The organism is Agrobacterium sp. NPDC090283, from assembly GCF_044769685.1.
GTDB lineage: Bacteria > Pseudomonadota > Alphaproteobacteria > Rhizobiales > Rhizobiaceae > Agrobacterium.
Map to the genome: position 1 here is coordinate 170,754 of NZ_JBIVYG010000006.1, position 57,671 is coordinate 228,424.

Annotated in this window: 47 protein-coding genes, 5 pseudogenes, 1 riboswitch and 1 other annotated feature (2 of these 54 cut by a window edge); of the genes and pseudogenes, 19 read left to right on the forward strand and 33 right to left on the reverse strand. The window is 57.5% G+C overall.

Annotated elements, in window-relative coordinates; all coding sequences use genetic code 11:
• The 6 genes from ACIQUH_RS11605 to ACIQUH_RS11630 form a co-directional block, all read right to left on the reverse strand.
• A protein-coding gene (locus tag ACIQUH_RS11605) for an MFS transporter (protein ID WP_400815005.1) crosses the window boundary here: on the reverse strand, positions 1-520 show its beginning. It extends 689 nt beyond the left edge of the window; only the first 520 of its 1,209 coding nucleotides appear in the window; it begins with the start codon at positions 518-520; its stop codon lies off the left edge, out of view.
• A 30-nt stretch (positions 521-550) separates the two neighbouring features.
• Positions 551-2,221: a glycoside hydrolase family 3 protein gene (locus ACIQUH_RS11610; protein ID WP_400815007.1), complete on the reverse strand. Its 1,671-nt coding sequence runs from the start codon at positions 2,219-2,221 to the stop codon at positions 551-553.
• 82 nt (positions 2,222-2,303) lie between these two features.
• The gene (locus ACIQUH_RS11615) at positions 2,304-3,122 is read right to left on the reverse strand and encodes an ABC transporter ATP-binding protein (protein WP_400815009.1); all 819 of its coding nucleotides are present in this window, start codon (positions 3,120-3,122) and stop codon (positions 2,304-2,306) included.
• The gene (locus ACIQUH_RS11620; protein ID WP_400815011.1) at positions 3,119-4,885 is read right to left on the reverse strand and encodes a dipeptide/oligopeptide/nickel ABC transporter permease/ATP-binding protein; all 1,767 of its coding nucleotides are present in this window, start codon (positions 4,883-4,885) and stop codon (positions 3,119-3,121) included. The genes ACIQUH_RS11615 and ACIQUH_RS11620 overlap by 4 nt, the downstream gene beginning before the upstream one ends.
• Complete coding sequence (locus ACIQUH_RS11625; RefSeq protein WP_400815013.1) at positions 4,882-5,823, reverse strand: ABC transporter permease; 942 nt, start codon at positions 5,821-5,823, stop codon at positions 4,882-4,884. The genes ACIQUH_RS11620 and ACIQUH_RS11625 overlap by 4 nt, the downstream gene beginning before the upstream one ends.
• 9 nt (positions 5,824-5,832) lie before the next feature.
• The gene (locus tag ACIQUH_RS11630) at positions 5,833-7,356 is read right to left on the reverse strand and encodes an ABC transporter substrate-binding protein (RefSeq protein ID WP_400815016.1); all 1,524 of its coding nucleotides are present in this window, start codon (positions 7,354-7,356) and stop codon (positions 5,833-5,835) included.
• Between the two features lie 117 nt (positions 7,357-7,473).
• Between ACIQUH_RS11630 and ACIQUH_RS11635 the strand changes: the two are divergent.
• Positions 7,474-7,653, forward strand: a pseudogene (locus ACIQUH_RS11635) (LysR family transcriptional regulator); the annotation flags it as partial.
• Between the two features lie 18 nt (positions 7,654-7,671).
• Entirely contained in the window at positions 7,672-8,535 is an 864-nt protein-coding gene (locus ACIQUH_RS11640; RefSeq protein WP_400815203.1) for a substrate-binding domain-containing protein, read from the forward strand.
• Between the two features lie 99 nt (positions 8,536-8,634).
• On the opposite strand, the gene ACIQUH_RS11645 is transcribed toward ACIQUH_RS11640, so the two are convergent.
• The 5 genes from ACIQUH_RS11645 to ACIQUH_RS11665 form a co-directional block, all read right to left on the reverse strand.
• Complete coding sequence (locus ACIQUH_RS11645) at positions 8,635-10,065, reverse strand: NAD-dependent succinate-semialdehyde dehydrogenase (protein ID WP_400815019.1); 1,431 nt, start codon at positions 10,063-10,065, stop codon at positions 8,635-8,637.
• Position 10,066: 1 nt separating this feature from the next.
• Positions 10,067-11,260, reverse strand: coding sequence for an L-2-hydroxyglutarate oxidase (gene lhgO, locus ACIQUH_RS11650; RefSeq protein ID WP_400815205.1), 1,194 nt, complete (start codon positions 11,258-11,260; stop codon positions 10,067-10,069).
• Positions 11,261-11,270: 10 nt separating this feature from the next.
• Positions 11,271-12,755: a sugar ABC transporter ATP-binding protein gene (locus tag ACIQUH_RS11655; protein ID WP_400815021.1), complete on the reverse strand. Its 1,485-nt coding sequence runs from the start codon at positions 12,753-12,755 to the stop codon at positions 11,271-11,273.
• A 9-nt stretch (positions 12,756-12,764) separates the two neighbouring features.
• Positions 12,765-13,781, reverse strand: a complete 1,017-nt coding sequence (locus tag ACIQUH_RS11660; protein ID WP_400815023.1) for an ABC transporter permease — start codon at positions 13,779-13,781, stop codon at positions 12,765-12,767.
• A gap of 142 nt (positions 13,782-13,923) precedes the next feature.
• Positions 13,924-15,006 (reverse strand): sugar ABC transporter substrate-binding protein, encoded by a 1,083-nt coding sequence (locus ACIQUH_RS11665; RefSeq protein WP_400815025.1) that lies wholly within the window; start codon positions 15,004-15,006, stop codon positions 13,924-13,926.
• 182 nt (positions 15,007-15,188) lie between these two features.
• Between ACIQUH_RS11665 and ACIQUH_RS11670 the strand changes: the two genes are divergently transcribed.
• From ACIQUH_RS11670 to ACIQUH_RS11695, 6 genes are all read left to right on the forward strand, one after another.
• Entirely contained in the window at positions 15,189-15,881 is a 693-nt protein-coding gene (locus tag ACIQUH_RS11670) for a GntR family transcriptional regulator (RefSeq protein ID WP_400815027.1), read from the forward strand.
• A gap of 16 nt (positions 15,882-15,897) precedes the next feature.
• A complete protein-coding gene (locus ACIQUH_RS11675) occupies positions 15,898-17,496 on the forward strand; it encodes a GMC family oxidoreductase (RefSeq protein WP_400815029.1) in 1,599 nt (532 codons plus the stop codon).
• A gap of 19 nt (positions 17,497-17,515) precedes the next feature.
• Entirely contained in the window at positions 17,516-18,301 is a 786-nt protein-coding gene (gene attM, locus ACIQUH_RS11680) for an N-acyl homoserine lactonase AttM (protein ID WP_400815031.1), read from the forward strand.
• A gap of 117 nt (positions 18,302-18,418) precedes the next feature.
• Positions 18,419-18,691, forward strand: coding sequence for an FAD-binding oxidoreductase (locus tag ACIQUH_RS11685; RefSeq protein ID WP_400815034.1), 273 nt, complete (start codon positions 18,419-18,421; stop codon positions 18,689-18,691).
• 11 nt (positions 18,692-18,702) lie between these two features.
• Positions 18,703-19,824, forward strand: a complete 1,122-nt coding sequence (locus ACIQUH_RS11690; protein WP_400815036.1) for an FAD-binding oxidoreductase — start codon at positions 18,703-18,705, stop codon at positions 19,822-19,824.
• The gene (locus tag ACIQUH_RS11695; protein ID WP_400815038.1) at positions 19,821-21,428 is read left to right on the forward strand and encodes a GMC family oxidoreductase; all 1,608 of its coding nucleotides are present in this window, start codon (positions 19,821-19,823) and stop codon (positions 21,426-21,428) included. Before ACIQUH_RS11690 ends, ACIQUH_RS11695 begins: the two co-directional genes overlap by 4 nt.
• Before the next feature lie 423 nt (positions 21,429-21,851).
• Here the strand turns inward: ACIQUH_RS11695 and ACIQUH_RS11700 are convergent, their stop codons facing one another.
• The gene (locus ACIQUH_RS11700; protein WP_400815040.1) at positions 21,852-22,883 is read right to left on the reverse strand and encodes a LysR substrate-binding domain-containing protein; all 1,032 of its coding nucleotides are present in this window, start codon (positions 22,881-22,883) and stop codon (positions 21,852-21,854) included.
• A 216-nt stretch (positions 22,884-23,099) separates the two neighbouring features.
• Between ACIQUH_RS11700 and ACIQUH_RS11705 the strand changes: the two genes are divergently transcribed.
• Together ACIQUH_RS11705 and ACIQUH_RS11710 are read left to right on the forward strand one after the other, a co-directional pair.
• The gene (locus ACIQUH_RS11705; protein ID WP_400815042.1) at positions 23,100-24,377 is read left to right on the forward strand and encodes a 4-aminobutyrate--2-oxoglutarate transaminase; all 1,278 of its coding nucleotides are present in this window, start codon (positions 23,100-23,102) and stop codon (positions 24,375-24,377) included.
• A gap of 2 nt (positions 24,378-24,379) precedes the next feature.
• Positions 24,380-25,858: an NAD-dependent succinate-semialdehyde dehydrogenase gene (locus tag ACIQUH_RS11710; protein WP_400815044.1), complete on the forward strand. Its 1,479-nt coding sequence runs from the start codon at positions 24,380-24,382 to the stop codon at positions 25,856-25,858.
• A 737-nt stretch (positions 25,859-26,595) separates the two neighbouring features.
• Here ACIQUH_RS11710 and ACIQUH_RS11715 read toward each other — a convergent pair.
• From ACIQUH_RS11715 to ACIQUH_RS11745, 7 genes are all read right to left on the reverse strand, one after another.
• Positions 26,596-27,303: an ABC transporter ATP-binding protein gene (locus ACIQUH_RS11715; protein ID WP_400815047.1), complete on the reverse strand. Its 708-nt coding sequence runs from the start codon at positions 27,301-27,303 to the stop codon at positions 26,596-26,598.
• Positions 27,290-28,027: an ABC transporter ATP-binding protein gene (locus tag ACIQUH_RS11720; protein WP_400815049.1), complete on the reverse strand. Its 738-nt coding sequence runs from the start codon at positions 28,025-28,027 to the stop codon at positions 27,290-27,292. The genes ACIQUH_RS11715 and ACIQUH_RS11720 overlap by 14 nt, the downstream gene beginning before the upstream one ends.
• Entirely contained in the window at positions 28,024-29,067 is a 1,044-nt protein-coding gene (locus ACIQUH_RS11725; protein WP_400815051.1) for a branched-chain amino acid ABC transporter permease, read from the reverse strand. Before ACIQUH_RS11725 ends, ACIQUH_RS11720 begins: the two co-directional genes overlap by 4 nt.
• A 10-nt stretch (positions 29,068-29,077) precedes the next feature.
• A complete protein-coding gene (locus ACIQUH_RS11730; protein WP_400815053.1) occupies positions 29,078-29,944 on the reverse strand; it encodes a branched-chain amino acid ABC transporter permease in 867 nt (288 codons plus the stop codon).
• Positions 29,945-29,957: 13 nt separating this feature from the next.
• Positions 29,958-31,196, reverse strand: coding sequence for a transporter substrate-binding protein (locus tag ACIQUH_RS11735; RefSeq protein WP_400815055.1), 1,239 nt, complete (start codon positions 31,194-31,196; stop codon positions 29,958-29,960).
• Between the two features lie 92 nt (positions 31,197-31,288).
• The gene (locus ACIQUH_RS11740; RefSeq protein ID WP_400815057.1) at positions 31,289-32,410 is read right to left on the reverse strand and encodes a class II histone deacetylase; all 1,122 of its coding nucleotides are present in this window, start codon (positions 32,408-32,410) and stop codon (positions 31,289-31,291) included.
• Positions 32,411-32,881: 471 nt separating this feature from the next.
• A complete protein-coding gene (locus ACIQUH_RS11745; protein WP_400815059.1) occupies positions 32,882-33,175 on the reverse strand; it encodes a hypothetical protein in 294 nt (97 codons plus the stop codon).
• A 344-nt stretch (positions 33,176-33,519) separates the two neighbouring features.
• On the opposite strand from ACIQUH_RS11745, the gene ACIQUH_RS11750 reads away from it, so the two are divergent.
• Positions 33,520-33,867 carry a TniB family NTP-binding protein gene (locus ACIQUH_RS11750; RefSeq protein ID WP_400815061.1) on the forward strand — a complete coding sequence of 116 codons (348 nt, stop codon included), beginning with the start codon at positions 33,520-33,522 and terminating at the stop codon, positions 33,865-33,867.
• Positions 33,868-34,131: 264 nt separating this feature from the next.
• Positions 34,132-34,563, forward strand: a complete 432-nt coding sequence (locus tag ACIQUH_RS11755; RefSeq protein WP_400815063.1) for a hypothetical protein — start codon at positions 34,132-34,134, stop codon at positions 34,561-34,563.
• 241 nt (positions 34,564-34,804) lie between these two features.
• On the opposite strand, the gene ACIQUH_RS11760 is transcribed toward ACIQUH_RS11755, so the two are convergent.
• The 8 genes from ACIQUH_RS11760 to ACIQUH_RS11795 all read right to left on the reverse strand — a co-directional run bounded on the left by ACIQUH_RS11760 (position 34,805) and on the right by ACIQUH_RS11795 (position 45,012).
• Positions 34,805-35,593 carry an alpha/beta fold hydrolase gene (locus ACIQUH_RS11760; RefSeq protein ID WP_400815066.1) on the reverse strand — a complete coding sequence of 263 codons (789 nt, stop codon included), beginning with the start codon at positions 35,591-35,593 and terminating at the stop codon, positions 34,805-34,807.
• 458 nt (positions 35,594-36,051) lie between these two features.
• Positions 36,052-38,028: a hydantoinase B/oxoprolinase family protein gene (locus tag ACIQUH_RS11765; protein WP_400815068.1), complete on the reverse strand. Its 1,977-nt coding sequence runs from the start codon at positions 38,026-38,028 to the stop codon at positions 36,052-36,054.
• Between the two features lie 4 nt (positions 38,029-38,032).
• Entirely contained in the window at positions 38,033-40,063 is a 2,031-nt protein-coding gene (locus ACIQUH_RS11770; RefSeq protein WP_400815070.1) for a hydantoinase/oxoprolinase family protein, read from the reverse strand.
• Positions 40,064-40,298: 235 nt separating this feature from the next.
• Complete coding sequence (locus ACIQUH_RS11775) at positions 40,299-41,498, reverse strand: ABC transporter substrate-binding protein (RefSeq protein ID WP_400815072.1); 1,200 nt, start codon at positions 41,496-41,498, stop codon at positions 40,299-40,301.
• Between the two features lie 38 nt (positions 41,499-41,536).
• Complete coding sequence (locus ACIQUH_RS11780; RefSeq protein ID WP_400815074.1) at positions 41,537-42,631, reverse strand: branched-chain amino acid ABC transporter permease; 1,095 nt, start codon at positions 42,629-42,631, stop codon at positions 41,537-41,539.
• Positions 42,632-42,633: 2 nt separating this feature from the next.
• A complete protein-coding gene (locus tag ACIQUH_RS11785) occupies positions 42,634-43,539 on the reverse strand; it encodes a branched-chain amino acid ABC transporter permease (protein ID WP_400815077.1) in 906 nt (301 codons plus the stop codon).
• A 1-nt stretch (position 43,540) separates the two neighbouring features.
• On the reverse strand, positions 43,541-44,263 hold the full coding sequence (locus tag ACIQUH_RS11790; protein WP_400815080.1) for an ABC transporter ATP-binding protein: 723 nt from the start codon (positions 44,261-44,263) through the stop codon (positions 43,541-43,543).
• Entirely contained in the window at positions 44,260-45,012 is a 753-nt protein-coding gene (locus ACIQUH_RS11795; protein ID WP_400815082.1) for an ABC transporter ATP-binding protein, read from the reverse strand. The genes ACIQUH_RS11790 and ACIQUH_RS11795 overlap by 4 nt, the downstream gene beginning before the upstream one ends.
• A gap of 529 nt (positions 45,013-45,541) precedes the next feature.
• Between ACIQUH_RS11795 and ACIQUH_RS11800 the strand changes: the two genes are divergently transcribed.
• The 6 genes from ACIQUH_RS11800 (at position 45,542) to ACIQUH_RS11825 (ending at position 50,756) form a co-directional block, all read left to right on the forward strand.
• Positions 45,542-46,297 carry a LamB/YcsF family protein gene (locus tag ACIQUH_RS11800; protein ID WP_400815208.1) on the forward strand — a complete coding sequence of 252 codons (756 nt, stop codon included), beginning with the start codon at positions 45,542-45,544 and terminating at the stop codon, positions 46,295-46,297.
• A gap of 17 nt (positions 46,298-46,314) precedes the next feature.
• Positions 46,315-47,226 carry an allophanate hydrolase subunit 1 gene (locus ACIQUH_RS11805; protein ID WP_400815084.1) on the forward strand — a complete coding sequence of 304 codons (912 nt, stop codon included), beginning with the start codon at positions 46,315-46,317 and terminating at the stop codon, positions 47,224-47,226.
• Positions 47,223-48,206 carry a biotin-dependent carboxyltransferase family protein gene (locus tag ACIQUH_RS11810; RefSeq protein WP_400815087.1) on the forward strand — a complete coding sequence of 328 codons (984 nt, stop codon included), beginning with the start codon at positions 47,223-47,225 and terminating at the stop codon, positions 48,204-48,206. The genes ACIQUH_RS11805 and ACIQUH_RS11810 overlap by 4 nt, the downstream gene beginning before the upstream one ends.
• A 12-nt stretch (positions 48,207-48,218) precedes the next feature.
• A complete protein-coding gene (locus ACIQUH_RS11815; protein ID WP_400815089.1) occupies positions 48,219-48,473 on the forward strand; it encodes an acetyl-CoA carboxylase in 255 nt (84 codons plus the stop codon).
• A complete protein-coding gene (locus ACIQUH_RS11820; protein WP_400815091.1) occupies positions 48,470-49,816 on the forward strand; it encodes an acetyl/propionyl/methylcrotonyl-CoA carboxylase subunit alpha in 1,347 nt (448 codons plus the stop codon). The genes ACIQUH_RS11815 and ACIQUH_RS11820 overlap by 4 nt, the downstream gene beginning before the upstream one ends.
• A 190-nt stretch (positions 49,817-50,006) precedes the next feature.
• The gene (locus ACIQUH_RS11825; protein WP_400815210.1) at positions 50,007-50,756 is read left to right on the forward strand and encodes an MBL fold metallo-hydrolase; all 750 of its coding nucleotides are present in this window, start codon (positions 50,007-50,009) and stop codon (positions 50,754-50,756) included.
• A 104-nt stretch (positions 50,757-50,860) separates the two neighbouring features.
• On the opposite strand, the gene ACIQUH_RS11830 is transcribed toward ACIQUH_RS11825, so the two are convergent.
• On the reverse strand, positions 50,861-50,992 hold the full coding sequence (locus ACIQUH_RS11830; protein ID WP_400815215.1) for a hypothetical protein: 132 nt from the start codon (positions 50,990-50,992) through the stop codon (positions 50,861-50,863).
• 123 nt (positions 50,993-51,115) lie between these two features.
• Here ACIQUH_RS11830 and ACIQUH_RS11835 point away from each other — a divergent pair.
• Positions 51,116-52,136: pseudogene (locus ACIQUH_RS11835) on the forward strand (IS110 family transposase).
• Positions 52,137-52,419: 283 nt separating this feature from the next.
• Here the strand turns inward: ACIQUH_RS11835 and ACIQUH_RS11840 are convergent.
• From ACIQUH_RS11840 to ACIQUH_RS11860, 5 genes and pseudogenes are all read right to left on the reverse strand, one after another.
• A pseudogene (locus ACIQUH_RS11840) lies at positions 52,420-52,710 on the reverse strand (hypothetical protein); the annotation flags it as partial.
• Between the two features lie 28 nt (positions 52,711-52,738).
• Positions 52,739-53,850, reverse strand: a pseudogene (locus ACIQUH_RS11845) (IS30 family transposase).
• A 60-nt stretch (positions 53,851-53,910) separates the two neighbouring features.
• A pseudogene (locus ACIQUH_RS11850) lies at positions 53,911-54,852 on the reverse strand (IS3 family transposase); the annotation flags it as partial.
• Positions 54,452-54,568, reverse strand: a sequence feature (AL1L pseudoknot). Its footprint overlaps the pseudogene before it by 117 nt.
• A 273-nt stretch (positions 54,853-55,125) precedes the next feature.
• Positions 55,126-55,938, reverse strand: a complete 813-nt coding sequence (locus ACIQUH_RS11855; RefSeq protein WP_400815093.1) for a helix-turn-helix transcriptional regulator — start codon at positions 55,936-55,938, stop codon at positions 55,126-55,128.
• A gap of 524 nt (positions 55,939-56,462) precedes the next feature.
• Positions 56,463-56,670, reverse strand: a riboswitch (cobalamin riboswitch).
• A 470-nt stretch (positions 56,671-57,140) separates the two neighbouring features.
• Positions 57,141-57,671: the 3' portion of a helix-turn-helix transcriptional regulator gene (locus ACIQUH_RS11860; protein ID WP_400815095.1), read on the reverse strand. It continues 297 nt past the right edge of the window; only the last 531 of its 828 coding nucleotides appear in the window; its start codon lies off the right edge, out of view; the stop codon is at positions 57,141-57,143.

Genomic DNA, 57,671 nt, shown 5'->3' on the forward strand with positions numbered 1-57,671 from the left:
CCGCGAATGGAACTTCAGGTGCCAAGTTTCGAGTCAGGATCACAAGCTGTGGACCAATGACCGCAGCGAATAAACCACCGATCATGATCCATGAAATTGCCCGAGGTTGGCGCTCTTTGGGCACTCCATCGGTCCCGGCAAAGCGATAGCTTTGGACATAGGAGGCATAGAGGCCTGCCCCGAAACAACCGAAACAAAAAAGCCAGAAATCCGCTCTGTACAGTGCAATACTTGCGATCCCTCCGCCTAAGACGCCGATGGATGCACCAATGAGATAGGCCCGAGGACGTCCCAAACGTCGCATGAGGAAAGCGGCAGGAAGTGTGCCGAGCGCCATCGCGAATGTATAGGCAAAGACCGGTAGCGTGAAAAGCACTGGCGAGGGTGCGAGACGCTGCCCGATCATTCCCCCCAATGCGATAATGATGGGACCTCCCGAGGCACCTAACATCTGTGCCAGGGTCAGGACAGCAACGTTGCGTCTAGCAGCGCGACCTGTGGTTTCATGAGTGGCTTGCATTGGTAACCTGTTTGCGCCGCAATGGCGTTACTAGTAGCGTGCGTCTTCAAGGCCGCAAAATGGATCGACGGGACTGTTGCCGCTAAAGGGAGCGTCGCCAGTGATACAGGCTAGAACAGCGCGCTGCATCTCTTCGGTCGAATTGTATGCGTTGACGTAGGTCGGCATCCGTGGTGCGTCGTAAAGGTAGTAAGGAAACCCGAAACTGAGCATGGCTGTGGGAAGATCGAACCAAGGTCGTTTCATGCTGTGGCTGAAATGGCCGGTTAGGGCGGTCCAGTCGAGCCAGATCCTGTTGCGGCAAAGAAGTGTTTCGTCGGCAAAGGCGAATAGGACTAGATCGTGTCCCTCACACGCAATTGGTTCTCCCGCGATATGTTCGGTCACCTCAAATCCCCTGTCTCGGAGCAGGTGCGGTAGGACAAGTGGAAATTTCCCGTCGATGGGATGAAGTACGTCGAGACTTGCGAAGTAGATGCGCCGATATTTTTCGGGCGTAATTGGCAGTAGGTTCTGGACATCCTTGACTAAAGTAGGCGCAAGCGTTGTTGCTCTGTCTGCGACAGTTTCAATTTCTGAAGAGCCGATCTTTTCAAGTCTGGCAGGCCTTGATTCAATTTCACGCTGATCCAGCCGAAGCGCCGCTTTCATCCCAAGTACCCTTAAAAGCGCCATGTCGATGCGTTCACGAGATAGATAACCGCTCTCAATTGCAGCGCGGACATTGGCAATATCGCGGGGGAGGTCTCTGGTGAATAGTACCATGTCACACCCGTTTCGAAGCAATTCCACCTTCGCGTCGACGAGGCCAATGAACGAAGTCAGCCCCGCCATTTCGGATGCGTCCGAAACAATAACACCATTGAATCCAAGTTTGTTTCGCAAAAGGGTTTCGTTCAGGAGAAGCGAAGCTGATGCCGGACGAAACGCGTCGATGCCGGCTTCGGGATCGATCGAACGAACAAAAGACGGCAAAGCGATATGGGCTGACATAATGCTCAGCGCTCCCGCCGAGATGCCGGCGCGGTACATTCGTCCGAATTCTCTTTCCCACTCGTCCATCGTCAGGGGATTAATGGTTGTGACAGTGTGTTGGTCCCGATCATCATATCCTTCGCCTGGCCAATGCTTAAGGCAGGCGGCGATCCCGGCTTTCTGTAGTTCGTCCAATTGAACAAGGGCGTTGCCGAGTACCCGGTCTGGATCGCTACCGTATGAACGCGTGGCAACGATCGCCGAGCGCCAGGACGCATTGATGTCTAGAGCAGGCGTAAAGCTCCAGTTAATTCCAACCAACGCCGCTTCAACCGCCATCGCCCGCGCAACGTCACGACTTACTGTGAGATCATCGGCGGCGGCCACTGCCAAGGGGCTGGGGAACGTCGCTCCGAATTTAAAACTCATTCGCGACCCTTCGAGATCGGCAGAAATCAGTAGAGGAACTGTCGCATCGGTACGCATTTGGTCGAGCATTGCCAGTTCTTCGAGCGGGCCCTCTTGGAACACCCGTGTTATTCCCCCAGGCTTAAGTCGCCTAATTTCATCCACCCAGCCTGCAGTCGGTCCGCGAACACCAATATTGAACAATTGGGCGATCTGTTCGTCAGCAGACAAACTGGCCGCGGTCTTTCGCACCCAGTCGACTGCCTTCGCATCGAGATGGAAAGGCGATTTTCTCAAAAAGCTAAGGTCTGCAATCATGTTAAGTCCTTTTGAAACGACTTCGGCGTTTCGATCATGGCATTTTTGCTGCGGGGTCTATGAATGGATGGACGCAGCAGCGTCAGGTGCTCTGCTTGAGCTGAGAAAGGAGATTGCGTCGCTCTGTTTGTCGGATGGGATCTGCAATGGGGGCAGATAGCAGAAGGCGCTTGGTGTAGTCGTGCGCGGGTCTGGCGGTCACCTGATCACAGTCGCCGAACTCGACGACTTCACCATTCCGCATGACTGCCACTCGGTGAGAAACGTAACGGACCACCGCAAGATCGTGCGTAATAAACAGATATGAGACGCCGGTTCGTTCCTGGATATCTATAAAAAGTTCTAGAACTCGCGCTTGGGTTGATAGGTCTAAGGCCGAGACCGGTTCATCGCAAATTATCAGTCGCGGCGACAATGCCAATGCCCGGGCTATCGCCACGCGTTGACGCTGTCCGCCGGAAAACTCGCGCGGGAAGCGCGATGCCGAGTCCGAGGGTAGAGCGACCTGATCGAGAAGACCACGAACACGCTTTCTTGCATCCTGTTCAGAAGAAATCCTTCTGGCAATTATAGGCTCGATCAAGATTTCTTCGATTGTCATCGCCGGGTTTAGCGACGTGAACGGATCCTGGAAAACGGCTTGGATCTCGGCGGACTGTTTACCCCGCTTGCGGGGTGGCAAGCCACCAATATCCTGGCCGTGGAATACAATGCGTCCAGCAGTTACAGGACCGATGCCTAGAATGGAACGACCAAGAGTTGATTTGCCCGAACCGCTTTCGCCGACGAGGCCAACGGTCTCCCCGGGACGGATGTCGATGCAGACCTTCTTGAGAACGTGATGGGCGGCAAATCGGACATCAAGGTCGATAACGTTGACCAAGGCTTCAATGGTCTTCATGACAGAGCCTCCGATGTTTGCGGCATCGTGTAATTGCGTGTTGATTTGTCATTGAGGATCGCGGCGAGAAGGCTGCGCGTGTAGTTATGTTTCGGCGACGAAAAAAGCGTGTTGACATCATTCACTTCGACGATTTGTCCGTTCTGCATGACAGCCACGTGGTCGCAAAGGTCCGCAACGACACCGAAATTGTGTGTGACAATTAGGATGGCCATGCCAGTGTCGCGTTGAATTTCACGCAAGAGCTCGAGTATCTCGGCCTGCACAGTGACGTCGAGCGCGGTCGTGGGCTCATCGGCAATCAAAAGGTCGGGATTACATGAAATCGCACCAGCGATAAGTACGCGTTGCGCCATGCCGCCAGAAACCTGATGCGGGTAGGAATCAAAGACCCTTTTCGGATCGGGCAGGCCCACACGCCTGAGCAAATCCAACGCGCGCGCGCGCGCCTCAGTGCGATTCAGCCCCAAGACAGTTTGCAACGGTTCCATGAGTTGAAATCCAATCCTAAAACACGGATCGAGGTTCGACATGGGTTCTTGAGGGACGTAGGAAATGCGTTTGCCGCGAAAGGCCACAATTTCTCGATCAGAAAGGGACGAAAGCTCTGTTCCATCGAAGGTAATCGTACCATCCAGAATTCGGCCTCCCTTGGATAAGAGCCGCAGAACCGAGAAAGCGGTCTGTGTCTTGCCCGAACCACTTTCTCCCACAAGGCCGAGAATCTCACCGCGATTAAGCGAAAGATTCACACCCTTGGCGACATGCCGCCAACCCTCATCTCCCGGATAGCCCACCACCAAATTACTGACGCTTAGAAGCACATCGCTTTGCGCCGCGCCTTCGGGTGCGATGATTGTACGTGTTTGAGGTGGAACATCACGATGGCGCCGGACACCGCCGTGCTGCATGCGGTCGCGCAGGGCGTTGGCGAGTAAAACCAGAGATGCGACTGTCAACGCAATCGATAGACCTGGCCAATAGACCGACGTGGGTGCCACGTAGAGATTTGCAAATGCATCCTGAAGCATGCCACCCCAGGTCGGCATGGTAGGATCGCCAAGCCCGAGAAATTCCAAGCCTGCCTGCATAACGATGCTGATACCAGCGACGATTGAAACTTGGATGATGATCGGCGCACGTACGGCGAGCAGGATATGGCAGCGTATTATGCGGAGATCACTTAGGCCGGATACTCTCGCAGCATCGATATAGAGCTCATTCTTGACTGCGTTAACGAGATTGCGCGTCAGGCGATAGAAGCCGGGAGACAGCAAAACCCCAAAAATAGCCATCGAATAGTGGATGGACGACCCGAGTGTCTTGTAGAGCGCAAGCAGAACAATCAGTGCAGGAAGCGACATTAGAGCGTCGGAAATCCACGTCGCTATGTGTTCCATTGGGCCGCCGAAATATCCAGCTGTCACTCCCATTGTCACACCAACCAGCATCGCAACTGATGTTGCGATAGTTACGCCCATAAGGGTATTGCGCGCTCCGTAGATTAATCGGCTGAGAATATCTCGGCCTGAACCGTCGCCGCCGAGAAGATAACCGTCTCCGGGAACACCATTGACCTTAAAAATGGTCACGTACGTTGGGTCATTCGGTGCAAGCAGCGGGGCGAAAATCGCCACTATGACGACCAGACACAAGACGATGGTTGCAGCCATTCCTAAGGGATTGGCCAGTGTTGAACGCAGATAGCTGTCGCGCCGTACCGCGTCACTGACTGCAGGTGGTTTGTGTTGAGTTTGGGTCATGGCATGCGTACCTTCGGGTTGGCCAATGCATTGAGAAGGTCGATTACGAAATTAACGGCGATAACAAGAATAATGAGCGTTACAACGACACCCATAAGGACAGGCACATCGCCGTTCAATGAGGCCGTCACGGTTAGGGAGCCGAGCCCCGGGATAGCAAAGACCTGTTCAATGATGGCAGCGCCTCCAACCAAGGCGATAAACTGGAGTGACAAGACGGTAAGCGCTGGGGGGACAGCGTTACGCAGCGCATGCCGGAACAAGATCGAGCGTTGCGTAACTCCGCGGGCCTTGAGGGTTCGGATATAGTCTTGATCGAGTGCATCTATTACCGCACCGCGGACTTGCTGTGACGCTGAAGCGATGCCAGCCAAGACCAGCGCGGTCACCGGAAGCACCAGTGATGTCGCCCAGTCCAGCGGTGAGCGGGTGAACGAAACATATCCGGTCGCTGGGAGCCAATTCAGCCGAACTGCAAAGAAGATGACAAGTAAAAGACCTAACCAGAAGCTTGGTACAGAAAATCCGACAACACTCAATATCTGAATGGCGCGATCGACCCAGCCCCCCCGGACAGCCGCAATAACACCAAGGAGAGCCGCCGCAAGACCCATGACTACCACCGCAACACCCACCATCGATAGTGAAACAGGCAGATGGCGATTGATCAGTGTCGAAACGGGTTCGGCCTTGAACCAGGATACCCCGAAATCTCCTTGAACTGCCCGACTAAGCCAATCAAGGTACTGGATCAACACCGGCCTATCGAGCCCAAGTTCAGTGATCTTGCGTGTTATTTGATCAGCAGTCGCGGTGCTGCCTATGATGTTAAATGCGATGGCCTCTGGTGAACGAAAAACCATCATAAATGTGACCAGGGAAACCAGCCCAAGAAGGACTAATCCGGCGCCAATCCGCTTGCACAAATAGCTGAGCATCGTCACCTCTTAGTGCTTCGCTTTGAAATATTGAACGGAGGGCGCAACGGACCATGGGCGTGGATTCAAAATCACCTCTTTATTCGTCAGAACGACGGTGTCCACGCGATACCACGGGGCGAACCATGCTTGATCCACCAGCCATTTGTTGATGTCCTTGTAGGTTTTCGCCCGTTCTTCTTCATGCAGGGTGTGCTGCGCTTTATCGATCAGCTTATTGAGTTCATCATCTTGAGAACGGCTTGTGTTCCAGCTCGCATCGGAGGCGACAACGCGGCGTATATCACTCCAACTTGTCTGCGCCGCTAGGCGTGTTACAAACATTGGATATTTTCCAGATTGTAGCTCGGCGATAGCCTCGGTTGGTGCAATGGAGACCCAGTTGACTCTAATTCCGATGTCGGCGAGCATTTGAGTGATGACGGGCGTGAATGCTGCGAATAGTCTTAGTTCCGGCATGGTCAAGGTGAAGCCATCGCCATATCCTGCCTCAGCCATCAACGTGCGGGCTCGCTTCACGTCGAAACCGTAAGCACTGTCCAGTCCAGACACATAGGCGGTAGCATCGGCCGAAAAAATTTGACTTGTCTCCTTACCGAGTCCGGAGCGCATGTATTTCAGGATTGATCCCTTGTCGAAGGCAAGGTTGATTGCCTGTCTCACACGTCTGTCGGCCAGGGCTGGCAACATTTTGCCGTTTCTATCGGCTATGAGGATTCCCTCCCAATCCACAGGAAAGGTCGTCACGGTGAGATCGCTGCGCTTTGCTTCAGCAACGACGGTGGCATCAGCAAGTGCCGTGTCAATCTGCCCCGAACGCAAGGCATTAAGTCTTGCGCTCAGATCGCTGATCGGGGTGATCGTAAGGGTATTGAAATCGATAGATGCGACGTCCCAATAGTCAGAATTGCGACGATAGACATATTGCCGGCCGGGAACACTTTCTTCTGTATCCAGAATATAGGCACCGGACCCTACTGGTCGAGAAGCGGCGTTCGCTGAACCGATGCTCGCCGGGCTCGCCATTGCGCCGGCAACGGATGCAAGGCTCTCGAGGAGGGCTGGATCAGGTGCCGACAGGCGTAGCACTACTTCTGTAGGGCTTTTGATCTCTACGTCAGTAAGATTTGCCAACATGAAGGCGTTCTCACCGCCGCCATCCCGAAGCGCCAGTAGATTGGCTCGAACAGCTTCAGAGTTAAAAGGGGCGCCATCCGTAAACTTGATGGCCTCGCGCAAAGTCAGGGTCAGCGCAGTGTTGGCGTTATTCCAAACCCACTTTGTTGCTAGCCCAGGGTTGAGAGTTGTGTCGGGTGCGAGGTGGATGAGAGTGTCAAAGACCGCCATCCAGTATGGTTCACGGGTACCCAGACGGAGTGACGCCCGTGAAAAAGTATCATTGTCGATATTCGCAGACATTGCGATTACGTCTGGGCCATTCGAGACCTCGGCCACGACCATCTGTGCAGAAATTGACAACGTTGCGCATGCAATACTGCCTGTCAGTAACCATTTTCGGTGTGCAGTTATCATTATGTGCCTCCCTCACCCATTGTCCGAAGCTACGATTGGGCATGAGAAAAGATATCAGTTCTCAAGCATGCAAAAAAATGCATTTTTATATCTCAAATATCAGCTATGCTGATATCTATGCTCGATCACGTTACACACCTTTTTCGATTTCAGACCATCCTTGAGGAAGGAAGTGTCAGTCGCGCTGCCGAGCGATTGCATGTGTCGCAACCTGCGCTTTCGCGATCCCTGGCAGTCCTAGAAAAACATTATGGGCAATTATTACTGGACAGGCACGCCCGGGGTGTGAGGCCAACCTCTTTTGGGCAGCGCGTTTTGGCCATAGCGAAGCGGGTGGAAAGACTTTGGGAACTCGCAGAAGAAGAGCTTCATCCGGATGGCAGTGTCGAACGCCTCACGCTCCGTGTAGGCGCCGGTTTTGCTTGGAGAAAACGTCTTCTTCCGGAGATTGTTCTGGAAATGCAAAATCGTTTCCCTGCCCTGGTGTTCGATATACTCTCGCTTGACTACAGCACAGCGCCCACAGATTTGCGGGAGGGTCGTTTCGATATTTTGTTCATGGGAGCAATGGACAGACTAGAACTCAGCGATCTTGCCGTTCACCCAATGATCACAGTTACTGATCGTCTTGTGGCGCGCGAGGGGCATCCGATCTTTGAAGAGATCGCCGCTAATGGTAAAGTCCCGGCCATTTCGGTAACTCGATATCCTTGGTTGGAGGTATCCGCTGCGCCAATTTTCGGCACCCAAGTTCAGGATGCGCTATTCGGCGCGTTGGGCTTTCGCCCGCGGCCGATGATGACATGCGAAAACCTCGATACTTCTTTGGCTATCCTTCAGCGTAGCGAATATATCGCAATACTTCCTGATGCTATGACAAGCGATGCTGGTGCTCCGCGCATCCTTCCCGTGCCCCTGGATATTCATACTAACTTCGGCCTTGCCGGAATGATTTACCGTCCAGAAATGGCTGATTGGCCGCAGATAAAAGAGTTACTAAAGGTCAGTGAACTCGTGTTAACGCAATCGCGCGCCGCAACTAGCCTCTTCGGGAAAGTTACAGAAAATGTCAACACAGACACAAGCCACCATAGTAGCATAAATCGTAATCCGCCTGTTGGATCTTCTCGTTTATCACGAGGAAACACATGCCAAGGTTTCCGACCCAAAGGCATCTGAAGAACGCCGAAATTGTACGCTTAGCTATCGGAATTGCGTCCGGTTTTTGATTGTATCAACAGGTAATCGGGCAACATCGCCAATGATGCAAGTGCCACCCTAGAGCTTATGGGTGATTAGCATTGGCGACATGTAGGACTGGATAGCCTCTGTGCCGCCCTCAGATCCAAAGCCGCTGTCCAGCACGCCGCCAAAAGGCGTTTCCGGCAGGCCCAGGGCAAAATGATTGATCCCCAGCATACCGGCCTTGATCGTTGAAGCGATCCGGTCTGCGGTCTCGCTAGAACGGGTGAAGGCATAGGAGCCAAGCCCGACGGGCAAACGGTTGGCTTCGTGAAGAGCTGCGTCCAGCGAATTCATCCGTGCGATCATCGCTAGCGGGCCAAAGGGCTCGTCGTTCATCGCCAACATCGCGGTCGTTGCGCCTGAGATAATGGTTGGCTTGTAGAAATTGCCGATATTGCCGATCCGCGCGCCGCCGGTTTCGACAGTTGCCCCCTTGGACACCGCGTCCTGAACCATTCGATCGACGGTGTGCAACTGTCCAAGAGTGGTCATCGGACCCATGTGCGTCGCTGGATCGCTGCCGGAGCCGACGACGAGTTTTTCGGTTTCGCTGACGAAACGTTCGACGAATTCGTCATGGACCCTGTCTGCTACGAGGAAACGGGTCGGGGAAACGCAAACCTGACCGGCATTGCGGAATTTCCACGTGGTGGCGAGCGGCACGAGAGCGTCCAGATCAGCATCTTCTGCAACGATTACCGGGGCGTGGCCGCCGAGTTCCATCGTGACCTTCTTAAGCTGTTCGCCGGCTGCTGCTGCAACTATGCGTCCAACGCGGATCGAACCTGTCAGAGAAATCTTCCGTATCTCGGGTGCCTTTATAAGAGTATCCGAAATCTGTGGCGCCATGCCCCAGATGACGCTGATAGCCTTGGCGGGAACGCCGGCCTCCAGCAGGCACTTGCCGATCAGCCACGCCGTCACCGGCGTTTCTTCAGACGGTTTGATCACGATTGAGCAACCCGCAGACAGGGCCGGAGCGATCTTCTGCATCAGTCCCCATGCCGGAAAATTCCACGGCGCCATGATCGCGACAGGCCCGACCGGGCGCTGCACCACCGAAAGAGAAATGTTGGCGAAGCGCGAAGGGACGAGGCGACCATATGTCCGGCGTCCTTCCTCGGCCGACCAGTCGAGCAGATCAGCGCTAGACATCCATTCAAGAGTGGCCTGCGCCACTGGCTTGCCCTGTTCCAGCATCATGATCCGGCCAGCTTCCGTGGCCTTGCTCCGCATCAGCTCGGCGCCGCGGCGCAAGGTTTTGTAACGCTCGAAGGCTGAAAGCGTCGACCATTCCTGGAAACCTTCCAGCGCAAGGCTTGCGGCCTCAGCCGCCTCGACGCCTGCGGCGGACGGTAGCGAAATCAATGTTTCACCCGTCGACGGATCGAAGACGTCGAGTGTTCCTGCACTGCCTGTGACGCGCTCTACGCCACCGATAATGAGGGATACGTTTTCCAGCATGTCATTCATCCTTCATGTAATTTTCGAGAATGTGGTCGGCAATGGCCAATGAGGAGGTTGCAGCCGGTGATGGTGCGTTGCAGATATGGACCATGCGGTCGGTCTGCATAACGAGGAAGTCATGCATGACGCTGCCATCGTCCATGATCACCTGCGCACGCACACCGGCCTTGCGTCGGCCGAGGTCTTGGCGTTTGAGGCTCGGCATGTATTTGTGGCAAGCCTCGAGATAGACCGAGGTGAACAGCGAATTGCGCAGCTCCGATATGCCGGAGCGCAGATTACCCTTCAGGAACCGCCAGAATCCGACATAGCTCACGATGTCGAAAAGATCCTTGGGGTTTATAGAAAACCGCGGCAGTCCCTCTCTCGACAGACCTAGTACGGCGTTCGGTCCGACACTCAGGCGGTTGCCGACCTCATGCGTCAGGTGGATGCCCAGGAACGGCAGATCCGGGTTCGGTACAGGATAGATCAGATGGCTGATCTTCGATCGCAGACGCGGATCGACCTCATAATACTCACCACGAAACGGCACGACGCGAAAATTGGTTTTCAGGCCGGCAAGTCGGGCCAGCCGGTCCGATTGTGCACCTGCACAGACTACGAGCCTGTTGGCATCATATGATTTTCCGGGGGTTGTCACCGTTACGCCGTCCTGACGCTCACGAATACCAGTCACCTGTGTTCCCAGTTCCACTTGGCCGCCCGCCGCCATGAATCGCTCGGCCATGCGCCGAGCGACTTCGGCATAATCGACGATCGCGGATTCCGGAAAGAACAGCGCTTCCACACCGCTGATCAGCGGCTCACGCGTTTTCAACTGCCCGCCGGTGACCTCCTCGAATGGGATACCGTTGGCCGTTGCACGCTCACGAAGGCTCTTCAGCCGCTGGCGCTCGACTTCGTCGGTTGCGACGATCAACTTGCCGCATTCCTCGAATTCGATCACATTTGCGCGGCAGAATTCCTTCATCATCTGCGCGCCTTTGCGGCAAAGCTGTGCCTTGAGTGAGCCGGGTGCATAATAGACGCCGGCGTGGATCACGCCGGAATTGTGACCCGACTGATGCCGCGCGACGGCTGTCTCTTTCTCGATCAACAGGATACGGTAGTCGGCGTGACGGGCCTGAACACGGAAAGCGGTCGCAATGCCGACAATCCCGCCACCGACAACGATGAGGTCATATTTCATTAAACACCTTTCATGCTGTTCGGGACGCCAGCGTGGCAGCCAGAAGTGAGTCCCTGTCGAACGCCGATCTTGACGCTTCAACCGCAACCTTGCCGGAGTGAATAACCATGATGCGCTCGCTTAGCGACAAAAGTTCATTAAACGACGTCGAAATCAGGATGATCGCCGCGCCGCTCTCGGCCATCTGCAGCATGATCTCGTAAATCTGCCGAATGGCACCCACATCCACACCGGATGTGGGTTCCGAAAAGATGTAAACTTTCTGCCGCCGTTTCAACCACTTGCCGATCACGGCCTTCTGTTGGTTGCCGCCGGAGAAATATCGCATCTTCGTTGCCGGCGCTGCGGGGTGGACGGCGAGCTGGTTGATGATCTCGCGGCCGCTGCGCAGAACCCCAGATTTCAGCACCAGACCGAAGCGTAGCAGACGGTCCAGAACGGGAAGTGAAACATTCTCGGCCATGGTCAGGTTGGGAAACAAGGCCTGCTTGCGTCGGTCTTCGGGAATGAGCGCGATACCGGCGGACAGGGCATCGGACGGGTTGGTGAAGATCATCGCCCGCCCCTCGACGGAAATCTGGCCTTGATAGGCGACAAGCCCGGAGAGGGCTTTCTCGATTTGCTCCATGCCTCCACCGATCGGACCGGTGATGCCGAGGATTTCGCCGCGGCGGACGTAGAGATCGGTGGCTTGAAGCTTGGCGGTCGTCAGCCCACGCACCTCAATCGCAATCTCGTCCTTCGCAAAGCCGGGATTGGAGATGACGAGGTCCGATGCGGAGCGATTCACCATCAGTTGGGTGACCAGAGCCTCTTCGATCTCACTGCGTTTCAGGGTGCGCACCACCTTACCATCGCGCAAGATCGTCGCCCGGTCGCAAAGGAGTTTAACTTCGTTCAGCCGGTGGGAGATGTAGACGATCGTTAATCCCTCCGCCTTGAAGCGCCGGATCAGACCGAACAGCAGTTCACTTTCCACGCCGGAAAGGCGGGCCGTGGGCTCGTCGAGGACGATGAGCTTGAATTTCCGGTGAAAAAGCGTCGCGAGCGTCAGCATCTGCATCTGCGCCGCCGTCAGCGATCCGGCGCGGGCGGCCGGGTCGATATCGAGCCCGATGCGGGTCAGGATCGCCTTTGCCTCCCGCTCCATGGAGCGGCGGTCGATCCATCGCTTTTCGTTGCCGAGCAGCAGGTTTTCGGCGACGCTCATATTCCAGGCGAGTTCGGCGTCCTGATAGACGGCACCGAGTCCGGCATCATTGGCGGCCTTGGGCGAATGGCCGTGGAATGGCTGGCCCTCGACGATGATCTCGCCGCTGGAGGCGGAGTAGACGCCTGTGAGGATCTTGATCAGCGTCGATTTGCCGGCGCCGTTCTCTCCGAGCAGCGCATGGATTTCCCCGCGGTGGAAGGCAAGGTCGATGCCCTTAAGGACCTGCACGCCGGAGAAATCCTTGTGCAGGTCACGTATTTCCAGGAAGTCGTCGCTTGTCATGCCCACACCTCAGATGAACTTGAGGTGCAGCTCTTCCTTGTTCAGGAAGGCGTTTGCGCCGACGGCGATCAGGAGTACGAAGCCGTTGAACAGCTTGCGCGCGGAACTGTCAATACCGAACTGGGTCATGCCGTTCGAGACCATGTAGAGGAAGAAGACGCCGAGGAGCGTGCCGAGGACGTGCGGTTTGCCCTTGCCGAGGATGGTCGCGCCAAGGAAGACGGCGGCAAAGGCCTCGAGCAGATAACCCGCACCACCGGTCGGCTGCGCCGAGGACGACGTCGCGGCGAGGAAGATGCCGGCGATGCCGCAGAACAGGGCGCTGAGCACGAAGCTGACGATGACCCATCGGTAGACCGGAATGCCGGAATAATAGGCCGCCAGCGGATTGTCGCCCACGGCATTGATGTAGTGACCGGTCCGCAGCCTGTTGGCGATTAGATAGGCCAGGGCGAAAAACAGAAAGAGGAAGCCTGACTTGACGGCGATCATGCCGTAGCGGCCCTGTCCCAGCCAGCGAAAGAATACTTCGTCATAACCGACGGCGACCTGATAACCGCCCGTCAGATACTGGTTGAGGCCTTCCAGCAGGAACATGACGCCGATCGTGCCGACGATGCCGGAAATGCGGAACCAGGTGACCAGCGCGCCATTGATGAAGCCGATCAGTGCCGAGACGAGCAGCGCGCAGACGATGGCAAGCGGTGCGCCGACGATCGGGATACAGAGGGCGCAGACGATGGATGCAGTCGTCACGGTCGTCCCGATCGAAAGATCGAAACTGCCGGCTGCGACCACATAAGTCAGACCGATCGACAGAAGAGCGCAGGTGAACATCGAGAACACGATGTTGTTGAGGTTCGAAACTGTCAGGAAATAGGGAGATGCAAGAGAAAATCCGATGGCGACGGCGAGGATGACGAGGATCGTGCCCCAGACGCGCAGGAACCTGATGATCGGATTAGTTTTATCTTGGCCAGCGGCTTCCGAGCGGGAAGGGGTGGCGGTCTTGGCAGCGGTTGTCATGGCAAATCCTCGGCAATGACCGATCGGCGCTTAGGCTCGTCCGGCAACGCGATAGCGGCTCAGTCAAGCGGTCACCGGATTGAAGTGCGAAGCTGGTTTCCGCCGCGCTTCACGGGGAAGCGCGGCGGGCAAGCGGGCTGGATCAGCCGCCGTAGTCCTTGAGGTAGGCGATCGCCGCGTCGTCCATCGCTTTGATCTCGTCGCGCATCTTGCCGGCGTCAGCGGGCAGGATCGTCTGGACAGGAGCGAAGTGCGAGTGGTTCGGCACGTCTTCCCCGCGGCCAAGCGCGAGGGCAAGCTTGCCGACTTCTTCGCCGATCGTGTGATAGGGCACATCCGTCGAGAATTCGATCGGCAGGTTGCCCGATGCCATTTCGCCGAGCAACTGGTCCGAGGTGTAGTGGTTGAAGAGCTTCACATCATTGCGGCTCATCTGGACAAGCGCCTGGCCGGCGCCGATCGTGAGCGGCCACCACCAGGAAACGAATGCCGAGATCGAGTCCGGCTCCGGGTTGGCCTGAAGCAGCGCCAGCATGTTTTCGCGGCCCTTGGAGATCTGGTCGTCCGTCGAGGTGGAGCCCGAAATGAACGGCAGCATCTTCATGCGCGGTTCGAACGAGGTCATCATCGTCAACATGTCAGATTCCATGTCGAACGGGGTATAGAAGCCCCGCGATTCCGCGGTCTGCGCAATCGTGCCCTGGCGTCCGAGCGCGTTCTGGATGAAATAGCCCATCGTCATGCCGGTGGCCCAGGTGTCTTCGAGCACCGCTGGCGACTCCTTGGCAGTCACGCAGAAGCCGACCGTCTTGATGTTGCGCTTGCGCGCTTCATCGACGATGAAGGCCGTTTCCGATTCCAGCGAATAGATGCCGAGAACGAGGACGTTGATGTCGCGGTCGAGGAGCGCCAGCGCTGCATCCTGTTCGGACTGCTTGGCCGGTTCGCCGCGCACGGCAACAATCTCACCGCCGCCTTCGACGACCGTCTGGGCGATCTTCCAGCAACCACGCCGCCAGGGCTGGTTGAACGGGCCGTAGTTGAGGCCGATGCCGACGCGGACCCTGGCGCCCTGCGCCCGGACGATGGACGGCGTGAAGAGCCCGGTGCCCGCCACGATGGCCGCGCTTGCTGTCAGGCCCATTCCTCCCAGAATCTCGCGGCGCGAGATACCATTCGTCTTTGCAGCCGACAGCGGCTGCCCATTGCTGTCGATGAGTTCCAATTTTCCCTCCCAAAGAGTGCGAGATTCAGCCGAACGCCTCCGCCCAACGTTCACGGAAGTACCCATTACAGATTATCGATAATCACGTCCATAATTTTCTTCATAAAAAAACGATTATCCTGTCGCTCGTGTTGACAGCCTTGGAAACTGCCGATATCGCTGCAGACCATCAGGAGGAAACCATGCCGAGTAACCGAGGCGCCAAGAGTCTACCCGAGACATCAGCCGAGAGCGGCAAAGTGCGTGCTGCGGACGCCATTTATCAGGTGCTGCGCCATGACATCGCGTTCGGCCGGCTGATGCCGCGCCAGAGGCTGGTGGAAAGCGATCTTTGCGAGCGGTTCGGGACCTCCAACCACAATATCCGGCAGGCTTTCGAACTGCTCGATCGTGTCGGCCTCATCGAGCGCAAGGCCAATCGCGGCGTGGAAGTGAAGGCGCTTTCGGCCGATGAGTTGAAGGATCTCTACGACATGCGAGTGATCCTGCAGGCCGAAGGCGCCAGGCGCATCGACCTGTCGCGTTCGGCGGAGATCGTCGCGAAGCTGACCGAGATTAACGATGCCTATGAGAAGGCGCTGGACGAGGGCCGCTTCGAAGCGGCGGCGGAGGCGAACGACGCCTTCCATATGACAACATTCGACTACTGTCTGAACGCGGAGCTTGCAAAGCTCCAACGCAGCTACTGGCTCCGCGCTTCGGCAATCATTTCGCGTGCACTCAGTGACAGCAGTCTGTCGCATGGGTCGCGGCGCGATCACCGGGAGATTATTGCTGCGATACGAGACGGGAGTGTCGACAGGTTGGCGGAGGTAGCCGTGGCGCACATTCGCCCGGCGGTCGATGTCTACAGGCGGCTCTACGGGCTATTCTAGAGAGGATAAAATGGTGATGGGAGGAGAGATCCCCGACTACATCGTGGTCGGGGCAGGGTCGGCTGGTGCCGTTTTGGCAGCCAGACTGACCGAAAATCCGGATATCAGGGTGACGCTGGTCGAGGCTGGCGGCGAGCAGACCAATCCGTGGATACATATCCCTCTTGGTTACGGGAAGCTGTTCCGCAATCCGGCGGTCAACTGGATGTATTCCGGGGTTCCCGAGCCGGGGCTGGACAATCGCGTCATCTATCATCCGCGTGGCAAGGTTCTGGGCGGATCGAGCGCGATAAACGGGCTGCTGTATGTTCGCGGCCAGCGCCAGGACTTCGATTACTGGGGCCAGCTCGGTTGCCGAGGCTGGGACTTTGAAGGCGTGCTTCCTTATTTCCGCAAGGCCGAGCGCCGTGTTGCCGGCGGCAACGCGCTTCGCGGCGGTGACGGGCCGCAGCCCATTTCTCCGCCGACCGTCGAGGACCGGCTTTGCGATTCCTACATCGAGGCTTGCGAGCAATGGGGCCTGCCGCGCAATCCGGATTTCAACGGCGCGGTGCAGGAAGGCGCCGGCTATTACGAATCCACGCACCTGAACGGTATCCGCTACAGCACGGCGACGAGTTATCTCAAGTCGGCCCGCAAGCGGCCGAATCTGACGATCCTGACCAAGGCGCTGGTGACGAAGGTGCTTTTCGAGGGAACGCGTGCGGTCGGCATAGTCTATGAGCGTGATGGTGAGAAACGCGAGCTGCGCGCGCGCCGTGAAATCGTCCTCAGCGCCGGCGCGATTGCCACACCGCAATTGCTGGAACTCTCGGGCGTCGGCGATGCTAGCCGGCTGAAGTCTCTCGGCGTGCCGGTGGTGCATCATTCCCCCGGTGTCGGCGAGCGTTTCCAGGACCATCTGCAGGTGCGCACGGTTTTCGAATCGAACACCAGCAACACGCTGAACGCCCGCTACAACAATATCTTCCGTCGTATCGGCATCGGTCTCGAATATCTGTTCAAGCGTCAGGGGCCATTGAGTGTCTCGGCCGGCTATGCGGGTTCTTTCTACCGGACGGATGATCGCGTCGAAACACCTGACGTCCAGAGCCTCTTCATCATCTTTTCGCTGCGCAAGATGGGGGAACGGTTCGATGCCTTTTCGGGCTTCACAGCATCCTGCTATCAGTTGCGCCCGGAAAGCCGCGGGCATGTTCATGCGGTCTCGCCCGATATCCGCACCCATCCAGCCATTTTCGCCAATTATCTGGCGACGGAAACCGACCGCCGTGTGAATGTCGAGGGGCTGCGGCGTCTGCGTGAGATCATGCGGCAGCCCGCCATGACCAAACACGTCAGGCGCGAGGTCGAGCCTGTACCCGGAACGGAAACCGACGATCAGTTGCTCGCCTATATCAGAGCGACCGCTTCGACCGTCTATCACCCGTCGTCCACCTGCGCGATGGGGCCGAACGACGACGATCCCTGCGATCTGCAGTTGCGCCTGCGCGGCGTGACCGGCCTGCGCATCTGCGACGCTTCCGTCATGCCAGCCATGACATCCGGCAATCTCAATGCCGTCGCGATCATGATCGGCGAAAAAGGTGCCGATCTCATCAAGCAGAATTCCTGATTAACCGAGGAGGGTTACCATGACACAAGACATCATGCTCTATTTCTTCCAGACCGGCCGCATTCGCCAGAAGGAAGTCAACATCAAGCTCGGCGCAGGGCAGGGGGAGTTCTTCACGCCCATTCCGTGGTTCCTCATCACCCATCCGCGCGGCAATGTCGTCATCGATGGCGGCATCGCTGTGGAAGCCGCTCTTGATCCGGTCGGCCACTGGGGCGATGTCGCCAACGTCTATTATCCCGTCATGGAGCCGGAAGAGGGTTGCGTGAACCGTCTGAAGGAAGCCGGTTTCGATCCGGCCGACGTCAAATATGTCATCCACTCGCATCTGCACCTCGATCATACCGGCGCCTGTGGCAACTTTCCGAATGCGACGCATATTGTGCAGAAGCGGGAATACGAATACGCCCACACAGCCGACTGGTTCGCTGCCGGCGGCTATATCATGAAGGACATCAAGAAGCCCGGCATCCGTTGGGAATTGCTTGATGATGAGGATGCCTTCGACCTCTACGGTGATGGTGTGATCCAGCTCTATCAGTCGCCCGGCCATTCCCCGGGCCACCAGTCGATCATGGTGCGCCTGCCGGAAACCGGCTCGGTTCTGCTGGTCATCGACGCCGCCTATACCTTTGACCATTGGGAAGACAAGTGCTTGCCGGGCTTCCTGACATCCGCCATCGAGACAGCCGCTTCCGTGAAGAAGCTGCGCCGTCTCGCCGAGCGCGAAAATGCCATGGTCGTGACGGGACATGACCCGGACGTCTGGCCGAGCTTCCGCAAGGCACCCGAATTCTACGGCTGATCGTCCTCCCGGACAGGCGGGCAGCTTCGGCTGCCCGCGACCATTCTCTTCAACAGGGTACCGCATGCCCGGTCAGCGGCCCGGGCATCGGTTGAATTTTGCCTGTGGAGGCACGACGTGACCGATAAGGAATTGCTGGACGCCCTGGGTGAATATCTTCAGGCACGTGACATCGTGACCGCTTCGGAAGATATGGCGCCTTTTCTCGAAGACTGGCGCCGCATGTTCCATGGAGCGGCGATCACTGTGGTGTTTCCGCGCAGCACGGCCGAAGTGCAGGAAATCATGCGGACTTGTGCCGCAGCGCAGGTGAGCATCGTGCCCCAGGGCGGCAATACCGGCCTTGCCGGTGGTGCTACACCGGATGCGAGTGGCCGCAACACGTGCTGAATCTTACGCGGATGAACCGCATCGTTGCTATCGACCGCATCGGGCTGACGGTCACGGTCGAAGCCAGCGTGATCCTCGATGCTTTGCGTGCGGCGCTTTCCGAGGTGCAGCGGGATCTGCCGATCAGCTTCGGCGCGTCCGACTCCGCGACGCTTGGTGGCATCCTCGCCACCAATGCCGGCGGCGCAAATGTGCTGCGCTCGGGCATGGCCGGGCGCATGGTTCTCGGGCTGGAGGTGGTTCTTGCCGACGGCACCGTCGTGTCCGAGCTTTCCGGACTGCACAAGGACAATTCCGGCCTCAACTGGACGCAACTCTTTATCGGCTCCGAAGGATCGCTCGGCATCATTACCCGTGCCATCATGCGTATAGAGACGCAGCGCCGGCATTCCGCGACCGCACTTCTTGCCCTGCCGGATGCCGATGCCGCGCTTCGTCTCTACACAAGTGCCGTCGATGCGCTTGGCGACCGGCTGGTTGCGTTCGAGATCATGTCCAGCGATGCGATCCGTCGTGTCGAGACCGCCTTCAATATCCAGTCCCCCGTTTCGACGGATGCCTGGCTTGTGCTGATGGAGACGGCGAGCACCTCCTCCCATCTGGAACAGGATTTCGGCGAGTTCATCGAAAAAGCCTTCGAAAGCGAACTTTGCGCCGATGGAGCGATTGCCGCTAACGAGGCGCAACGGCTTGCCTTCTGGCGGCTGCGCGAAATCCTGACGGAGGCGGAAGCATTGAGCGGGCGCTCGGTAAAACACGACATTTCGGTTCCTGTCTCCCGCATTCCGGATTTCCTGCGTCGCGGCGAGGCCGCGCTGGCCGATGTGGCCAGCCAGACCGGCGCGAGGCTTGCCCCGCATATTTTCGGTCATATCGGTGACGGCAACCTGCATTACAACATCCTGTGCGACCGTCCGGAGGTCGCTGGTGAAATCAACAGCACCGTCCATGATCTCGTCGTCGACTGTGGCGGATCGATCACGGCGGAGCATGGCGTTGGCCAGTACCGCCTGTCGGAGGTCTATCGCCTCGTCAGCCGTACACGTCTCGACTTGCAGGAAAGGCTGAAGGCCGCGCTCGATCCCGACATGCGTCTCAATCCCGGCAAACTGATGGGCAGGCCCCGGTCATGAACGATACCTATGACTATATCATTCTGGGTGGCGGAACGGCCGGCTGCGTGCTTGCCAATCGGCTGACGGCGAACGGGCGCCACAGGGTGCTTCTGCTTGAAGGCGGCGGCGAGCCGCGCAGCATGTGGATCGATATTCCTGCCGGTTTCGCGAAACTGCTGGTCGATCCCCGTTATAACTGGCGGTTCCACTCCGAACCGGAGCCGGCAACCGGCAACCGTGCGATTTCGATCCCGCGCGGAAAAGGCCTTGGTGGTTCAACGCTCATCAACGGCATGATCTATGTGCGCGGGCAGGCGCGTGATTTCGACGACTGGGCGCAGCGCGGTGCGCGCGGATGGAGTTTTGCCGACGTGCTTCCCTACTTCCGCCGCATCGAGGATTTCGACGGGCCGGAAGGCGAGAGCCGCAATCACGGCGGGCCCCTGCCGATCACTGAAGTGGGGCTTCGTCCGGAAATCGCCGAAGCCTTCATCGACGCTGCTGGACAAGCGGGCCACAAGCGCAACCCCGACTACAATGACGGCCTTCAGGAAGGGTTCGGCTACTACCAGGTCAACCAGCGCAATGGTCGGCGTATATCCGCCGAAAAAGCCTATCTTGAGCCATCCCGCAAGCGCGCCAACCTTACAATCGTCACCGGCGCGCATATCCTACGCCTGGATCTCAACGGCAAGAGAGTGGTGGGCGCCACTTATCGAAAGGACGGTCGTGACGAAACAGTGAAAGCCAGGCGTGAAGTCGTGGTCTGCACCGGTGCAGTACAGACGCCGCAATTGCTGGAGCTTTCGGGTATCGGCCGGCCGGATGTTCTCGGACAATATGGCATCGAGGTCCGGCATGCGCTGGCGGGCGTCGGCGAGAATTATCAGGATCACTATTGCACCCGCATGAACTGGCGGCTGAACAAACCCGTGTCGCTGAACAGCCAAACGCGTAGCCCGGCTCTGTCCCGGGCGGTGCTGCAATATTTCACGACACGCAAGGGCATCCTGTCGCTGGGCACGGGCCTCGCTTACGGTTTCGTCAAGACGCGGCCCGGGCTGGAGGATGCCGATGTCCAGTATTTCTTTATGCATGCCAGCTACGCCGATGCTTCGAGACGTATTCTGGACCATGCTCCGGGCATGACCATCGGCGTCACCCAGCTTCGGCCGGAAAGCGTCGGCACAATTCACATCCGCTCCAACGATCCCTTCGAGCGTCCGTTCATCCGCCCGAACTTCCTCAGCACTCCTGCCGATCTCGAGGTCATGCGACGCGGCATGCAGATCGCCCGCGAGATCATCTCCCAGCCGGCGATGAAGGATTATGTTGCCCATGAAATGAGCCCGGGTCCGGCGTGCCAGACGGATGCCGACTGGGATGCGTTCACACGCAACAACGGCCAGACCATCTATCACAATGTCGGCACCGCCAAGATGGGCATTGATGAAATGGCCGTAGTCGACCCGCAGCTCAAGGTGCACGGGCTCGCCGGTCTGCGTATCGCCGACGCGTCCGTTATGCCGACAGTGGTTGCTGGCAATACACAGGCGACTGTCTTCATGATTGCGGAAAAAGCGGCAGACTTGATAACAAAAGATACGAGCTCGTATTTTTAGTCTACATTTTTGTCAATAAGATACAGTCTTTGAAATATGGTGGTCGATGGAGACGAAATCGTTTTATGGATTTCAAGTCCCGATCGAGCGCAATCACTGTTGCGTGGCTCCTGACAACCTTTGGTGACAAGGGCACGCGAAGTCTCTTTGGACCAGCCACGAGCTTTGATCGGATCTCGTGCCCGGCCGAGAGGTGATTGCCAAGTCAATCCGCCATGTGGCTGTACCGATTTGTCTCAGTTTATTACGACGAACGATCCCATCACTCCAGCAATATAACGAGCGGAATGCATGCGCGGACGCAACGAACGCAACGGACGCAACGGACGCAAGCGTTTTAACTATCGTGGTCGTTTCGCAAATGAGCTTCTATCGATATTTCAGTAACGATTTCACCGATCGAAGCTGTCGGAATGAAGATCACTACTCTAGCGTATATGCAGAAGCAGCCGATACTTTGGCGAGTTCTGCTTTCAACCATCCGATGAAATTTACGATATATTTCGCTCTCAAAACTCTAGGGGCAGCTATACAATAGTATTCTCCCAAAAACGTTTCGGTGTTAAATAGTTCCACCAGCTTACCATCATGTAAGAGACTACCGGCCATCAGGTCCGAAGTCAGCGCGATCCCTTGTCCAGACGCCGCTCCGTCCAAGCCCATGGTTGCGTCAGAGAGCGTTGGTCCCGTTAGTTTTTCCATAGGTATGACACCATTCGCGGAAAACCAATCGAGCCATTGCTGCGCTCCTTCCTCATGGATGAGCGGACGCCTCGACATTGATTCAATCGAATTCGGGCAACCGTTGCGCCGTAGCCATTCGGGGCTCGCAACAGGAAACATGCGGGGGCGTGCGAGCACCTGCGCGTGTGCGGGGTGGTTGCACGGCGCGCCGTAACCGATAATGACATACGGCTCGTTATTGGCGGTAAGCGTTGGTTTAGCACTGGCCAGAAGGCTCAATTCGATGCCCGAAAAAAGCGCTTCGATCTCGGTTAGTCTTGGTGTGAGCCAGCGCGAGGCCAGGCCAGGCATGCACCACAATTGTAATTTCGTCAACTGGCTGCTCGGCCTGATCGTTTCAGTTGCGGACGCTAGAAGCTCAAAAGCCTGCGTGACCTTCTGGAAGAAAAGTTCGCCTTCCGGGGTGAGTGTCACGCCTCGTTTTCCGGTGTGCAGCAGTTTGCACTTCATCCAGGATTGAAGATTGCGATTGTGGTGGCTGATCACCGTGTGATCGACACCAATATCATCGGCGGCGCGCCGCATGCTGCCCGTGCGGCATGTCGCTTCGAACGCACGCAACGTATTTAAGGGCGGCAGAAGCCAATTGGCGATTGAAAGATCAGCACGCTGTAGCGGCGATTCCAACGGGGATTTGCGACTGTTTCGGTGACCGGCCATAGATACACTATAGCGGGGGATGGATTGCCCCACAACGGTGATATTAATCACCTTTTTTCAAAGCCGATTCATCCGCTAAACTTTTCGTTGTGATCCGTGCGCGGGCACCCTGACTATGTCCTAGCCGGCATCGCGGACGTCTGCGACACAAACGGATTTTAGGCCGCAGTTTGCGGGCACTGGTTTTGCAAGAGGCCGAGCTCCGCAATCGGCACTTGGGGAGCGCCTAAAAGAATATGGCGCGCATTTAACAATTGGAGCTTACACATGTTGAACACCGAGATTTGCGCACGACGGGCAGACGCAATTTCGCGCGGCGTGGGCGTGACCACGCAGGTCTATGCCGAGACGGCACGCAATGCCGAAATCTGGGATGTCGAAGGCCGCCGCTATATCGATTTCGCGGCCGGCATCGCGGTCGTCAACACGGGGCACCGCCACCCCAAGGTCATCGAAGCCGTCAAGGATCAGCTCGATCGCTTCACCCATACCTGCCATCAGGTTGTTCCTTATGAAAACTATGTCCGGCTCGCCGAGCGGCTGAACGATCTCGTTCCCGGGAATTTCAAGAAAAAGACGGTTTTCGTCACCACCGGCGCGGAAGCGGTGGAAAATGCGGTCAAAATTGCGCGTGCCGCGACAAACCGCTCCGCGGTCATCGCATTTACGGGCGGTTTCCATGGTCGCACCTTTATGGGCATGACCCTTACGGGTAAAGTTGTGCCCTACAAGACGGGTTTCGGCGCCATGATGCCCGACGTCTTCCATGTGCCGTTCCCCACCGAGTTGCATGGAACGACTGTCGAGGACTCGCTCGGCGTGCTCGACAAGCTTTTCAAGGCGGATGTCGACCCCAACCGTGTTGCCGCCTTTATCATCGAGCCGGTGCAAGGTGAGGGTGGTTTCTACGAGGTTCCGCGCGCATTCATGCTGAGACTGCGTGAACTTGCCGACAAGCACGGAATTCTGCTGATCGCCGACGAAGTGCAGACAGGTTTTGCTCGGACGGGCAAGACATTCGCGATGGAGCATTTCGGCATCGCCGCGGACCTGACGACGATGGCCAAGGGACTTGGTGGCGGTTTTCCGATCGCAGCCGTGACGGGGCGTGCCGATATCATGGATGCTCCCGGTCCTGGCGGCCTGGGCGGCACTTACGGCGGCAATCCGATCGGCATCGCTGCGGGCAACGCCGTTCTGGACATCATCGAAGAGGAAAAGCTCAACGAGCGAGCCGAGCAGCTCGGTGCCCGTCTGAAGCAGCGCCTTCAGTCACTGGTCGGACCGGTTCCGCAAATTGCAGACATCCGTGGTCCGGGCTTCATGAATGCCGTCGAATTCAACATTCCGGGCACGACGACACCCAATGCCGAGTTCACCAACAAGGTGCGCGAAACGGCCTTGTCGAAAGGCCTCATTCTTCTGACCTGCGGCGTCTATGGAAACGTGGTCCGCTTCCTTGCGCCGCTGACCATTGAAGACAATGTCTACGCGGAAGCACTTGACATTTTGGAAGAAACCTTGCGCGAATGCGCGGGAGCGTAGTCATGGCAATTTCAAACACTCTCATCTCAAGGCTCAAAGATCCCTCGCTGGCGACAGACAAGGCTCTTATCGCGGGCGAGTGGATTGCACGCAGTGAAAGCGGTGCGACCTTCGACGTCACGAATCCGGCCAACGGCGAGGTCATCGCGACCTTGCCGGATATGAACCGCGCCGAGACCGCTCGAGCGATCGTGCATGCCTACAAGGCACAGAAGCAGTGGAAGAAGAAAACCGCAAAAGAGCGCGCCGTTATTCTGCGCAGGCTCTTCGACATGATGGTCGCCAATGCGGATGATCTTGCAACAATCCTGACCATGGAAATGGGAAAGCCCATTGCGGAAGCAAAGGGCGAGATCCTCTACGGCGCGTCATATGTCGAATGGTTCGGAGAAGAAGCCAAGCGCGTTTATGGCGATACCATCCCGGGGCATCAGCCTGACAAGCGCATTGTCGTCATCAAGCAGCCGATCGGCGTGGTCGCGGCGATCACGCCATGGAACTTCCCGAACGCCATGCTCGCCCGGAAGTTTGCGCCTGCCGTTGCGGCCGGTTGCGCGATGGTTTCCAAACCGGCTGCGGAGACGCCTCTTTCCGCATTGGCGCTCGCCTTGCTCGCCGAGCGTGCCGGGCTGCCCGCCGGCATCTTCAGCGTGATCACCTCCACGGACTCGGTTGCCGTCGGAAAGGAATTCACCGAAAACGACAGGGTGCGCAAGCTGACCTTCACCGGCTCCACCGGCGTCGGCAAGATACTGATGCGGCAGGGTGCCGAGCAGATCATGAAGCTGGGGCTTGAGCTTGGCGGAAACGCGCCGTTCATCGTGTTCGACGATGCCGATCTCGATGCGGCGGTCGAAGGGGCGATGGTTTCGAAATATCGGAACAACGGTCAGACATGCGTCTGCGCAAATCGCCTTTATGTTCAGGCAGGCGTCTATGATGCGTTTGCAGAAAAGCTTGCTAGGAAAGTCGCGGCGCTCAAGGTTGGTGACGGCTTCGAGGCGGACGTTGCCGCCGGCCCTCTGATCAACGACAAGGCCATCAGGAAAGTTGAAGAACACATTGCCGACGCGATCGCGAAGGGTGCCGTTGTTTCGACCGGAGGCCGTCGTCACGAAAAAGGCGAGCTTTTCTTCGAGCCGACGATCCTGACGGGTGTCACCTCTGAGATGAAGGTTGCTCGTGAGGAAACATTTGGACCGGTCGCACCGCTTTTCAGGTTCGATACCGAGGAGGATGTCATCGAGATGGCAAACGATACGGAGTTCGGACTGGCGTCCTACTTCTATTCCCGCGACGTCTCGAAAATCTTCCGCGTTGCGGAGGAACTCGAATACGGGATGATCGGAATCAATACGGGTCTCATCTCGACCGAAGTCGCCCCGTTTGGCGGCATCAAGCAATCCGGCCAGGGGCGCGAGGGATCCAAGTACGGGATCGATGATTACGTCGAAATCAAGTACCTCTGCCTGAGCGTTTGATCGATCTATTGCGGGATCGCCGTGTTCGGCGATCCACTTGGGGGCCGGTCAGGGCATGGCGTTGACGAGCACCGAGCCGCCGATAGGATAAATCTAAACGTCAAATAACGTATGCAGACTGTCTTATAGCTCGACGGGCTTAAGGTTCTTCGGGAGTTTGCTGTCATTTGATGCGGATATTGTTGGCATATCGGCGTTTTGGGCGAGTGATCACGTCAAGTGAGGTCTTTCCGGGGGATTGCTGCGCTTGGAAGGCCGTTTTTCGCGGATCATGCTTTCAAGGCGGCGATCACGCCTCCCAGGGTGTTGGTGCTTTTTATGTTGTAGGGAAGCGCCGTAAAATCGAACTCGCCGGGACATTTTCCAATCGCCGCATCAGGAACGCACCCTGGTTCATCCATAGCTTGTTCGTACTGGACAGATGTTCCACGCCTTCGCCGTTTCCAGAAAGTCCGAGAGAGCGGCAAGACGTGCCGCCATGCGATCAAGCCCGGCCTCGTTCTCAAGATACGACACGCGACGTAACTCTTCGTGCACCGTTCGCGCAGACTGCACGCCTTGCAGGCGTCGCGATTGACGTCGTCAATCTTCACATTTTGTCCCGTGGCTTGCTGTAGTGACGGGATGAGGGCACTTGGTCTGCTGGGCAGAGGTCCGCATTCCGAAGGGGGATCGTCGCTCGGCCGTCATCCTGCCACAACAGGATGACGGCCAAGATTATGAGGGTATGACGATAGTCAAGCAAAACCAATGAACTGGTTGACCTTTACGGGGTCCGTCAAATGCTCTCGGGGCAATTCGCGTTCGACCACGCCATTGGAGAGAGCGTAGACCCGGCTGGCCAGTCCGGCGATGAAATCGACATTCTGTTCGACAAGAACAATCGCCATTTCCGTTCCCTTCATCAGCCCGAGAAGCGTTTCGGTGATTTCATCGAGGATGTTGGGCTGGATACCTTCGGTGGGCTCGTCAAGCAGGATCAGTCTCGGGTTGGTGCAAAGGCACCTCGCCAGCGCCAGCAGTTGCTGCTCCCCGCCGGACAGTGCTGCACCCTGCCGATCCAGCAATCGCTTCAGCCGGGGAAACAATGCGACGATTTCGTCCGCCTTTTTCGCGGCAGAGACCCGATCCTGCCGAATACCGACATGCAGGTTTTCTTCGACGCTGAGGTTCGGGAATATCTGCCGACCCTGGGGCACGAAACCGATGCCGGCGCGCGCGCGGGCATTGACCGACAGGCCCGTGATGGAGCGGCCGTCATAGCGGATATCGCCGCCGGTCGTCCTGACGAAACCCATGATTGACCGCATGAGCGTCGTCTTACCCATGCCGTTATGGCCGAGAATGCCGACAATTTCTCCGGCGTTGACCACAAAATCGACCCGGTGGAGAGCCGGTACAGAGCCATAGGCTGCGGACAGGGATGTGACTTCAAGCAGCGGCATGTGATTTCTTCCCGAGGTATATTTCCTGGACCTCCTTGTCGGCCAGGATGTCATCCAGCATGGCCTCGCGAAACACCGCTCCCCTGTTGAACACGGTCACGTAGTTCGCGATCTTCCTGATGAAGGCCATGTCATGTTCGACCACGATGATGGCCGCATCCTGTTTGGCCGCGAGAACGATCTCGGCCAGCCGCTCGCGTTCCTGGCCGGTCGCACCGGCCGCCGGCTCGTCCAGCAGGATCAGTCTGGGCTCACCAGCCAGAACCATGGCCAGCTCGACCAGCTGCCTCTGCCCGTGGCTCATGATGCCGACGCGCACATCGGCAAGATGCAGGATTCCACATTTCTTGAGGTGGTGTTCCGCCACGTCGCCGGCCTCGGAGCTCCGATGGCGTCGCTTCGCGGCAAGCCAGACATTCTCGAACGCCGTGACATCGTCGAACACGTTCGGGACCTGCGTCTTGATGCCCACACCCTGCCGCACGATATCATGGGTATTCCAGCCGGTAATCGGCCGCCCCTCGAAACGTATCTCGCCCTGACTGGGTCGCAGCTGGCCGGTAAGGCATTTGAAAAAGGTGGATTTGCCCGCCCCATTCGGGCCGAGGAGGCACCTGAGTTCGCCCGGCTTCAACTGGAAGTCGACGCCGTCGACGGCCGTAACACCGCCGAAGCGCATTGTCAGGCCCCTGGTCTGGAGGATAAATTCTTCTTGTCCTGTCATGGCTTACTTTCCGCAATGGGGGCCGGCTTCGCGTCCGTCTGCGATCTGCATCTTGCCTTGAACCCTTCCGCCAAGCCGAGGATCGACGGGACGACGCCCCGCGGCAGGACCATGACGAGAACGATCATGATGGCGCCGAGAATGGCGATGCTGTTGACCAGTTCCATCGTCCCGAGCTTCAGCGTCAGCCATTGAAGGCCTACGGCGGCCATCAGCGGGCCGACGAGTGTACCCACGCCACCGGCAAGCACCCAGACCAGGGCCTTGGCCGACATTTCCAGGGAGAACACGTTGGGATCGATGAAGCTCTGATAGGTGGCCCACATTCCTCCGGCCATTCCGGCGATGGCCGAGCCGATCGAAAAGCCGATGACCTTGTTGAGGCGCACGTCGTAGCCGAGAAGCGAGGCGCGTGTCTCGTTCTCTCTGATCCCGATCATCAGCCGCCCATAGGGGGAGGCCACCAGCAGCTTGAGACCGACATAGACCACCAGCAGCAGCAGCATGAAGAACTGGAACATCTGCACCGGATCGAGCGGCGTGTCCGGCTGGCCGGGAATGGTCAGCGTCGGGATCGACGGGATGCCGTTATATCCGCCGAGCAGCGCCTTGCCGATCTTGTATTCGGGACCCGCGGTATGGTTGGCGACCTTCCAGAAGATCAGGGAGATGACCATGGTCACAACTCCCAGCGTGACGTCGGACAGCCGCCCGTAAAACATGAAATAGCCAACGATCAGGCCGAAGATGCCGGGAATGATGCAGGCCAGGACGAAAGCGAAGGTGGTTTCCTCGAAGTTGATCGACGAAACCGCGAACGTATAGGCCCCGAGCCCGAAGAAGGCGGCCTGGCCAAAGCTCAGAATGCCGCAGAAGCCCCAGATATAGGCCAGCGACAGGCTGAATATGGCAAGCACGACATACTGGGTTGTCTGCATGACGGTGAACATGTTGCTGACGGCCGGCAGTGCGAACATCAGCGTCAAAACAATGGCAGCGGTCAGGTAAAGGCCGGGCTGCCGCAGGACTGAGCGTTTCATGGTGGATCTCTTACAGCGATCGTTTGAAGATGCGGCCGGTAATCCCCTGCGGCAGGATCCGCAACAGCACCAGCGCGAGGAACAGCAACGCGACGTCGCCATAGACCGGGCCGCTTAAGAAGGTGGTTCCCTGGCTTACCGTGCCAAGAAGGACGGAGGCCGACGACGTTCCGGCGATAATGGCTGTACCGCCGGTGATGACGGTAATGAAGCTCTGGGCGACGAAGTTTACACCCATGGTCGGCACGACGCCCGTCATGGGCGCAAGCAACCCACCGGCGAGGCCGGCAGTGGCAGAGCCGATCCCGAAGGTCGCCATATAGACCCAATGCGTTCGTATTCCCATTGCCTCGGCCATATCAGGATTCTGCATCGTCGCACGGGCAATCAGGCCCATTCTGGTGAATCTGAGCACAACCCATATTGCCGCCAGAAGCACCACGGCCGCTGCGATCAGCAGCAGATTATAGGCGGGAATCTGGTAGGTTCCGATGCTGATGCCGCCCAACGGCGCCGATATTCCCTGCACGGTATTGCCGAACAGGACGGTGACACCACCGACGAGCAGCATCGACAATCCCCAGGTTGCCAGAAGGCTGTCGAGTATTCGTCCGTAGAGCCGTCGAATGATCAGCCGTTCCACGGCCAGACCCAATATTCCGGTGACGAGTGGCGCCAATACGAGGATGGCGACCCACTGGTTGATGCCTGCCTTTGTCGTGAGCACCACGGTGTAGGCACCGACCATCAGAAATTCGCCATGAGCGAAATTGATGATCCGCATCATCCCGAAAATAACTGCCAGTCCGGCCGAGATCAGAACAAGCCAGGCAATAGCCCTGGAAATCTCCAGAGCTACGATGATCCAATAGTCCATTGTCGCAGTATCCTTATTCTGCGCCGATCTTGAACTGCTTGGCAGTGTTCGGATTGGCGATCAGATCGCATACCGCCTGCGTGTCGGTAGACGCGACCTGCGCAAACTTTTCCTTGATCTCGAACTGCTGGTTCTTCAGTTCCGCGATGTAGACGTCACGGATCGAGTGGTGCGTCTTCGGATCGACGCTGACATTGCCTGCCGGCAATGTGTAGGTCTTGCCGCTGGTCATCGCCTTGCGAACGGCATCGCGGTCAAGACTGCCCGCCTCACGTACCGCATCGGCCCAGATCGTAAGGCTTTCGTAGGTGACTTCCGATATTTCGGACATGGCCCAGGTCCGCTTGGGATAGGCGGCAGCGACGGCTTCCATGAACTTCTTGTTTTCCGGATTGTCCAGCTTTTCGAAGTAACCAAAGGAAGAAATGATACCGTCGCCTTCTTCGGGAGTGAGAATGACTTGCTCTGTTCCACCGGCGCCGAAGGTCGTCGACATGATCGGGATCTGCGCTTTCATGCCGGCGGCCGTCCACTGCCGATAGAATCCGAGATGAGCCGTACCGACCAGCGCCGAAAGGATGAAGTCAGGCTTCGCTGCCTGGATCTTCGCCACGGTCGAGCCGAACTGCGAGACATCGAGCGGGAAGAACTCTGTCTGCACCACCTCGCCGCCATGTTCCTCGACGTAGCGCTTCACCCATGCCGCGGTGATGTGGCCGTAGCTGTAGTCGGCGGCGACCGTGTAGACCTTCTTTCCGAAAAGCTTGATTCCATGGGGGATCAACTGCGCGACGGTCTGGGCTGGTGTGGTCCCGAGCGTTATCTCGTTGGCGTCGCACACACCGCCTTCGTACTGAGTGCTGTAGAAGTACAATGTCTTGTAGCGGTTGAAAATGGGACGGATCGCTTCACGGCTGGAGGACGTGATGCCACCCAGCACGACGTCGACCTTATCTTGCAATGCCATCTGGGTTGCATACTGGGAGTAGAGAGAAATATTCGATTGCGGGTCGTAGGTAATCGCTTCCAGCTGGCGGCCGAGCAGGCCGCCGGCCTGGTTGATCTCGTCGATTGCCAGCTTGAATACGTCGTTCATCGGCACGCCGGTAGAATCGAGCGCGCCCGAGAGGTCGTGAAGGCCGCCAATCTTGATCGTGTCGGATGCCGCGCGTGCGAGGTAAGGCGCGCAGACGGCCATGGCCGAGGCAGTACCAAGCGTCTTTAGAAGATTGCGTCGCGTAACGGTGGTCATGGTTATTCCCCTTATTGGTTGGTTGGATTGGCTGACCATCATGTCCAGCTCGGCTGATCACGCTGCCGTCAATGGCACGCCGTGTTGGTGGATCACGCTGGAGTCGGGACGTCGCTCACGAGTTGCGCCGCTTTTTCAATTGCTTCCGCCTGATGCGTCTCGATTTTGAGACGTCCGTATTGCTGATCGAAGACGAAGCTGAGCGCGTCCCGCATCGGCTCGAAGCCGGCCAGCGCGTTGATGGTCAGCGCGCCGCAGATCGCCACATAGTGGATGCTGTAGCCGCCTTCCTGAACCATGGCGAGCTTGCCGCCGCAGCACCGTTCAGCGGCCGCCATGAGACGCTTCGTCATCTCGGCGAAGCCCTCGGCCGACACCATTTGCCGTGCCAGCGGATCGAAAACGCTGGCGTCAAAACCTGAGGCAACGATGATGATCTCTGGAGCGAACCGCTCAAGCGCCGGTACGATGACCTTGTCCATCGCTTCGAGATAGCCGGCATCGCCGGTGCCAGGGGGCAGCGGTATGTTGATATTGGTGTTGAGGGCTCCCTGACCGCCACGCTCGGAATGGAAACCCGAATTCGGCGGATAGTTGCGGTCCTGGTGGATCGAAATGGTCAGCACGTTCGGGTCGCTCCAGAAGATCGACTGGGTGCCATTACCATGATGAACGTCCCAATCGACGATCGCGATCCGCTTGACGCCCAGCACCTGCTGGGCGTGTTTGGCGGCGACAGCAACATTGTTGAAGACACAGAAGCCCATGCCGACTTCCGAGACTGCATGGTGCCCGCAGGGATTGACCAGCGCATAGCCGTTGCGAATGTTACCCTTGACGACAGCTTCCACCATCTCGAGCGCACCGCCGGCGGCCAACGCGCAGATCCCGTATCCGCCCTTGCCGAACGAAGTGATCCCATCTCCGGCGTCGCCGCCCTTGGGCAGCGTGCTTTCATGGATGATCCGCTCAACATAGTCTCGGGTATGGGCACGCAGCAGCTCTTCCTTCGTCGCCGGCCGGGCTTTGATCCGGATCAGCTTGTCGCCGAGCCCGCTGACCATCACGAGTTCATGCATACGGCGCTTGTTGTCGGCATGCGCGAAATGGTGCGAGATCGGCTGGAGACCATTGAGCACATCGGACGGCGTCATCGAGCCACCACCGGTATCGACCCAACCGAACAGTTCATGCCACAAGTAACCGGTCGTCATATTCATCTCCAAAGTCATTTTCGATGCCGGGATCTGTCCACACCGCTCTGCGGCCGGGCGACCCCACGATTCCATGCCGCCAACTGGGCGGACACTCCAGTACGGCGTGCCCTGCGAGGTGCATCGCCAACGAATGGCCCACCGACAAGACCGTTGTCCTTGGTCAGGAGCCTTGTACGGATACCTTCCTCCCGTCCGCTGCAAGCCGCTGAAACGCGGCTTAAAGAAAGAGGCTTGGCGGTAACCGATCCATTGCGGATACCGCTGCGGTCGCTCTTGGAACCCGCCCTTGCGAATGATTTCCAAGTTGGGGGTGGCTGCCGCCGAAGCCGGGGCGGTTCATTCGACATCTGGCCGGTAGCCTGAAGCCTTGGTCCCTGAAATACAGGCCAGCGCCATATCCCGCTCACAAAGCGGTGCAATTCGGGTGCGTGCGTTACAAGATCGCTGGCCTGCTCGGCACGCAGGTCGTCAGGTCCGTGGAGAGAAAGTTTTCCAATGCCACGACTTCGCAGTCGCCGCCTGCGGCATTACATTCGTTGATAAAATTTCCGCTCCCTTGACGCGCGCAGCCACAACGCCGAATTCGTTGGCGCACATTTCGACCGTGGTTTTCTTTGCAGTAGCCTCGGCAACAATGTCGCCAACGCGTGTGTTGAATTGCTTCGAATTTTCCGCACCAACTGACGTAGACATAACTAAGCTTGCCATCAGACCAGAGACGATGATTCGGACGATGCTTTTGGCAAGCGTTGTATTAGTCATAACATCCCTCCGTTGAGCAGGGCGGGTGACATCTTTCGATACAAAATGCCATTACCGGCTTTGGGCTGACGTGAACATTAAGAAGTCACCTAGGCGAGTGCTTGACTGCCGTGGTCATGGCACTTGTCTTAAACAGACAAATCTGCGGCACCATGGATCAGTTGCGACAATGCTCCGATGAGAGCTGATGCTATCTCTTCGGGTGCTGTGGATGGTGGAGGTAGTAGATGATTTGAAGATCCCGCGCCGCGGCTCTTCCATCTTGCTGGCGATCTCGACAAAGCCAACTAAATCAGAAATCCGCAATCGAGACGGCGATCAGAGTTCACGAGGCCAGTTTCGAAATGGCATCAGCTTCACGAAGGGCACACCGCCTATCGTTATGGGAGTTTCGCCGCAAGGCAGATCAACTCGATGACTTGCTATTCGGCCTCAAACCGAAGGTGATGATTCTCGACGAGTTTCACAATGCGTTGCAGGGCCGTGCCCGCGACGTCGAAGGCGTCTTTGCCTTCCTGCAGCGTATCGGCCTCCAGTACGCCATCTCGCCGGTGGTGATCGGCGAGGTGGCGGCCTGCAACTATATCAACGCCACAAGCGAGATAGCGAGCCGCTTCGATCTGGTGGCAGTCCCGCGCTGGCAATGTGACGAAAACTATCTGATGATGCTCGACAGTATCGAGGCCGCATAGCCGCTCGCCGAAAACTCCGATTTGTCCAACGACGCGTTGGTGTGGCGGATATTCAGCCTGTCGGAGAGCTTGATCGGCGAGATCGTCACAAAGTCCGCCATTGTGGCGATCATATCCGGGACTGAACGCATATCAGCAAGTCTAAGCATCGACGACCTGCGCCATTTGCCCCTCCCGCAGTGGCGCAACTCTGCTCTGCGAGAATTTCCTCTATGACGACGGCCGACGCGCACGCGCCGTTAGTTAGGCCCCGTTGACGATATAATGACGTTGTTTCTGACCGCTTGCCCGTCATCGTCGCGCTCCCAAGCAGTCGAGTTGTTGTCGAGCTGGCTGCACTGTCTTGTATATGCCAATGATGTTGCGCCTCTAGCCTTCGCTCGCGTGCTAGGGCGCAATTCAGTGATGTGGTCGCAGGCCCTTGATCGAATGCCGGCCGACATCGCAAAGCTGCTGAGCGCCACGACCAGTATCGCGCACGATGAGCCAGCGGCCATGATGTCACCACACGCGCTGCCGTGCCAGCTCCTGTTCCGACTTCGCAATGGCGGGCATCGGACAGCTTCAACATCGCTGCAGTTCTGCTCCATATTTTCGGCGGACATGGCGACTGGCAACCCGGTTTTCACGTTCGAAGCATGGCTGTCGATTGCCCAAACGGTGTCCGTCCTGCCACAGCTGCTTTGCGGTCTCTGACCAAGCCGAACTGGTGTCGCAAAACTACTGTGTCCGCTGTGGCTACGACCTACGTCGCGCATCGACAATTGGTATCAGTTCAGCGGCAAGACAACTCGACGGCTGAATCACCGACCTCTGCCGAGTTCGAAGGGATGCGAGATGATACCCAACCCTTGAGGGGGTATGTAAAAAAATGCGACCGCCCTCACGTTTTAGGAAGAACGGCCGCACCATCCTGGGAGGACGTATTGGTAAATTATCAGAGGGAGCCGAAGCTTCTCTTCGCGTGTTCTTCGATCAGTGCGGCCACCTTCTCCGGCGCTTCAAGCGAGGGGAAGTGGTTCACACCGGGAAGGATTTCGAGCCGTGAGCCCTGCAGTGCCTTTTGCAACGACGTGGCGAAAGGCTCGACCGGGTTCGGAACATCATCGGCTCCCTGAATGATCAGGGCCGGAGCCTTGATCGAGGCATATTGTTCCGCCATGTCGTGGTTCAGGAAGGCGGCGGCATTGGCTTTCAGAGAGTGTGCCGGCCATTTTCCGGCTTCTGCTCCGACAACATCCGTTACGCCGAAAGGCTTGTAGAAGGCGATCGCGCCGGACGGCGTCGCAACTGCATTGGCCACCATGTCAACCGACATGCCGCTGTCACGCATCTGTTTGCCGTCGATATAGCATCCGGCGTAAACGAGGCCGGCGACCCGATCCGGGTATTTGAATGCGAAGGTCGAGGCAATGTTACCACCGATCGAGTGTGCGACCAGAACGACCGGCTCTGTCACGCCGGCGGCGTCCAGAACGGCCTTCAGATCTTCCGCATGCCTGGGAATGCTATAGGATGCCGCATCCAGGGGTTTCGCCGAGCTTCCGTATCCGCGGCTGTCGTAAGCGACCGTGCGGTAGCTTTTCGAAAGGCTGTTCGTCTGCGAGGTCCAGATGTCGTGAATGCCGAAATAGCCTGGCACGAAGACAATGGTTTTGCCTTCGCCCTTTACCTCGAAATAGATTTCGAGATTGTCATCCGTAAGTGCAAAATTTGCGCTACCCACTTGAATTGTTTTCCTTTCTTCTGATGCAGCTGCTGAAGTCGTTGATGCCAGGCCACTTGTCGTCAAGCATGCCAGGGCGGCAACGGAACCTTCAAGAAGCCGGCGTCTCGAGAACGCGAGAGGTACGTTTTCTGGCGCGCCATATCCATCGAAACCACCGGGCATTGTCGATTCCTTATCGGTTATTCAAAGCGAAATTGCATGCGTTTTCGCATCGATCTGCAGCCAACACGTGAAGCCGCAGCCTAAGTTCCGCGGTTCCACAGCCAAGAAAACTTAAGTTTTATCCTCCGGCCCTTCCATCGGTCCAAAGGGGTATGCTGAAAGGAACATCGCAGATCGGCGAAGCCTTGCATTTTTGGCTTCCGGCATCGAGTGGTCGCCGCATATCGGCATTCGTCAGGCTCGGAAATCGACCATCGCCAGGACCTCCTGGCGATGGTCGTTGATGGTTTTGATTATGCGGCTGCCCAGTGGTCTACGCAGCAACGCCTGTAGTGTTCGCGATAGGTCACCGTCGATTTCGGCAGAAGGCTTCCATCGCGCCAGTCGAGCACGCAGGCATAATGCCGGACAACGTCCAGAGCGTCGATTTCGCCTGAACGATACATCGCGGCAACCGTCTCGGGATCGGTTGCAAGCTTCTCGAGCCGTGTCCGGCGCTGGCTTTCGCGCTCGGCCTTTGTGGCCTCCAGGTCAAGTTCGTACTCGCAAATGTCGGGATCGACAGGTCGGATCACCACGCCATAGTCCTTGCGGGCACGTTCGATCGATACATAGTCGTCGATGACGTCTTCGAGAACGGCCTCGGGATCACGCTCGAGGGGGTCGCCCTGGCCGCCGCCGCCACCGGAAGGCCGGGAAATGAGGTCGCCGGTGGCCACTTCAATACCCGAAATATTGGTGCCGAACCATTCGACATCCTCGCTGCCGTTTCTCACGATCGTCAGACCGGCTGGCGATCCCGGCAGACCACCGTTGATCCCCCACGGAACAGCGCGTTCGCGGTCGTGAATGAAGGACATGCGGACCTGATCGATTTCTGTCCAGCGAGACGATTTCACAAGGCCGACGCCACCACGCCATTTGCCAGGCCCACCGGAATCCGTCTGGATTTCGCTGTTCACGACGATGAGAGGAAGAAGTCTCTCCTGGGGTTCGACCTGTTGGATTGCCAAGCCGGCGCCTGCGGTGAAGGTATAGACGTTGGCACCATCGAGACCATTGCGGCCGCCCCAGCCACCTGCGATCCAGTCGTAGTAGAGGAAGCTTTTCCTGTCTGCGGTATTGTTGTCTATGCCGCCTGAAAGAAGGAACTCCATCGCGAAGGCACAACCGCGCGCCAGATCCGGAAGAACCGCCGACCAGATTTCGCTGGTCGCCTGATAGATCTTCTGCAGAACCATCACATAGCCCTGTGTCGCAACAGGCCATTGTGCATTGATCATCGTGCCTTCAGGCTGGATGAATTCGGTCACCCGGTAGAAGCCGCCATTGAGCGGCAGGTCCGGAAAGAACGTTTTCATCGCGCCGATGACGCCCGAAATGCTTGCGCCAAAGCCCATGTTGAAAAGCGTATTCAGGCATGGATTCGTGCCGGTGAAGTCGTAAACGAGCGTGGTGCCGCGTTTCGTCATCTTCAGTTTTACCGGGATCATGCCATCCGCATTGGTGCTCGGGTCGCGGTCGAAGTAGTCGACGGCGCTCCATTCACCATCCGGAATATCGGCAAGACGCTGACGCAGGGAGCGCTCGACATAGTCCTGCACTTCCTGGATCGCCTGTTCGACGGTTTCGCGGCTGTATTTCTCGACGAGCCGGGTCATCTCGCGCTCAGCGACACGTGTCGCTTCCGCCTGCGCCCGAATGTCGCCGATGATGTCGGCCGGAGCGCGCGTGTTCTGGGCCACGAAGTTGGCGACGTCCTGAAGGAACCTGCCCTTGTGCCAGATACGGGTCGGCGGAATGCGCAGGCCCTCGGCGAACATGTCGGTGGCGTTGACGTTCATCGAACCGGGCATCGGGCCACCGACATCCGTCCAGTGGCCGTTGGCCTGGGCCCAGGCGATCAGTTTGCCCCCGGCAAAGATCGGGCGAATGATGCGCGTGTCGCAGACATGCGTTCCACCGATATAAGGATCGTTGACGATGAAGACGTCGCCGTCATGGATATCGCCGGCGAAAACATCGATCACCGCCTTGCAGGTGAATGGCATCGTGCCGATGTGACCCGCAAGATCCTGATTGCCGACCGCCAGAAGATTGCCCTCGGCGTCATGTGTCGTGCACGAGAAGTCACGGTTGAACACGACGAATGAATGGCAAGTCTTGATCACCTGCTCCGCCATCTGGTTGACGGCGGAGATGAAGGCGTTGTTGAGGACCTCGAAGGTGACAGGGTCCAGCGCTGCGCGTGTTTGAGAAAGAGCGTTCATGGGCTTAGTCTTCCAGGCGGATGATGAGATTGCGGAACTTGTCCATTGCCGCGGTCGAACGGGGCGGAACGACAATCGTCGAGTCGAACTGTTCGACGATGGCCGGTCCTGCGATTTCCATTCCCGGAGCAAGGCGGTCACGATCGAAGATCGGCGTATTGAGTGCCTCGGTGCCACCAAACCACACGTCTCTGTATGTCTTGGGTTCAGCCACGCCGCCGACGAGTTCGTAGACGGGAAGTTCGGCCTTTTCGACCTGGCCGATCGCCTTCAGGTTGATGCGGAAGAAGTCAACCGGGGTATCGTCGCGACGATAGTCATACTCGCGTTCGTATTCCAGGTGGAACAGTGAAGTCAGTTGCTCGGTGCCGGTGATGGTGCCCGGCGCCGAGATCGTCAGCGTTCGCCACTGGCCCTCGTACATCATGTCGATCGATCGCTGCAGCACGATGCGGTCATCGGAAATGCCTTCGTGATGCAGGCGTTCGATCGCCGTCGTCTCCAGTCGCCGGAATGCAGCTTCGAGATCCGCAGGCTCGACCTCATGGGCGGGCTTCAGATAGCTTTCGGCAAAGTCGTGCTGCACATCGACCAGCAGGCATCCCCATGCCGACGTCACGCCCGGGTTGGGCGGAACGATGACGACGGGGATCGAAAGTTCGCGCGCGACATCGACACCATGAAGGGCGCCGGCGCCACCGAATGCCACCAGGGCAAAGTCGCGCGGATCATAACCACGCGCCACGGAGATCAACCGGACGGCATCGGCCATATTCGCATTGGCGACGCGAATGATGGCATCGGCCGCCGCTTCGCGGGTATAGTTGTGCTGTGTCGCGACGACGTCGACCGCCTTCTTCGCGAGTTCGGCGTTCAGCGTGATCTTGCCGCCGGCAAGAACAGGTCCCTGTCGTCCCAGAACGACGTTGGCGTCGGTGTTGGTCGCCTGGCTGTTACCCTTGTCGTAGCAGGCCGGACCCGGATTGGAGCCAGCGGACTGGGGGCCGTTGTGCAGGGAACCTGCCGGGTCGGTCCAGGCCAGTGAACCACCGCCGGCGCCGATCGTCAGCACCTCGATCGCTGGGAAGCGGATGGGGTAGCCCCATTCGATATGCCAGTCGCGCGTGACCCGGATGTCGCCGCCATAGGTCATCGACACGTCGGTGGATGTGCCGCCCATGTCGAGGCCGATGGAATTCTGGAAACCTGCAAGCATGGCCACATGACGCGAGGCGAGCGCGCCAGCGGCAATGCCGGAGCCTGCAAGCCGGGCCGAGAACTGGCGCACGCTGGCGGGCGTCATCACGCCGCCGCCGCTGTGAAGCAGCAGCAGGTCCCTCTTGTAGCCGCGCTCGGCGAGATAATCGCCAAGGCGCGAGACGTAGTCACTGACCACGGGGCTTGTCGCGGCGTTGATTACCGTCGTAACGAAGCGCTCGTATTCGGAGATTTCCGGCAGTACCTCAGATGAGATCGAGACCGGAACCCCAGGCATTTCCTCCAGAATAATTTCCCGCATGCGCTGTTCGTTTTGACCGTTCAGATATGCGTTTATGAAGCAGATCGCGACGGCACCGACTTCGCGGCGCTTGACTATCTTTGCGATCTTGCGCGCCTGCTCTTCGTTTAAGCGGGTCAGGATCTTGCCCGTCGCATCGACGCGTTCCTCGACTGTCAGGCGGTCGCGGCGCTTCACGTGCGCCGGAGCCAGATCCTTGTACGCGTCCCAGATATCTTCCCGGACGCCGCGGCGGATTTCGAGGACGTCGCGGAAACCTTCCGTGGAGATGATAACCGTCCTCGGCAGGTTGCGGGTAATCAGTGCGTTTGTCGCAACTGTCGTCCCATGGCAAAAAAGATTGACGGTGTTGAGGTCTATCCCGGCCTTCTCAACGCCATCGATAATGCCCCGGATTGGATCACCGGGCGTCGACGACGTTTTCTCGATCGAGATCTTGCCTGTCTCCTCATCGACGATACATATGTCTGTGAACGTACCGCCGGTATCTACCGCGACTCGAATATTCTGACTCAACGCAAGTCTCCCTTACTTGGATAGTTCTCCGCCTATTGTTCGGCGGTAGTGCTTAGTCGTGTCGCGTGAAATGACTTCCGCAGACGATTTGCAAATGATGCGATGTAACAAGACGCTGGCGGCTACCTTCGCCCGGCCATTGCCCCGAGGAGATCGATCTTCGGGACAACAGTGTCGCGGTGGTCATGCGTGTCGCGAGCCTGTGGATGTGCGCGACACGCGTCAGACCAAAAACTTACTTGAACAGAACGTCCATCGGAACCGGTTCGGAAATCGTCCAGTCACCGACAACGCCCGGCTTGCCCGCCTTCGTTTCCACGATCAGAAGACGGCCGGTGTTCTGGCTGTGCAGTTCGCTGGTGAAGGTGCGCGGACCGAACAGGGTCGGTTCGTCCTTGAACTTCTCAAGCTCGGCGACGACAGCTTCGCTTTCAGATGTCTTTGCCCGTTCGACGGCCTTTGCCCAAACATCGATGGCAACGTAACCCGGATAGACGTGCATTGTCGCGGGCGCGCTGCCTGTCTTTTCCTTATACGTTTCGTTGAATTTCACGACGTCGGGGTTCGGATCATCACCGTGTACCGACGCGGGAACGGGTACGTAAAAGTCGGTCAGGCCAGGCACTGCCGAAAGCCAGTAGCTCCCGTCCATCGCTGTCCCGGAAAGCAATTTGGAGTTGATACCGGCGGCTCGGATCTGCTTAATGGCGGAGACAGCCCCCGGCATCATGGTGCAGATCATGATCACATCGGGCTCCTGTGGCAGCGACTTGATACGGGTGATCTGGGCAGCAATGGAAGCATCGTCGTTCTTGAAGGTATCACTGCCGACGAGCTTGGCGTCCTTCGCTTCGAGTTTCTCCATCATCCAGTCGAAACCGCTGCATGTCGCCTTGTTATATGCGGTCCAGGTGTCGAGCAGCTTGTAGAAATTCCGGGCACCCTTCTTCTCGTAGGCCCATTCTGCCATCGTGGCTCCGGTGACTTCGGCAAGTACCGAGGCACCGAACGAGTGAGGACCGACACCCTGAATGCCGGCCTTGGCAGCTTCGGCGCAGGAGAAGATGGAAATCTTGCCGGCACTTTCAGCGGCGAGTGCGGCCGGTGCTCCGAAATCGTAATCGCAGGATACGACGACCATGTCTGCGCCCTGGTCGAGGACCGAAAGACCGGCCTTTGCGCCCTCCGCGCGGTCCGACTTGGTATCTGCGCTGACCACCTTGACCTTCTTGCCCAGAAGGCCACCGGCGGCATTGATTTCCTCGATGCGGATCATGGCGGCATCGACTGCAGGCTTGTCGTAGGCTTCCATGAAGCCCGACGTTGCCGTGGCAAAACCGATAGTGATGCTATCCGCGTCCTCGGCGTAAGAGGGCGCAGACAGCGCCGTTGCGGCAAGTGCCAGAGCAATAATCTTCTGCGAGCGATATGTCATGCACGTCTCCTTTTCGAGGTTGGCCGTGTGGCGCTTGATTAGTCAACGCGATTGCGCGTGACGGAGAGTTCCCGGTTTCGAAGAAGACCGGAAGGCCGGAAAGCGAGGATTGCGATCATGATGACGCCGAGGGCGATTTCCTGAAGTCCGTTGTAAAGTGCGAATTTGGTACCGCCGATCATCACGCCTGCTTCGAAGAAGCGGAGGATCTGGATCAGCAGGGAGAGGAGGACCACGCCGATCACCGCGCCCGACAGGCTGTACATCCCGCCGACGACGAGCATGGACAGGCTTGTGAATGTCAGGCCAAGGTAGAAGGTGTCGGGGGTTACGACGCCGACGGAATGGGCCATCATCGCTCCACCGAGCCCCATGATCGCAGCCGACACCGTGAAGGCGACGAGCCTCTGTCTGGGAATGTCGACGCCCGACGCTTCCGCGGCAGTGGCTTCGTCACGTGCTGCGCGCAGAGCAAGGCCGGAGCGGGAAATCGCATATGCCCAGGAGATAAAAATCGAGAGGATCGCGGCGATCAGATAAGGCCAGAGCGTTCTAACGATCGGAATGCCCACCACCGAAGAGGTGCCGCCCGTCACGCTATCCCAGTTCGAATAGATGGTGTGAACCATTGCCAGGATGGCAAACGTGGCAATTGATGCGGCGATCCCTGACAGCCTCATCAGAATCTTGCCGAAAACCAGTGCCACAGCTGCGGCAAAGAGTGCGGCCACGAATGCCGCCTGCCAGTAGGGCAGATTGGCATCGGCGAGCCATGTCGGCAGGCCTGGCAGCAAGGTGGACTTCATGATCGGATTGATGGTCAGCCATGCTGCGGCATAGGCGCCGAGACACGTGAACCCGATATGGCCGAAACTCAGGACGCCCGAGTTGCCGATGAACGTATAGAGGCCAACGGCAAGAATAACCTGAACGAGCAGATCGATCATCGACTGGTTGAATGGTCTTGTACCGAACATGAAGGTCAGGACCGAAATCGCGATCAATATGAGAGCAAGAAGAATTGGCGTCTCGATCGTGCGCCGCGCCACGAAGAAAACAGGCGGCTTGTCCGTTGTCTGATCGGGCATACCTGCAAGGCTCCCGGTCGGCTTGACATCAGTCATATCAGCCATGGTTAGACCCTTTCTTGTGTGCCGGACGCGGGCATCAGGCCCCGGGGAAGGAACAGGAGGACAAGAATAACGGCGCCGTAGACGAATGCGTCTCGGAACGGCCGTGCTTCTATGGGAAGGAAGACCTGCAGGATAACCGAGGCGGCACCGAGCAGAAAACCGGCCAGCACGGCACCCGGCAGGCTACCCAAGCCTCCGATGACAGTCGCGATGAAGGCCATGAGCATGATCGGAGCGCCCATCTGGATATCGGCTGTGCCCGTCTGGCTCGTCAGGATCAGCGCGATCGCTCCAGCAAGAGCGCCGGACAGGGCAAACGCACCCATGATCACCCGATTGGCACGCACGCCGAGCATTCTGGCCATGGTGAAATTCTCGGCTGCGGCGCGCATTTCAAGGCCGAACCGGGTTCTGCGCAGAGCAATCGATAGACCGGCGAGGATGATGAGCGTGATGCCGATGGTGATGATCTGCAGAAGCGGAATTCGACCGCCGAGGATCTCGACCGGCTCCGAAAGCGCGGGCAGGAGGAGGATGGATTTTGGGCGGCTGGTGAACAGCATGAGCAGGAAATACCGGATCACGAAGCCGAGTGCGAAGGATGCGATCATCATCGTCGCCGGGTTGGCATTCCTGAATCTGCGGAAGACGACGAGTTCGCACAGGACCGAGAGAACCGCTCCGAGAGCGAGAACGAAGGGGATGAGAACGTACCAGGGAAGATTGCCTGCGAAGACGATGGCGATCGCCCCGGTCGACGGCCAGAGCAAGGCGAAGACGCAGAAGGCGATGACATCGCCATGCGCGAAGTTCACCAGCCGCATAACACCGAAGATGAGGGCGATACCAAGCGCGCCGAGCGCGTAGAGGGATCCCAATGATAGCGAGTCAAAAAAGATCTGCAGCATGTCAGTGTTCCTCATAGCCAAAATATGCGGCCTGAAGCGCATCGCTTTTGCCAAGCTCGCGGGCATCCCCGTCCAAGACCACTTCGCCGCCGCGCATCAGCATCATGCGACCGCCAACCATCATGGCGCGGGTGGAGCTTTGCTCGACGATCAGAAGGGTCAGGGCCAGTTGCGAACGCAAAGCCACAAGCCGCTCGTAAACCAGGTCGATCACGTTCGGCGCCAGGCCAAGGGAAGGCTCGTCGATCGCGATCAATTTCGGATTGGTCATCAGCGCTCGTCCTATGACGAGCATCTGCTGCTGTCCTCCGGAAAGCAGACCGGCCTGATTGTGCCGCCGCTCCTTCAGGATCGGAAATGTCGCGTAGACACTTTCCAGTTCGTTGGACACGTTCGACTTGGCGCCGCGCATGCCGACACCGACCATGAGGTTTTCCTCGATCGTCAGTGAGCCGAACACGTCTCTACCTTCCGGGACCATCGAAAAGCCCAGGCGAGCCACGTCTTCCGGCGCCTTGCCCGTGATATCCTGCCCGCCGAAGGACACAGTCCCGGCGGAGAGCGGTGTCACACCCGCAATCGATCGCATCAACGATGATTTGCCGGCACCGTTCGGGCCTGTGATGAAGATGATGTCTCCTTCGTTCACCGTGAAGCTGACGCCCCTGACGGCAGTCAGTCGGCCATAACGAACGGCAACATCCGAAACAGATAATATTGTCATGCGAGGGCCTCTATCGTGGGGAGTTCCGCATCCGCAGCCGTGCCCATGTAGGCGTGTCGGACTTTTTCGCTGTTGCGAATCGCCTCGGGCGTTCCGTGTTCGATTACCGCGCCGGAGTCCAGAACGTGGATGTAGTCGCACAGGCCAAGAACGAGGCCGACATTGTGCTCGATGATAAGGACGCCGCAGCCCAGTTCCTTTGCGATGCGACGCACAATGTCCGACAGTTCCGCTGCTTCCTGCGCGCTCATGCCGGCAGCAGGTTCGTCAAGCAGGATGAAAGAGGGTTTGCCCATCAGGGCGCGACCAATGCCAACACGCCGTTCGTCGGTGTAGGGCAAAGTTCCGGCCAGGCTGGAGGCGAGATGGGGGATCTGCATCCACTCCAAGATCGACGTCGCCTCCGCAATGGCCGCGCGCCGGCTCATTCCGAGGCCAACCCCGGTGACTTCCAGATTGTCCAGAACGGGGAGATCGCGAAACAACCGGCCGCTTTGGAACGTGCGCGCGACGCCATGCCGTCGAACCTGAAACGGCTTGAGGCTCTGGATGTCGCCAGTCCCCATCTTTATCGTTCCCGATGTCGGAGACTGGAAGCCGGTCAAGACATTGACCAGCGTGGTCTTTCCCGCCCCATTCGGACCGATAAGACCAAAGATCGCACCGGGCTCGATCGTCATCGTCACCGATGACAGAGCTTTCAGTGCGCCGAACGCGACCGATACGGATTCCGCGCTAAGATTGTTCATTTCTTAACCCTCAAATGAGAGGGCACACCCGCTACTGGCTTCGCGGCCTTAATTGAATAGCGATGTTCCCACTCGGTTTCAGCTTGCCTCTTAGGGCCCTGAATTTCTTATTGTGGTGAGACTAATGTATCCGCCGCGGCTACCCCATCTGTCAGAAGGGGTATTCCTTAGGGTTGATGCTCGTCATATTTGAACTTTAGTGAGTTCTGAAGGCGATGACAGGGAGGAAACTTACCACAGACGAAGGCCCTGGTCGATTTCTGAGCAAGTTGATGCTGCAAAGGCAATCGCTTGCCCGCTTTCTGTGCAATTCTGGTGTGTGACCTGCCATGATCATCTGTTTGGCATACCCCATCAGGCAGATGTGGGGGCAGGGGTATTCTTCTATCCTCGACCCGTGCTCAGCTGTGTTGAAGCCGATGACCGAAGCCGAGGCATGATGTGCCAAGTGCGACGTGACTACCCGAAGTCGTGGTGATGCCCGACGGGAAGACAGCCGCCAAAATTTCCAATCTCCGGAGTGAAAACGATGAGAGTTGATTTGAATGCAGACGCTGGCGAAAGCTACGGTCGTTGGACGATTGGCGACGATGCAGCCTTGTTTCCGCATATCACCTCGGTGAACGCCGCCTGCGGCTGGCATGGCGGGGACCCGAAATGCATGCGTGAGGCCGTTCGGCTGGCCGGGGAGCACAATGTCGGGCTTGGCGCGCATCCGGGATTTCCCGACCTGATGGGATTTGGTCGCCGTATGATGGCGGCAACCCACCAAGAAGTGATCGATATGTGCGTATACCAGGTCGGCGCCCTTATCGGTTTCGCAAAGGCCGAAGGCGTCCGTCTCAATCACATCAAGCCACATGGTTCACTCAACTTCCATATCTACGCTGACCCGGAACTCGCGTTGAAATACGCGAAAGCCTTGCTGGCGCTGCAGTCGGACCTGATCTTCAATGTGACCGTCGGCACACAGGTTGAACTGATGCGCAAGAACGGCATCAAGGTGATCAGCGAAGCCGTTGCGGACATGGAATATAATGATGACGGCACAGTCATCTTCGAGCGCATTACGGCGCGCAAGGATCCGGCGTATATTGCAAAGCGCGCCGTCCAGATGGCTTCTGGTATCATTGAAACGATCAATGGCAAGAAGCTCGCGGTAAAGATCGATACGCTTTGCCTGCATGGCGACCGCGACAACTCGGTTGAAATCGCCAAGGCGGTCAATCTGGCTCTCAAGCAGTCCGGCTATACGCTCGCTGCTCCCAGCGCTTCAGCGCTGTAAGCCGGGAGGTCGTTTCCATGGTTCTTCGAAGCGAAACAGCAATCGAGCCGCGCTACCGCATTGGCGGTGACGAATACATTCTCGTCGAGTTTGCCGAGTCGATGAGTTTGGAGGCGAACCTGCGCGCCAAGGAAGCCGCAGCTCTCGTCGAAGCCAGCAAGGTTCCCGGCATACTGGAAGTGTGTCCGGCTCACGTTTCATACCTCGTGCGTTACGAGCCTGAGACCATTGCGCCTGCCAAGCTTATCAACGCTCTGAAGTCGATCACAAAAGAGGCGTTGACCAGTGAACTGAGACCCTTCCGTACGCGCCTGATCGACATGCCGGTGCTTTTCGACGACCCCTGGACGCATGAGGTGCTGATGAAGTACCGGGATCGCGTTCAGGAGCCGACGATGACGGACGCGGAATATCTTGCCAGTGTGAATGGCCTTTCCAGCACAGCAGCACTTTTCGAGCGGCTCTGCGAAATGCCTCACATCTCGACGACCATCGGCTTTGCTCCCGGAAATATCTGGACATTCCAGATGACCGAGAAGGACAAGCAGATTCAGGCGCCGAAATATCTTCGTCCTCGTAACGAAACGCCGGATCGCGCTTTTGCATTGGGCGGCGCCTTCACGGCGGTTTATCCGACGCGCAGTGCCGGCGGATATCCCATTATCGGTCGTGCAGCCCCTCCCATCTATGATCCGAGCAGGCCGATACCGGACCTTGCGGAAACCGGCTGGCTGGTGCGGCTCGGTGATATTTTCCGTGTCCGCTCCATCCTACGCGATGAATATGACCGTATTCAGGAGGAAGTTGCGGAGGGAACGTATGAGTATAGAAAACTCGATATCGAATTCGATCCCAACGCCTTCTTCGCGACGCCCAAGCCCTACATTCGGGATTTGGTAATGCCGCTTGTCGAAGGAGATTCCAAATGATCGAGGTTATCGTTCCAGGATTGGCAACCACCGTTCAGGATGCCGGGCGCTTCGGCTACAGCAAGGACGGCATCTCACCTTCCGGTGCCCTGGATCAGTATTCCTACCGTCTCGCCAATGCGCTCGTCGGGAATCCTGAAGGCAGCAGCGTTCTTGAAATTACCTATGCCGGTCCAAAACTGAAGTTCAAGGCGCCTGCCGTGATCGCTGCCACAGGGGCATTGATGCAAATGCTTGTCAACGGTTCGCCGGTTCCAAGCTGGGAATCCGTGCCCGTATCGGAAGACGACGAGATCAGCTTCGGATATCTGCAGGCCGGGGCTCGCGTCTATCTCGCAGTCAGCGGCGGCATCGATGTCGAGCCGGTCATGGGAAGCCGGTCCACCAATCTCCTCCTGAAAATGGGCGGGCTGGACGGACGTTCTCTTGCGGCGGGCGATGTTCTGCGGTTCGGAACGAGCCATGATCGCGTTGGAACCCGCAGGGTGGAGGAAACGCATAGGCCAAAGTTCGAGAAGCATATGGATCTCCGCTTCATTCCCGGACTGTTTTCGTATCGCCTGACGGATGAAGGGTTTCGACAGTTTTGCGAGACGACCTGGATTTCGACGCCTCATGCCGACCGCACGGGTTTCCGCATGACCTCCGCCGAAAAGCAGGCTCTCGAATTCAAGCCCCGTACCCCGCCATTCGGTGCGGGCAGCGATCCGTCGAATGTCGTTGATGCGGGATACCCGATCGGCTCGATCCAGATCCCCAGCGGGACGGAACCAATCGTGTTGCACAGAGATGCGGTAACGGCCGGTGGCTATTTCACGGCTGGCACTGTCATATCGCCGGATCTGAACCTTCTTGCACAATGTGCAACCAAAACCACGGTTCGGTTTGTGCCAATCGAGCTGGATGACGCGGTGGCCGCACGTGTTCGGTACAAATCGGATCTCGACCAGATCGTGCAGCAGATAAATCAGCAATCTTAGCGGAGAGAAAAAATGAGCGGAACAGTCGCGCAAGTGTTTGCACCAATTCCAGGCGTTATCTATCGGCGTCCTTCACCCGACAAGCCAGTCTTTGCCAATGAAGGCGATATGGTTGCTGTTGGTGACACTATCGCTTTGGTAGAGGTCATGAAGAGCTTTTACCCGGTCACGACGGAAGTCGCGGGCAAGGTCGTGCGGTTTCTCGTCGATGCCGAGAGTGAGGTATCTCCCGGGGAAGCGATCGCTGAAATCGAGGTGACGGAATGAGCGATCTCGAGTTTGGTCCTGTTCTTATCGCCAATCGAGGCGAGATCGCCTGCCGAATAATTCGAACCTGCAAGCGCCTCGGCATCAAGACGGTCGCGGTCTATTCCGAGGCGGACAAGGCAAGCCGTCACGTGAAAATGGCCGACGAAGCGATCTTGATCGGTCCCGCCCAGGCCAAGTTGAGTTATCTCAATCTGGATCGCATTTTTGGCGCGGCAAAAGAGAGCGGCGCAAAAGCCATCCATCCCGGTTACGGTTTTCTCGCGGAAAACACGTCTTTTGCAGAGCGTTGCGCTGCGGAAGGCATCGTCTTTATCGGTCCCGACGCCAAGACAATCAGCCAGATGGGCGACAAGGCGGCGGCAAGAGCTGCTGCTATCTCTGCGGACGTACCGGTGGTTCCGGGAAGCGACACGGTCGATGCTTCGGATGCTCTGACGGTCGGCGAAAAGCTGGGTTTCCCGATCATGATCAAGGCCGCTGCCGGTGGTGGCGGGCGAGGCATTCGGATCGTGCATTCCGCCGTCGACCTCGAAACCGCCTTCGCAGAGGCCAGCCGCGAAGCCACGGCTGCGTTCGGTGACGGGCGTATCTATATCGAGAAGGTGGTTCAGAATGCACGCCACGTCGAAGTACAGGTACTGGGCGACGGAAAAGGCAATGTCGTGCATCTATACGATCGCGATTGCTCGCTCCAGCGGAAGCGCCAGAAGCTGATCGAAGAGGCCCCGAGCCCGGCGCTTTCGCCCGTGATGCGGGAGAAAATCTCCGAGGCCGCCGTGCGGCTGGCGGCAAAGGTTTGCTACAAGAATGCCGGTACGATGGAGTTTCTGGCCACCTCGTCCAAATTCTACTTCATCGAAATGAATACCCGCATCCAGGTCGAACATCCGATCACGGAGATGATCACCGGCGTCGATGTGGTGGAGCAGCAACTCCGCATCGCTGCGATTGGGAACCTTGCGATCAGTCAGTCCGACGTGAAAATCAACGGCGTCGCGTTCGAGTTCCGGGTCAATGCGGAGGACCCGCAGAAAGGGTTCATGCCGTCTCCGGGTACGATTTCCGTCCTCGATCTTCCCGCGCGCGACGACGTGCGTATGGATTTCGGCGTGGACGAGGGCGGCGCTGTCGTCCCGTTTTACGACTCGATGGTTGGCAAGATCATCGTCTGGGCCCCGGATCGCCGTGAGGCCATTGCCCGAGCCGCTGACGTTCTGGCGGCCTCCAGGATCGAAGGCATCAAGACCACGATTCCTCTCCATCGCGACGTACTGGCGCAAGACTGGTTCGCCAAGTGCGACTTCAATACGATGACACTCGAAAAGTATTTAGAGGCGTAGCTGCTGAAATCTCCAGTCGATTGAAGAGACCTCTCAGCCTTCCACGTTGACTGTGGGAGGCTGTTTCCATCGGCCGCTGAATGGCCCCTCCAACGCAAAAAGTCGCTAGTCCACTAGATGAGGCGACTTTCTGCTCAGAATTTTGAGGTAAGTCCTGACACGTACGCGATCACTGCCGAGCGTCACCCAAATCCGCAATGCCACCTTGCACGTCGACTATGGCGGCGTCCGCTTTCTCATTGACCCGATGCTCGCGGACAGAGAAACGAGTCCAGGGTTCGCACGTTCTTCTAACAGCGAGTTCCGCAACCCTCTTGTCTCGTTGCCGATGGCTATCAGCGATATCGTCAACGTGGACGCCGTTGTCGTTACCCATCTGCATTCTGATCATTGGGATATAAAGGCCATCGAGAGTATAGATAAGTCGCTTCCGGTTTTCGTTCAAAGTGACGCAGATGCCACGATGGTTAGGGGGCAAGGTTTCACGGATGTCCGCGTCCTTGCCGCTACATCTGAATTCAGAGGCGTGAGCCTTGCTAAGACTAGCGGTCAGCACGGGACCGATGAGACATTGGCAGCCATACCTCTCGGTATGGTGTCCGGCATTGTGTTCAAACGAGCAGAAGAGAAGTGTCTCTACATTGCCGGTGACACCATCTGGAATGACCACGTTAGAGATGCAATTGAAATGCACAAGCCGGATGTGATCGTACTGAACGCCGGCAAGGCCACGTTCGATGGCTTCCCCCCCATCATTATGGGCGAAGTTGACGTGATTGCCGTCCACAAGGCTGCTCCTGAAGCCAAGCTGGTCGCAAGCCACATGGAAGCGGTCAACCATTGCGTCCTAAGCCGTAAGGCACTTCGCGAATTCGCAGAGAGAGAGGGCTTCTCCGGCAACTTGGCCATTCCAGCCGATGGCGAGACCCTTGCCCTTTAGTTTGCCTATAGCCAACATTGCGAGGCGGCTCGAGTGACGCCCTAAAGTCGGAGACCATGCCTATCTGAACCGCCCCGGCTTTGCCGGAGACCGTTTGGTTTAAGTTATGCGGCCATGGCTGGCACGTCCAGCATGGCGTAGTATCGTTCTTCGGCCTCGGCTGGCGGTATATTCCCGATGGGCTCGAGAAGGCGGCGGTGGTTGAACCAGATGCCGTAATGGGGCTCGGCGCGCATCGTCACCTTTCAGCAAGTTGCGAACATGCAGATGATCTTGTCGTTGTCCTTGGCGCGCGTAGCGTGTCGGCAGGGTTTGCCATGAGGCACCCCCAGTTGGGTTCAAAAACGGAGGACAAGAACATGGATTATTTTATCGGTCTCGACGTCTCGCTGGCGAGCACCGCCATCTGCGTTCTAAATGCTCACGGAAAGGTGGTGAAGGAAACCAAAGTGGAGACTGAGCCGGAGGCGCTGGCTGCGTTTCTGCGGAGTTTGTCCGGGAACGTGATAATGGTGGGGCTTGAGGCAGGTCCGCTGTCGCAATGGCTTCACAAGCCCCTGATGGAGGGTGGCTTCGAGATGGTGTTGATGGAAACGCGGCAGGTGAAGGGCGCTCTGCAGGCTATGCCGATCAAGACCGATCGCCGTGACGCCGAAGGTATAGCCCGGCTTTTGCAGATGGGCTGGTTCCGCCCCGTGCATTGCAAGTCGGTGTCGGCCCAGGAAATGCGAGCGCTTCTGAATGCGCGCAAGGCAATTCAGCAGTCGACCATCGATCTTGAATTGTCGCTGCGGGGCGTTCTGCGCAACTTCGGACTGAAGATAGGCCAGGTAAGCAAAGGGCGCTTCGAGGCCCGTATCCACGAGCTCATCGAGGACAATCCGATGCTTGAAGCCGCGGCGAACCCGATCCTGCGGGCCCGTATAGAGTTGCGTAATGAGCTGGCTAAACTGGAGAAACAACTGTGCGATCTGGCCAAGGCCGATTCTGTATGTCGTCTGATGATGAGCATGCCGGGCGTTGGAGCAATCGTTGCTTTGACAGTGCGATCTGCCATCGATGATCCAGAGCGCTTCCGTTCCTCGAAGGATGTCGGTCCCTGGGCCGGTTTGACACCGAGACGCAATCAGTCTGGTGAGCGTGATGTCGTCGGCCAGATCACGCTAGCAGGCGACGCTGGTCTCAGAACGGCTCTTTTTCAGGCCGCCACGGTGATGCTGAATCGTGGTAAACCCAATTGGCTGACGGCTTGGGCGTGGAAAGAAGCGTGCAACGATTGGCTTGGCACGACGTATCGGTGTGGTGCTGCACCGGATGTGGCGGGATGGAAAGGCGTTTCGATTCACCCGCGAGGCGACCACTATGGGTGCCGCAACGTAACTGCTCTTCATCAACCGAGTTTACCAGGAAGGATTAACAGGCCGCGCGTGAAGCGCTGGATCTTCGAGGTCCCACGCCGGGACGCAGTGCCCGATGACGCCGATGGGTCGACTGTAGCCGGGGCGATAGCTCCGAGCACGCGAACCAGATGGGCGCGCGGGGACTGCTCTTGGACCAGGCATCGTGTGGCGGCCATCGCGCCGACCACGGACGGAAGCACCATCCCGGCTTGGGAAGAAACCTAGAAATCAGTTGCCACGTTCGCCGCAGCAAAGTTCTAAAATTAGCACCTTGAACTGGATCGCGAGCGGTCAGCCGCCTCGTGTTGTGTTTGTGCGGCCCCAGTGTACTTGACACCAACCGCCCCATCGCGGAAGTCGACCCATTCGAGCGTGGCGAACTCCACGGCTTCGAAGTTGCGCCATGGTCCTCGCCGATGGATGACCTCGGCCTTGTAAAGACCGTTGATCGTTTCGGCGAGAGCATTGTCGTAACTATCGCCAACGCTTCCGACAGACGGCTCGATGCCCACCTCCGCCAGCCGTTCGGAATAGCGAATGGACACATATTGGGCGTATTCAACCGGTCGTCGCAACACTGGGTTATTGTCCAGATAATAGATATTGGTTCAAGGCTTCATTTGGTGTCTTCCAGCCAAGCGTTTTCCGGGGCCTATTGTTCAGCGTGTGCGCGACGGCTTCAAGTTCCTGTGCGGTCCAGCGCGATAAGTCGGTGCCCTTCGGGAAGTATTGCCGCAAAAGGCCGTTGGTGTTCTCGTTTGTGCCGCGCTGCCATGGACTGCGGGGCGCTGCGAAGAAGACCTTCACCCCCGACTCGCTCGTGAACCGACCATGGTCGGATAGCTCCTTGCCACGGTCCCAAGTTAATGACCGCCACAGTTCGGCAGGCAGAGTCTTCACGGTGTTCTTGAGCGCATTGGCCATGGTGATAGCCCCATAGCCGGCCAGCGCAGGGCCGTTCTTCGTGCGTTGAACCAGGCCGTATCCTTTCTGGCGAGGAAGGTGAACGAGGCTGGTAAAGCGAGTTGCACGCTCAACCAGCGTTCCAATTGCAGACCGGTTCAAGCCGATGATTAGGTCTCCCTCCCAATGCCCTGGCACCCCACGGCCTTCTACTTCTGAGGGCCGGTTGGAGATCATCACGTCCTCGCTGACATGTGCCCATGCCTTGGCCTGAGCTCTGGCCCGCGGGATGCGCATGGATTGGTCCTCCGGAAAATCGATCCGCAAACGGTGGGCAATCTGTTCTGGCGACCAGGCAGTGACCCATTGACGGTCACCGCGATGCGGCTTGTTGCGACCCTTGAACGGTGCCTGTTGAGGGCCTGTAATCTCACAACCGTCAGGAGCCCGGATCTTGCCCACCAAGCGGTCTTGGACATAGTGGCGCAGCCGTGGATTGGTCACCAGCTTTGCCGCCTTTGGTCTTTTGGCCACCAGCTCCGCCTTCCACTGCGCGACCGAAGCCCGATATTCGAGCTTGCCGCCACGAGTTGCAGCGTTCCGTCTTAGCTCTCGCGAGACCGATGACGGAACCAGCGGGTGCCAACAACCTGCGACACCCCGACTGCCTCTGCGGCCCTCTCACTCGTGATCCCAGTCGCGATTTGTTCCCAGAACCGTCGTTCGATCTCACGCCGAAGAGACGGCGCTCCCGGCGAGCGCATTGCTTCTCGTCCCGTCAACTTCTGCATCCACCCCGCGGGTCGCCCCATAAACACCTCCATGATTGAGGTGTTGCGACGACCAATTGAATACGCCTTGCGAGCCGCGGTCGGAATGATGAACCAGCCCGCCGCGATGGATGGGCCGCCGATCATGTAGCGCCTGGTCGAGGGCATCGAGAACAAAGCCCGCGTGCGCTGTTCGACTGGCCCGCCAGCCAACGATACGGCGGGCGAAGGCATCGATTACAAAGGCCACGTAGACGAAGCCCTGCCAGGTCGCGACATAGGTGAAATCGGATAACCACAGCATGTTCGGCGCGGGAGCCTTGAAGTGGCGGTTGACGCGGTCGAGCGGACACGGGGCAGACCTGTCCGATACAGTGGTTTTGATGGGCTTGCCACGAATGATGCCTTGAAGACCCATCATTCTCATGAGCCTTGCGACGGTGCAGCGAGCAATATCGAAGCCTTCTCGCTGCAACTGTCGCCACACTTTCCGCACGCCATAGACCTGGAAGTTCTCGTTGAACACCCGGCGTATCTCGACTTTCATGGCAATATCATTCCGTTCGCGGGCCGATAGGCGACCCACGTCCGTGCGCTTGGTAACGACTTCATAATAGGTGGACGGGGCAATCGGCAGCAGCCTGCAGATCGGTTCGACCCCGAGCACCGGGCGGTGTTCATCAATGAAGGAAATCATCGCTTCAGTGGGCGGTCGAGCTCCGCCTGGGCAAAATACGCCGAGGCTTTGCGTAAAATCTCATTCGCCTGACGAAGCTCCCGGTTCTCCCGTTCCAGAGCCTTCATCTTCTCCACCACGTCACTCGGCAAACCTGCACGCTTGCCGCTGTCGACCTCGGCCTTCTTCACCCACTCATTGAGCGTATGTGCCGAGCAGCCGATCTTGGCCGCTATCGAGCAGACCGTCGCCCAGCGCGATGAGTGTTCGCCTTCATGTTCCGTCACCATCCGAACGGCACGGGCACGAACTTCAGGAGAAAATTTGTTCGTCGTTTTGCTTGTCATAGACCCTACTTCTCACAAGCTGGGGTCTCCGGCAAAGCCGGGGCGGTTCAATCTGATCGAGTGAGTGCGTCTTACAGCTGATGTTTAACCCGAGGATTTCCATCTGGTGAGATAACCCCTCACAGATGGTTGTGGTCTTTGACGGTTGAAGTAGACACGGTAATTGGAGCAGGCATAGACGGCTCTCACCAAACTAGGGTCATCAAACTACGATTTGCCCAGTGCCGTGCTGACGCTGGCTACGGATAAAGCTATACGACGCACTCAAAGTCACTACCCGGTAGACGACCTCAGGAAGTGATTGAACAGTTCACCCTTCGAAGATACGCCCAAGCGGGCGTAGATGTTTTTCTTGTGCGTCTTCACGGTGCCTGCCGAGATGCCGAGGGTCTCCGCGATTTGCTCGGTGGAGCGACCACCAAGTATAAGATCGGTGATCATCTTTTGTCGGTCAGAGAGCTGAAGGATCCTGGTGTCTTCTTCACACTTTGATTGTTCGGTATTTTGGATCGAGACCGTTCGTGAGCCAGACATTGTAGCCTTGAAACCGGTCACTGCGTTGTTTTCGTGCAGAGATATCAGGCTTCCGATAATCGGATGGACGAGGCGCGCGAGCTTCCGTTGCGCTGGCTGAAATTTCGTTTGCTGCCAACGTCGCATTAGGCAGATCACAACGAAATCCCCCTTCGTGGGGTGAAAAATCCACCCGATCTCATCTACAATAGACGCCTTTTCGTAGTGAGCGCTGAAGTAACCACTTTCAGAGAAGTTCTTTGGCGCAATTTCGTTTAGTACATAAACATCGTTCGAGAAATTGTCTTTACCAATGTGGTCTAGCAAGGGATCGAATAGGTAAAAACCAGAAAGGTATTCGTCAAGTAGATCGTAGTTTCCATCATCGCCAACAAACAGGACCCGCGGCGCATCGGTTTCATTGTATTTCAGAACGTGGCCGCTGCTGTATGGCCAATGTTCTCCAAGGAATTCGAAGAGTCTCTGGTAAAAATCTTGATCTGCAACCTGTTCAATAAGGCGCCCAACGTCACGAGAAAAGCCGCCAGGGGAAGCGGGGCCGAATACTTCCATTCGTTTGTCTCCATTTATGCGGTTCAGACTTCACGCACTGAGTCTGATGAAAATCCATTCAGAAGATCGATTTCCGCAACGTGGCTATCCAGAAAGTAAGTGTTTTGGATAGAGCAATATGACTCGAAAGCGTATCCCTCCTTCGGGATACTACGCCTCTAGACGGCACCCGTATCGAGTGCGGCGAGTCGCGGTCGCACAGGTCATTCAAGCACAAAGCTTTTGAACAATCGGCCGGGTTAACAATCGTAGAGAGATGTGTAAAGCAATGCCGAAAGCGACGACTAACGCGCTTTACGTTGAGTTCGAAAGCCGACCGGCCCACGGAGGTAAGTCGTTTTATCCCATTGTTCCAACCAATCTCTTGGGCCGGCTGGTCATTGGTGACGAGTTGGGATTCTGTCTTGTGCTGGCGATTAACGCTCATGCGGGCTGTCCTGACGGGGACCTTCGAGGGTGCGCACAAGGATCCACGGGCCTCGGATTAACCGGGCCGTTAGCCTCCTGATCGCCCACCGCGACCGGTCAAGTTTATCACATGAGGCTGGTTTCCGGGCTCCAGAGCGGTCCTTCCGTGGACATGACCGACCCCTTCCCAGGAACATCTCCCAGTGGGCTTTGTCGATCTTTACGCTCTGCTACCGTTGCGGGGGCAGCGCCGGATTACCACCGGCTTCCCAATTATCCAGATGGCTTATCGAGCCATCCGACACCTCAAATAGAACAGACCATATTCGTTCTCCGAGGGCAAGAGCGAGATGGCAAGCGACCACAAAAATCCTTCGCCACTCAATCAGAGTTCGCCGATCCACGTGCGTTGATCGACGGCGTGGAAAACTCGGCGGACACCGTGCCGATTGGAATGTTGGCGTAGCGCTGGTTTCGTCAGCCGAACCTATGCCGAAGTAAGATATATCTGGTAACTCAACGAGAACATTTTACGCCAGCGCGATACCATTTAGAGATTTGTGCCCGATCCAATCGTCCCAGCGAGGCGCGGCTGCTGCCGAAGTATGACACGCTCAGTGAATCGGTAAAAGCGATCAGTCGAGGCCCCAAATTTCCGCTTCCCGCTGACCGACCAAGGTTTCCGGAATGGCGCGGATCATACCAGGCAGGTCAGTTCTCGGTAAGTGGCCAGACAGTTTTTGGAGATAGGCACCAGTATCCTTATCCGCCATTTACGGTTCGCTCAGATCGACTCAATCGCGACCGAGCGACTTTACAAAGAGGTTAAAAAGTTCTCCGTGGGACGATATTCCCAGGCGCGAGTAAATATTGCGTTTGTGCGTTTTTACTGTACCCGCTGAGATCGAAAGATTCAGCCCTATGGATTCTGTAGAATGTCCGCGAAGGATCAAATCGACAATGTCTGTCTGGCGATCGGAAAGTGTCTTCTTGTCATTGCCTGTCGCCAGGAGATAGGCATTGATGCGCGCGGATGGAGACTCGTGGTCTGTCGTGCCGTCCCAGTTATGATTGGCGCTCAATTGAACCTGACTCATGAGGGTTTCATGGAGTTTTACGACACTAGAGAAAATGGGCTGCAAGACCTGAGCGATGCGAATCTGTTCCTCGTTGAACTGACCGCTGTCCCAGCGCTTTAACAAGCAGATAACGATGCGATCCTGCCCCGACCCGATGATCCAACCCAGTTCATCGGTAATTTGTGCCTTTCGGTAATGTTTCTTGAAATAGGAGCTCTGAGTGAAACTATCGGGTGCCAGAGTGTC

What these genes read in the sequence shown, in the direction of transcription:
- ACIQUH_RS11690 (WP_400815036.1), top strand. Translation starts at nt 18,703, where the DNA reads ATGAACCGCATCGTTGCTATCGACCGCATCGGGCTGACGGTCACGGTC.
- ACIQUH_RS11755 (WP_400815063.1), top strand. Translation starts at nt 34,132, where the DNA reads ATGACGTTGTTTCTGACCGCTTGCCCGTCATCGTCGCGCTCCCAAGCA.
- ACIQUH_RS11660 (WP_400815023.1), bottom strand. Translation starts at nt 13,781, where the DNA reads ATGACAACCGCTGCCAAGACCGCCACCCCTTCCCGCTCGGAAGCCGCT.
- ACIQUH_RS11630 (WP_400815016.1), bottom strand. Translation starts at nt 7,356, where the DNA reads ATGATAACTGCACACCGAAAATGGTTACTGACAGGCAGTATTGCATGC.
- ACIQUH_RS11745 (WP_400815059.1), bottom strand. Translation starts at nt 33,175, where the DNA reads ATGACTAATACAACGCTTGCCAAAAGCATCGTCCGAATCATCGTCTCT.
- ACIQUH_RS11620 (WP_400815011.1), bottom strand. Translation starts at nt 4,885, where the DNA reads ATGACCCAAACTCAACACAAACCACCTGCAGTCAGTGACGCGGTACGG.
- ACIQUH_RS11725 (WP_400815051.1), bottom strand. Translation starts at nt 29,067, where the DNA reads ATGAAACGCTCAGTCCTGCGGCAGCCCGGCCTTTACCTGACCGCTGCC.
- ACIQUH_RS11710 (WP_400815044.1), top strand. Translation starts at nt 24,380, where the DNA reads ATGGCAATTTCAAACACTCTCATCTCAAGGCTCAAAGATCCCTCGCTG.
- ACIQUH_RS11730 (WP_400815053.1), bottom strand. Translation starts at nt 29,944, where the DNA reads ATGGACTATTGGATCATCGTAGCTCTGGAGATTTCCAGGGCTATTGCC.
- ACIQUH_RS11715 (WP_400815047.1), bottom strand. Translation starts at nt 27,303, where the DNA reads ATGCCGCTGCTTGAAGTCACATCCCTGTCCGCAGCCTATGGCTCTGTA.
- ACIQUH_RS11610 (WP_400815007.1), bottom strand. Translation starts at nt 2,221, where the DNA reads ATGATTGCAGACCTTAGCTTTTTGAGAAAATCGCCTTTCCATCTCGAT.
- ACIQUH_RS11820 (WP_400815091.1), top strand. Translation starts at nt 48,470, where the DNA reads ATGAGCGATCTCGAGTTTGGTCCTGTTCTTATCGCCAATCGAGGCGAG.
- ACIQUH_RS11800 (WP_400815208.1), top strand. Translation starts at nt 45,542, where the DNA reads ATGAGAGTTGATTTGAATGCAGACGCTGGCGAAAGCTACGGTCGTTGG.
- ACIQUH_RS11705 (WP_400815042.1), top strand. Translation starts at nt 23,100, where the DNA reads ATGTTGAACACCGAGATTTGCGCACGACGGGCAGACGCAATTTCGCGC.
- attM (WP_400815031.1), top strand. Translation starts at nt 17,516, where the DNA reads ATGACACAAGACATCATGCTCTATTTCTTCCAGACCGGCCGCATTCGC.
- ACIQUH_RS11740 (WP_400815057.1), bottom strand. Translation starts at nt 32,410, where the DNA reads ATGACGACCGGTTACTTGTGGCATGAACTGTTCGGTTGGGTCGATACC.
- ACIQUH_RS11815 (WP_400815089.1), top strand. Translation starts at nt 48,219, where the DNA reads ATGAGCGGAACAGTCGCGCAAGTGTTTGCACCAATTCCAGGCGTTATC.
- ACIQUH_RS11655 (WP_400815021.1), bottom strand. Translation starts at nt 12,755, where the DNA reads ATGACAAGCGACGACTTCCTGGAAATACGTGACCTGCACAAGGATTTC.
- ACIQUH_RS11855 (WP_400815093.1), bottom strand. Translation starts at nt 55,938, where the DNA reads ATGGAAGTATTCGGCCCCGCTTCCCCTGGCGGCTTTTCTCGTGACGTT.
- ACIQUH_RS11675 (WP_400815029.1), top strand. Translation starts at nt 15,898, where the DNA reads ATGGGAGGAGAGATCCCCGACTACATCGTGGTCGGGGCAGGGTCGGCT.
- ACIQUH_RS11830 (WP_400815215.1), bottom strand. Translation starts at nt 50,992, where the DNA reads ATGCGCGCCGAGCCCCATTACGGCATCTGGTTCAACCACCGCCGCCTT.
- ACIQUH_RS11790 (WP_400815080.1), bottom strand. Translation starts at nt 44,263, where the DNA reads ATGACAATATTATCTGTTTCGGATGTTGCCGTTCGTTATGGCCGACTG.
- ACIQUH_RS11720 (WP_400815049.1), bottom strand. Translation starts at nt 28,027, where the DNA reads ATGACAGGACAAGAAGAATTTATCCTCCAGACCAGGGGCCTGACAATG.
- ACIQUH_RS11780 (WP_400815074.1), bottom strand. Translation starts at nt 42,631, where the DNA reads ATGGCTGATATGACTGATGTCAAGCCGACCGGGAGCCTTGCAGGTATG.
- ACIQUH_RS11805 (WP_400815084.1), top strand. Translation starts at nt 46,315, where the DNA reads ATGGTTCTTCGAAGCGAAACAGCAATCGAGCCGCGCTACCGCATTGGC.
- ACIQUH_RS11750 (WP_400815061.1), top strand. Translation starts at nt 33,520, where the DNA reads ATGGCATCAGCTTCACGAAGGGCACACCGCCTATCGTTATGGGAGTTT.
- ACIQUH_RS11695 (WP_400815038.1), top strand. Translation starts at nt 19,821, where the DNA reads ATGAACGATACCTATGACTATATCATTCTGGGTGGCGGAACGGCCGGC.
- ACIQUH_RS11615 (WP_400815009.1), bottom strand. Translation starts at nt 3,122, where the DNA reads ATGAAGACCATTGAAGCCTTGGTCAACGTTATCGACCTTGATGTCCGA.
- ACIQUH_RS11670 (WP_400815027.1), top strand. Translation starts at nt 15,189, where the DNA reads ATGCCGAGTAACCGAGGCGCCAAGAGTCTACCCGAGACATCAGCCGAG.
- ACIQUH_RS11735 (WP_400815055.1), bottom strand. Translation starts at nt 31,196, where the DNA reads ATGACCACCGTTACGCGACGCAATCTTCTAAAGACGCTTGGTACTGCC.
- ACIQUH_RS11795 (WP_400815082.1), bottom strand. Translation starts at nt 45,012, where the DNA reads ATGAACAATCTTAGCGCGGAATCCGTATCGGTCGCGTTCGGCGCACTG.
- ACIQUH_RS11775 (WP_400815072.1), bottom strand. Translation starts at nt 41,498, where the DNA reads ATGACATATCGCTCGCAGAAGATTATTGCTCTGGCACTTGCCGCAACG.
- ACIQUH_RS11785 (WP_400815077.1), bottom strand. Translation starts at nt 43,539, where the DNA reads ATGCTGCAGATCTTTTTTGACTCGCTATCATTGGGATCCCTCTACGCG.
- ACIQUH_RS11765 (WP_400815068.1), bottom strand. Translation starts at nt 38,028, where the DNA reads ATGAACGCTCTTTCTCAAACACGCGCAGCGCTGGACCCTGTCACCTTC.
- ACIQUH_RS11625 (WP_400815013.1), bottom strand. Translation starts at nt 5,823, where the DNA reads ATGCTCAGCTATTTGTGCAAGCGGATTGGCGCCGGATTAGTCCTTCTT.
- ACIQUH_RS11810 (WP_400815087.1), top strand. Translation starts at nt 47,223, where the DNA reads ATGATCGAGGTTATCGTTCCAGGATTGGCAACCACCGTTCAGGATGCC.
- lhgO (WP_400815205.1), bottom strand. Translation starts at nt 11,260, where the DNA reads ATGAAATATGACCTCATCGTTGTCGGTGGCGGGATTGTCGGCATTGCG.
- ACIQUH_RS11645 (WP_400815019.1), bottom strand. Translation starts at nt 10,065, where the DNA reads ATGCTGGAAAACGTATCCCTCATTATCGGTGGCGTAGAGCGCGTCACA.